This is a genomic window from Streptomyces roseicoloratus (assembly GCF_004117935.1).
In the GTDB taxonomy this organism is placed as follows: Bacteria; Actinomycetota; Actinomycetes; order Streptomycetales; family Streptomycetaceae; genus Streptomyces; species Streptomyces roseicoloratus.
The window spans coordinates 56,153-112,304 of record NZ_SDOY01000091.1 but is presented as its reverse complement, the minus strand read 5'-3'; the positions used below and the strand labels follow the sequence as shown (position 1 = coordinate 112,304).

Genomic DNA, 56,152 nt, shown 5'->3' with positions numbered 1-56,152 from the left:
TGTCGAGCTCGACGAGGACACCGATCTGCGGCGGCAGGTCGGGCATCGTGCGGTGCATGTACGCGGAGACGTAGCCGTCGGCGTACTGCGCGAAGCGGTCGAGGACGATCTTCTCGCCGAGGTTGGCGTTGGCCTCGTCGACGTACGCCTGGACGGTCTTGCCGGCCTCGATCTCGGAGGCGAGCAGGGCCTGGATGTCCGCCGGGGTGGTGGCGGCGACGTGCGCGGCGAGAGCGTTGGCGACGGCGAGGAACTTGTCACCCTTGGCGACGAAGTCCGTCTCGCACTTCAGCTCGACCAGCACGCCGGAGGTGTTGTCGTCGGCGATGATGGAGACCACGGCGCCGTTCTCGGCGGAGCGGCCCTCGCGCTTGGCGACGCCCTTCTGGCCCTTGATGCGCAGGGCCTCGACGGCCTTGTCGACGTCGCCGTCGGCCTCGTCCAGGGCCTTCTTGCAGTCCATCATGCCGGCGCCGGTGAGCTCGCGGAGCTTCTTGACGTCAGCGGCGGTGTAGTTCGCCATGAGTCTGTTTCTCTCTCGAAGTCTGAAAGATCGGGCGGGTCCACGGGTGGACGGCGGAGGCTTCGTGGGCCCCCGCCGTCGTCACCCGAAGGTCCTGAGGGACCGGAAGGGTCAGGCCTGCTCGGCGTCGGCGGCCGGAGCCTCGGCAGCCGGGGCCTCGGCGGCCGGCGCCTCGGCAGCGGGCGCCTCGGCGGCGGCCGGAGCCTCGTCGGCCTTCTTCTCGCCCTCGAGCAGGTCGCGCTCCCACTCGGCGAGCGGCTCGCCCGCGGCCTTCTCGCCCGGCTTCTGGTCACCGGCAGCGGCGCCGGAGCGGGCGATGAGGCCCTCGGCGACGGCGTCGGCGATCACGCGGGTGAGCAGGGTGACGGAACGGATCGCGTCGTCGTTGCCCGGGATCTTGTAGTCGACCTCGTCGGGGTCGCAGTTGGTGTCGAGGATAGCGACGACCGGGATGTGGAGCTTGCGCGCCTCACCGACGGCGATGTGCTCCTTCTTGGTGTCGACGATCCAGACGGCGCTCGGCACCTTCTGCATCTCGCGGATACCACCGAGGGTCTTCTCCAGCTTGGCCTTCTCGCGGGAGAGGACCAGGAGCTCCTTCTTGGTGAGGCCGGAGGCGGCCACGTCCTCGAAGTCGATCTGCTCGAGCTCCTTGAGGCGCTGCAGACGCTTGTAGACGGTCGAGAAGTTGGTGAGCATGCCACCCAGCCAGCGCTGGTTGACGTACGGCATGCCGACACGCGTCGCCTGCTCGGCGATGGCCTCCTGGGCCTGCTTCTTCGTACCGACGAACATGATGGAGCCGCCGTGCGCGACGGTCTCCTTGACGAACTCGTAGGCGCGGTCGATGTACGACAGCGACTGGAGCAGGTCGATGATGTAGATGCCGTTGCGCTCGGTGAAGATGAAGCGCTTCATCTTCGGGTTCCAGCGACGGGTCTGGTGACCGAAGTGGACGCCGCTCTCCAGCAGCTCCCGCATCGTGACGACGGCCATGGCCGTATCTCCTTGGGTTGATCGGTTGTGTCCTGACGCCCCGACGCGCCGTGCCACAAGGGACCGATCGGCGCTGCCACCCGCGGATGAGACCGATGGCGGGGCGTGCGAAGTCGACCCGGTGACCCGGGTCGCCATGGAAAGTGTACGGGACCCCGAAGGCACCGGGTGACGGCGTTGTCCACAACCCGGCAGTTGTCCACAGATGCCGCCGACCCCGCCCACACCCCCACCTCCCCGGGCAACCTACCCCCATGACCCTTCACCTCACCCCCCTCGCCACTCCCCTCACCACCCTCCTCCTCACCCTGGCCACCGCCGTCTGGCCCATCGGCCCACCCCGCCCCGACGTCCTCCGCGACTGGCAGCCACCCCCCGGCCCCTACGCCGCGGGCCACCGCGGCATCGACCTCGCCGCCCCACCCGGCACCCCCGTCCGCGCCCCCGCCACCGGCACGATCACCTTCGCCGGCCCCGTCGCCGGCCACGGCGTCCTCACCCTCACCCTCCCCGACACCGGCACCCCACCCCTGCGCACCACCTACACCCCGGTCGACCCCCTCGTCCGCCCGGGCACCACCGTCCGCGCGGGCGACGTCATCGCCCACGTGGCAGCCGAGAACCACCATTGCCCGCAGAGCTGCCTCCACTGGGGCCTGCTCCGCGGCGACACCTACCTGAACCCGCTGACCCTCCTCAGCGGAGGAACCCCCAGGCTGCTCCCGATCTGGCACGAACAGCCACCGGGGTAGAGCAGCCCGCCAGAGGCACGCGGAGGGCGGAGGGGGAGGGAGGGGAGGGANGGGAGGGGAGGGGGAGGGGGGAGGGAGGGGGTGGGCGCGGGGGAAGCGGGGCTCGGATCAGGCGCCGCGGACGCCGCCCAGGGCCATCGACACGGCTGCTTCGGCGATGGTGGCGGGGTCCTCGGCCGCGCCGAGTTCGATGCGGCGGACGGCGGCGTCGACGATGCCCTGGAGGAGCATGGCTTCCATGCGGGGCTGGGGGCGACCCAGGTCGGTGAGGGCTTCGACGATCATGGTGACGAGGCCGCCGTGTGCGGCGCGGATCTTCTCGCGGGCACGGTCGTCGAGCTCGCCGGCCGAGATCGCGACGACGGCGCGGTGGCGCCGGTCCCCCACCAGTTCCAGCTGGGTGCGGACGTACGCCTCGACCTTGCCCTCGGCGGTGTCGGCGGCGGCCATGGCGGTCTCGACCTCGGCGGCCCAGACGGGGAAGTCGACGGCGCAGAGTTCCTCGACCACGGCGGCCCGGGAGCGGAAGTACTCGTAGACCGAGGAGCGGGCCAGGCCCGTGCGTTCGGCGAGGGCGGGGAAGGTCAGCGCTTCCGTTCCGCCTTCGGACAGCAGGGAGCGCGCGGCGTCGAGCAGGGCGCCGCGCTGCATGGTCCGGTGCTCGGCCACGGAGGCCGCTCGAATCCTGGGCACGGCTCCACTGTACGGCGGGAGGGCCCCGCTCGGTCAGCGGCCCACGTCGGCCAGTTTGGCGCGCAGCTGGAGGACGGACTTGGTGTGGATCTGGCTGACCCGGCTCTCGGTGACGCCGAGGACGTGGCCGATCTCGGCGAGGGTGAGGCCTTCGTAGTAGTAGAGGGTGACGACGGTCTTCTCGCGCTCGGGGAGGGTGTTGATGGCGCGGGCGAGGAGTCGGCGCAGTTCGCGGTCCTCGGCGACTTCGACGGGGTTGTCGGCGGCGGTGTCCTCGAGGGTGTCCATGAGGGAGAGCCGGTCGCCGCCTTCGCCGCCGACGTGCAGGAGTTCTTCGAGGGCGACGACGTTGGCGAGGGACAACTGACTGAAGACGGAGTGGAGTTCTTCGAGGGTGACGCCCATTTCGTCGGCGACCTCGGCCTCGGTGGGGGTGCGTCGCAGCTGTGCTTCGAGGGTGGCGTAGGCGCGTTCGACGTTGCGGGCCTTCTGGCGGACGGAGCGGGGGATCCAGTCGAGGGCGCGGAGTTCGTCGATCATGGCGCCGCGGATGCGGGTGATGGCGTAGGTCTCGAACTTGATGGCTCGTTCGACGTCGAACTTCTCGATGGCGTCGATGAGTCCGAAGACTCCCGAGGAGACGAAGTCGGCTTGTTCGACGTTGGAGGGCAGGCCGACGCTGACGCGTCCGGCGACGTATTTGACGAGGGGCGAGTAGTGGAGGATCAGCTGTTCTCGCAGCCGTTCGTCGCCGGTGTCCTTGTAGGAGCGCCACAGTTCGTCGAGCGAGGTCGGTGCGGGCGGTCGCACGGTGCCCCGGGCTGCTGGGGGCACCGCAGCGCGGTCAGACCCGGAGGTGTGCTGGGGCATGCGTCGCCTTGAGCCGTTCTGCTGTCGGGGTCGAAGGGGTCGTTCCGGTCGTCGGGTGCGGGATCCTCGTGAGCGTAGCGTGAGTGGGCTGTCGCGGTGCGCGAACATTCGTGGATCGCGCCGGTCCGGGTGGCTGCCGTCGTCCACATCTTCGAACGGGGGCCGTGGCGCGGGTCGGCCCCTCGGGTGCGGCCGAGAGAACTCGATAGCTCATTGGCTTCACCTTTTCACCCGAATGCTCCGGGTCAAGGACCGCCATGCCGGGTGTTCGACGGCCGTGTCCGGCTGTTCGTCAACCGCCAGTCGTCCTGGTGCCGCTCCACGAACCCGAGGGAGTGGAGTTCGTACAGCTTGGCGAGGGTGTGGTCGGGGTGCGCGCCGGCGCGGGCGGCGATGTCGTCGAGGGGTGCGGCGTGGTGGCCGGGGAGGGCTTCGAGGATGCGGGCGGTGTCGGGGTCGAGGAGGTCGCGGGGAAGCACGGGGCCGTGGCGGGGTGGGGCGAACTGTCCGATGTCGCCGATGAGTTCGATGATCTCGGCGGCGTCGGTGACGAGGGTGGCCTCGCCGCGGAGGAGTTCGTGGACGCCGGCGGAGAGTCCGCTGGTGACGGGTCCGGGGACGCCCATGGTGTGGCGGCCGAGGCGGGCGGCGGCGCGGGCGGTGACGAGGGAGCCGCTGCGGTATTCGGCTTCGACGACGACGGTGCCGCGGGTGAGGGCGGCGATGACGCGGTTGCGGAGGATGAAGCGGCTGCGGGTGGGGTGGCCTCCTGGTGGGAGTTCACCGATGACGAGTCCTTGTTCGGCGATGCGGCGGATGAGGGCGGTGTGGCCGCGGGGGTAGGCCGCGTCGACGCCGCAGGCGAGGACGGCGATGGTGGCGCCGCCGGAGCCGAGGGCGCCGCGGTGGGCGGCGCCGTCGATGCCGAAGGCGGCTCCGGAGACGACGACCCAGCCGTGTTCGGCGAGGCCGGTGGCGAGGGTGGCGGCGGTGTGGGCGCCGTAGGGGGTGCAGGCGCGGGCGCCGACGAGGGCGACGGAGCGGAGGGCCCAGGTGCGGAGGTCGGCGGGGCCGCGGGCCCAGAGGCCGATGGGGCGGGCGTCGCCAAGGTCGTCGAGTTGGCTGGGCCATTCGGTGTCGCCGGGGATGAGGAAGCGTCCGCCGAGGCGGGTGATGCGGTCGAGGTCGCGTTGGGGTGCGGCGGTCCGGGCGCGGCGCCGCCAGCCGGCGATGCGTCTCTCGCCAGTGCCGGGGAAGTGGGTGCCGTCGTGTGGTGCGGGCCCTGGGTCGCGGGCGGGAGCGGTGGCAGGGTCCGCCGGCCTGCTGTCGGGGGTGGTGGGGAGCCGGTCGTTGTCGCCGTACGTCAGGAGTTCGAGGAGGCGGAGCGCACCGTGGTTGCGTAGGGCGCGGCCGGCGTGTTCGTCGCCGGGTTCGATGATGTGGGTGAGGGCGGCGCGGGCGAGGCGTTCGGTGTCGGACGGGCTGGTCATGTCCACTCCCCTGCGGTTCCGGCGGCGACGGGGACGCCTCGGGCGATGCCGGTGCGGAGTTCGAGGGCGAGGGCGAGGTCTTCGGCGTCGGGCCGGTCGTGGCCGGCGAGGTCGGCGACGGTCCAGGCGACGCGGAGGACGCGGTCGAGGCCGCGGGCGGTGAGCAGGCCGCGGTCGATGTCGCGTTCGGCGGCGGCGAGGGCGCCGGGCGCGGTGGTGAAGCGGGTGCGGAGTTCGTGGCCGGGGACTTCGCTGTTCACCGTCCAGGGGGTGTCGGTGAGGCGGGCGGCGGTGCGGGCGCGGGCTTCGCGGACGCGGTCGGCGACGGTGGTGCTGCGTTCGCCGCGGCCGCCTTGGCCGAGGAGGTCGCTGCGGGTGACGGGTTCGACTTCGATCCGGAGGTCGACACGGTCGAGGAGGGGTCCGGAGAGTCTGGCCTGGTAGCGGCGGATGACGGAGGCGGGGCATTCGCAGCCGGTGCCGTGGAGGGTGTGGCGGCCGCAGGGGCAGGGGTTGGCGGCGAGGTTATGGGGGTCCTTCGTTTCTGTCCGTTGTCCGCTCTGCAGCAATCTGGCTCACCCCCTCCGCCAGGCACGCGCGGACCCGCACCGATCTACAGTGCGGGTCCGCATCGATTCTTCTCTCTTCGATTGTCACGGGCCGTAACTACTACCTGAGGATGAGATCACCCGGCTTCCGAGCGACCCACGCACCCGACGCTCACTTGCCCCTCGTCCTCCGCGGCACCCTCCTCCTCACTGATCTCGTCAGGACCGCAGACGTGACAGGTGCCTTCGTCCTCTTGGCAGCGGCCGAGAGCCATGAGGATCTCGTGTGCGAAGTCGTGGGCGGAGATGACCCCTTCCTGCTTGTACGTTGCAGGGTCGAACGTGGCGATGGTGAAGCTCTCGCGATGGACGACGCGGGTATCGCGGAAGAGCGCGTACAGCAGGGAGTAGTCCTTGGTGCTCATGGACCTCTGATAGTGCACGGACGCCAGTACGCCGCTGATGGCGCGCAGCGCGTTCACCCGTGCGTGTGCGTGCGGGGGCTGGCCTTGAACTACTCCGTCTTGGCGACCGGCCGGTCATCCAGGACGATCGTCAGTTCGGCGCCTTGCGCCTCGCTGGCCGGTACGACGTGGGTGAGGGCCTCGGAGATGGCTGCCTCCACGCGACTGGCGATGGCCTTGTCGACGCTGCCGTAGTTCCCTGACGATGACGATGACCACGACCTGGCACGGATGACACAGCATCGGTCGAGCAAGGCCGCCAAGCTGCTGCCGGAGATCGGTACGGTGATCATGCCGTTCGTTTCCCGGACGATGTCCTCATTCGCAGGTGGGCGGAAGGCGGACGTGGGAACCTGGCCGGAAGTCCTCTCGAACTCCTGCAGAAAGTACGCCCAGGTGTCGGCGTGGCAGCGGATCTTCGCGATGCCGATGCCGGCCGCAGCTCGCAGCTTCAGCTCATAAGGCGATTCGTCGTCCTCCTCCGGATTCCTGAACAAGAGATCCAGCAGGCCCATATTCCGCTCCGTCCAGGTGGGCTGGAACCGTGTCCGCCCGCCGTCGCTGGTGTGATGGCCCGCAGATGTTATCGGCGACAGGTGGTTTAGCCGCTCCGTGGGAACCGCAGATGGCCGTAGGCAGGTCCTGAGGGGCAATCCAGCGACGGGAGAGGTAGTTGGCCAGAGCATGGACAGTATCGGGCTACCGGGCGTGGTTATCGGCCAAGCACCGTGAGGCGGCGGCGGCCCGGATCGCCAAGGCGCGGGAGGCGGTTCAGGAGCTTGGCGTCTCGGAGCCGGTGGATTGGGCGGATATCGAGGCGGTGCACGAGCGTGATGCTCCCCGGTTCGGCCCTGTTCTCGTATAGCTACGGCGAGGGGACAAGTAGCTCAGCGTGATTTCAGGGCCTCTGCTTGAGTGCGAGGCTCGGGGACCGCTCCGTTGTTCATGGCAGCGAAGTCGGCGTGCGCGGCCGCGATTGCTTCGGGGTACGCCTGGCGCTTGGCGTGCTCGGCGAGCGCCCGGTAGATGCTGGCGACGGAGGGGTTCTGTCCCTTGCGCTTGCCGGTGGGGATGATCAGGTCGGGCTGGATCTGCTCGATGGACTCGCCGCCCGCGCGGCGCCGCAGCACGGTGTGGAGCATGTCGTCGGAGATGACCGGTGGCCGGCCGCCGTGCTTGCCCTTGCGGGCCGCGGTGTCGAGCCCTTCGAGCGTGGACTCGCGGATGTTCTCCCGCTCGGTCTCCGCCATCGCCGCGAAGAACGCGAACAGCAGCTTGCCCGGGCCGGTGGGGTCGTAGATGCCGGGCAGAGGTCCGGCGAGCATCTCCAGGACCAGGCCGTGGGCGGTGAGGTGGTCGGCGAGCGCGGTGAGTTCGGCGGCGTCGCGGCCGAGCCGCTTCATCTCGTACACGGTGAAGATGACCCGGCAGTGCGGGGCGTGCGCCTTGACCTCCCGCGCCGTCCTCAGCGCCTCCTCGAACCGGGGGCGGACCCGGACGCGGGTGCTGATCTTCTCGCTGAAGATCTTGTCCCTCGGGATGCCGTGCTTGCTGAGCGCGTCGAGCTGGGAGTCGAGTTCCTGCCCAAGGGTCGAGCACCTCGCGTATCCGATGCGGATGTCCGCGCTCGGCAGGTCCGGGTCGATCGGCGCCGGCGGCGGGGTGCCCGGCCGCCACGGCCGGCCCGGACGCCGGTCGGCCGGGGTCGGCACCCGCAGCGCCTTCTTCAGCCGGGGCACCTTCGTGAAGCGGCGGGTGTGGTAGGCGGAGGCGACCGCGCCGCCACGTGAGCGGCACGGGGAACCGGGCTGTGCGTCGCACTTCGGACAGGCGTGCTGTTCGACGTGGTCGGCGTCCGACCGGTCGGCTGGGGAAGGGGGCTGAGGGTCCGTCATGGGCCCGGATTGTCGCACAATGCAAGTCTCAGAAGGGGGTCTGTCCCGCTTTTGAGTGAGAACGGGTTCTGCGAACGAATCCGGGCCCGGCGGGGCTCCGGCGGTCTCGGATTGATCTTGCTCGCGCAAAGGAACGTTTGTGAGAGTCCAGGCGTCGCGCCGACGGCCGTGGGGCTCTTGGGGTGTGGCGCCTGCCTGCCTACGATGAGCGGCATGTCGCCTGATGCCTCCCCGTCCTCCGTCTGGCCGGTCCTGCACTACGACGACACGAAGGCGGCGCTGCGCTTCCTGGTCGACGTGCTGGGGTTCGAGCAGGTGGTCGCTGTGCCGGATGAGCACGGCGGGATCGGGCACGCGGAGCTGCGCTGGCCTGGCTGTGGTGCGCTGGTGTTCGGCTCGACGAGGCACACGGACAGCGTGCACGGGCGGATGCGGGCGGGCACCAGCGCGGTCTACGTGGTGAGCGACGAGGTGGACGCGGTGCACCGGCGGGTGGTCGACGCCGGAGGCGAGGTCCTCGAAGCGCCGCACGAGACCCGGTTCGGGTCGGGCGCGGCGGCGTACGTGTGCACGGTGCAGGACCCGGAGGGCAACTTGTGGACCTTCGGCACCTACCGCGGGCCTTCGCCGGAGTAGGGCGCCGGGAAGAGACGAGAGGACCCCCGGCCGGTGGGGCCGGGGGTCCTGTGCTGTGGGCGTGCGGCGCCGGGGATCAGTGGCTGCCGGCGAGTTCGCCGGTGAGCTTGCCGTGAAGGTCGGCGCTCAGGTCGTTCAGACCGGTGATTTCCACGGTCTTGCCGCGCTGGGCGTACTTCGTCTCGATCGCGTCCAGGGCAGCCACGGAGGAGGCGTCCCAGACGTGGGCCTCGGACAGGTCGATGACGATCTTGTCCGGGTCGCCCGCGTAGTCGAACTGGCCGACGAGGTCGTTGGAGGAGGCGAAGAACAGCTCGCCGGTGACCCGGTAGACGACCGTGGTGCCGTCGGGGTCGAGGACGCTGTGCACGCGGGCGAGGTGAGCGACGCGCTTGGCGAAGATGACCATGGCGGTGATGGAGCCGACGACGACGCCGATGGCGAGGTTGTCGGTGGCGACCACCACGATCACGGTGATGGCCATGACGGCGATCTCCCCGGCGGGCATCCGCTTCAGCGTCTTCGGGGCGATGGAGTGCCAGTCGAAGGTCGCGAAGGCCACCATCACCATGACGGCGACGAGGGCGGCCATGGGGATGTCGGAGACGATCGGGCCGAAGACGATGCACAGCACCATCAGGAACACGCCCGCCAGGAAGGTCGAGACGCGGGTGCGGGCGCCGGAGACCTTCACGTTGATCATCGTCTGGCCGATCATGGCGCAGCCGCCCATGCCGCCGAAAAAGCCGGTGACGATGTTGGCGATGCCCTGCCCGATCGACTCCCGCGTCTTGGAGGAGTGGGTGTCGGTGATGTCGTCGACGAGCTTCGCGGTCATCAGCGACTCCATCAGGCCGACCAGCGCCATCGCGAACGCGTACGGTGCGATCGTCGTCAGGGTGTCCAGGGTGAACGGCACGTCCGGCAGGCCCGGCACCGGCAGGGAGGACGGCAGCTCGCCCTTGTCGCCCACGGTCGGCACCGCGATGCCGGCCGCGACCGTGATGACGGTCAGGATGACGATCGAGACGAGCGGGGCCGGGATCACCTTGGTGACCTTCGGGAAGAACACCATCAGCGCAAGTCCGCCGATGATCAGCGGGTAGACGGCCCAGGGCACGTCGTGCATCTCGGGCACCTGGGCCATGAAGATCAGGATCGCGAGGGCGTTGACGAAGCCGACCATCACGCTGCGCGGTACGAACCGCATCAGCTTCGCCACCCCGAGCGCGCCGAGCGCGACCTGGATGATGCCGGCGAGGATGACGGCGGCGATCAGGTAGCCCAGTCCGTACTCGTGGTTCAGGGGGGCGATGACGAGGGCGATGGCGCCGGTGGCGGCGGAGATCATCGCCCGCCGGCCGCCGACGATCGAGATGACCACGGCCATGGTGAACGAGGCGAACAGACCGACCGCCGGGTCGACCCCGGCGATGATCGAGAACGAGATCGCCTCGGGGATCAGCGCCAGGGCGACGACCAGGCCGGCCAGGATCTCGGTGCGCCAGACCTTGGGGTTGTTCAGCCAGTCGGGCTTGAGGCCACGCAGCCGCGCGGCGGGAGTCACAGCAGCAGAAGACAAGGAAATGCGTACCTGTCGTGCTCGGGCACACCGCGGGCAGGCCGGGGGTGTGCGGGAGGAGACGCGGGAGGCCGGCCGGCATCCCGCGGGCGGCCCGAGGCGGGCCGGGAAGTCGTGAAGGACGCGAGCCGGGGGCCTGGGCGGTGCCCGGCCGGGCGGTCAGGTCCGAAGGCGAAGGGTCACGGCGGGCAGGGGGCGGCGGTCGGCGTCATGGGCTCGCGCACGCTCTCTCCTGCAAGAATCGGATCTTCGCCGGGGGCGCCATCGGCCCCGGAACGGCAGTAGCGGGGCAGCCGGGCCGCCCTCGCCATCATCAACTCTACCCTAACGTTAGAGTAGAGGTCGGTGGGGTCGCACGGGACGCGACCCGCCACAACGGGAAGGGCCAGGGACACGGGCGTGAACGACAAGCACATGCAGATCGGCGAGGTCGCCGCGCGGACGGAGCTGTCGCTGCGCACCATCCGGCACTACGAGGAGACAGGCCTGGTCATCCCCTCCGCCCGGTCCCAGGGCGGGTTCCGCCTCTACACAGAGACCGACGTCGCCCGCCTCATGGTCATCCGCCGGATGAAGCCGCTCGGCTTCACCCTGGACCAGATGCGCGACCTCCTGGACGCCACCGACCGCCTGGACGCCACCGACCGCTCGGACGGCGACGGCGCCCTCGACGCCGCCGAGCGCGAGGCGCTGCTGGAGCGCGTACGGACCTACCGGCAGGCCGCCGCCGAGCAGGTGGAGAAGCTGCGCATCCAGCTGGCCCGCGCCGAGGACTTCGCCGACACTCTGGGCGCCCGCCTGGAGCAGAACGCTCCGGCCGCCCGCGTCTAGCTGCGGCGTCACCTCCCGGCCGGTGCCGCCTCGGCCTGCGGGCTGCGCGGGCCGGGCACAGCCGTGGCGGTCAGGTCCAGCTGAAGGCGGCTGTTCATGTCCAGCTCGAACCGGCCGTAGGGGTTCACGTGCGTCCAGAACAGTGGTGACAGGGCCCGCCGGTCGGCGTCGGTGAGCATGTCGGCCCACTTCTCGTCGGCGAGGACCTGCTGCATCAGCAGCGTGTTGACGTGCACCAGGGCGGACTGGAGCAGGTGCAGGGCGAGCATGGACACCTCCTGGGACTCCTTGTCCGCCCCGGCCAGGTCGCCGTCCTTGCCGTAGAAGAGGTCCTTGTTCGCGCTGTTCCAGTTCTCCACGACCTGCAAGCCCTCGTGGATCTCCTGGCGCAGCTCGACGTCGGCCAGGTAATCGCAGACGAACGCCGTGCGCACAGCCCGCCCGAGTTCCTCGATCGCCTGGTAGGTGGGGTGCTTGGGCCCGCCGCGGGTGAAGCGGCGCAGAACCTGCTCGGCCTCGGCGGTGCCCAGGCGCAGGGCGGTGGTGTACTTCACGATCTGGTCGTACTGCTGGCGGATCAGGTCCCAGTTGATCGTCTTGGTCGACAGCACCGGCGCGAGGTTCGGCCAGTTGTCGTCCTCGCCTGCGGCCGGACGGTACAGCCGGGCGGAGCCGATGTTCTTCAGCCTGGGCATGAGCTTGAAGTCGAGCATGTGGGCGAAGGCGAAGCCGACGATGGACGCGCCGTGGGTGTCGGTGTACTGCCGGTCGACCTCCATGTCGGTGCAGTGCCGCAGTACGCCCTCGATCATCGAGGCGACCTCGGAGGCCGAACAGCTCTTGAGCTGGGAGTAGATGCACACCGACTTCCGCTCGACGTGCCAGTAGATCATCACGCCGGGGCCGCGGTAGCGCTGGTGCCACTCGGTCATCAGGTTCGAGGACCAGGCGCCGAACTTGCGGCTGTCGGAGGCGCACGCGGTGCCGGTGCCCCACCACATCTCGTCGCGGGCGGCGAAGGTGGCGTTCACCAGCTTGCGCAAGGCGGCGCGCATGTTGGCCCGGTTGACGAACAGGTGCCGCACCCGGCGCAGCGTCGCCTCGGACTCGCCGTGCTTGCCGGTGACCGCGACACGCTTGATGCCCATGTTGGTGCCCAGGCCGAACAGGACCAGCAGCAGTCGGCGGCGCAGTACGTCCTTGGACAGGTTCTCTCTGGTGGCGACCGAGGTGAACTCGGCGATGAAGTCGGTGTCGAACTCGGCGTACTTCAGGATGTCCAGCAGGTCGATGGTGCCCCAGCGCCGCTCGATCTCCGCCTTGATGGCGACCAGGGACTCCGGTTCCTCCTGCTTGCCTCGCGGCGAGACACGGATCCACGGCTCGCCGTGCTTCCTGACGATCGCGACCCCGCCCGTGGTGCCCTCGGCCAGAGCCTGCTCGAAGCGGTCCAATGAGGTGCGGAGCTTGCTCTTCAGAGCGGTGATGAACTCGCCGGCGTCCTGCGGCTGGCCCAGGGCCGCGTAGTGCACGTCCCGGTTGTCCTCGAAGTCGGCGGGCAGGTCGTCCTCCGGGTTGCGCCACCGGTTCGCGCCCACCACCCAGATCTCCCGCCGGCGCAGCGCGTCCCGCAAGCTGACCAGCACGCACAGCTCGTACGGGATGCGCTCCACCCGGCCCTTGTCGTCCACTACTGCCGCCCGCCACTGCTCGGGCACCACACCCTCCAGCGGCACCGTCTCCGCCGGGTCGAAGAACGCGCCCTCCTTCAACGGCTGTTCCAGATACCGCTTCAGCAGGTCGATCGCGTCCATCACCGGCCGGTAGGCGGTGTTGTTGCACTTCAGCTCCAGCGCCCGCAGCAGCGGCGACAGCATCCGCCGCCAGTGCGCCGAGTACGAGGAGCGCAGCACGGTGCGAACCCGGGCCTTGTAGCGGGCCTCGTTCGCCGCGGCCTCCGCCGCCAGGGCCTTCAGCGTCTTCTCCCCGCCCACCACCGGGAAGATCACCCGCCGCACGGTGCCGGACGGCTCCGACAGGGCCGCCTCCGCGACCCGCAGCAGCATCGCCTCCTTGCCCCGGACCTTCTTCAGCTCCGCCCCCAGCTCCTTCTCGACCCGCCGCTCCGCACGCGTGTTGATCTTCAGTACGAGCTGGATAAACAGGTCCACCAGCGAGTCGGTGATCTCCGTCTGCCGCACGTGGCACAACGTGGCCAGCAGTGTCAGGCGCCGCGGTGGCTTCATCCGCTCCAGATTCGCCGGGTACTCCTTCGACGCCCGCGCCCGCCAGGCGTCCACCAGCTTCTCCGACACGTCCGCGAACAGGTCCGCGGGCAGCTCCTGGCACCGCACCCGCTCCAGCTTGTTCACTTCAGCCAGCAGGCTTTCCAGGCCCGGGGCACCCGGGTCAGTCTTCAGCTCGGTGAAGTGCGACCGCCCACCCCCGGCCGCCGCGCCGTCGCCGTCGGCGCCCTGCTCGGTTCCATCGCCCGCGATCAGGTCCTCCAGCCGCGAGCGGGTCGCGTGGCTGAGCCGGTCCAGCGTGCTGCGGCAGAACCGCTTCTCGAAGTCCTTGACCGCCTTGCCGACCAGCCGCCGCACCTGCCCGGGCGCCGGCGGTTCGACGTGGTCGTTGCGGCACCGGGCCACCACCGCGGCCGCCAGCCGGTCCCGCGACAACTCCACCGGACACAGCTCGGTCGCCAGCCACGCGGCCAGCCGGTCCTGGTCCTCCTCGGTGTTCGCACGGAACCCGTACGCCGCCCGGATCTCGCCCCGATGCCGCTGGATCGCCTTGCTCTGCCAGTCGTACTCCGCCCACGCCCCGGCCGGGACCTTCACCTGCTGGGCCACGTACTCCACCGCGGCGGCCGGCACCTCCCTGGCCGACTCCGGGAACCGGGCCTCCACCTCGAAGAACTTCAGCAAGAGCGCGAACCCGAGCCGGGTCGCCCCGGACTTGTTCCGCACCCGCTTCATGTCGTCTTCCAGCAGCGTCCAGACCTCGATCAGGTCCTCCGGCTCCCAGTCCTGCCGCACTCCGTCCCCCTCCACCCCGACCGAGATCACTCGTTCAGCTCAACGAGGCGCCCAGCCAGGAGAAACGAACACCAGGGCAATCACACAGCGCTACATGTCCGTTCGCCGTAGCTATACGAGAACAGGGCCGGTTCTTGAGGGCGGCGTTGTCGTACACCGGCCAGGCTCTGGGGCTGGCCTTCGGCGCCTTCGTCTTGTACAGGGCGGGGACGCTCTACTCCTTGAAAGACAAGCACGGACCGGTGATCCCCCCTGCGGAGGAGCTCGCCGTTTCCGCTGCGGCTGCAGCCATAGCGGGGATCGTCTTCCTGGGCTTATGGCTGGCGTCCTGGCTGATCAAGCACGAGAAGGTGACTCGCGGCCGGCCCCCGCGTCAGGCCGACGAGGTCGTCTCCGCTGCCCTTGACCTCTTGCCGAGGCTGGCCGCTCTGTCCGCGTCCGGGCCGGGCAGGTCCCGGCACGCGGCGATGGAGAAGGTTCTGGATGCGGTCACCGCCTTGCAGGCGCGGATCAGGTTCAGCGCGAGCAAGAGCGGGGGCCTGCGGCACTACTACGGCAGTCGGATCAAGCTGATGATGCACGGGCGCCGGGTCAACGCGGTGCTGACGGTGCAGACCACGCGGCTGATCGAGAGCCGGGACGAGGCGGTCAGGGAGCTGGCGCGGCTGGCTGTGCGGATAGCGTCCGCGCAGGCGCGCTGTGACTACGGCGCCCTGTTGCCTGAAAGAGATCTTGCCCGCGGGGTCGGTCCCGACGCGCTTGAGGGCCGGGTGGCGATCCGTGTGTTCGGGCCGGCCGCTGGCGTTGCGGCGGTCGTTCTGTTGCTGACGCTGGTGCTGGGCGGGACGGGGTCGACCCTGTTCTTCGTGCCCATCCTGGTCTTCGTCGTGTCCGCCGTTATCACTGCCACGATGACCGGCAACCTGGACCGGATCAGGCCATTCATGGCGTTCATCCGGGACAACGGCGTCGGCCCGGAGACGCTGACCGATGAGTTCGGCGCCCCTGGCCCCGCGGACCGCGACAACGGCAACTCACCTTCCGGGACGCGACCGCACGTTCCCGCCCCGCGTACGGCGGCCGCCCAGAACGCCAGCGGCCCGCCGGCCTGACGGCCATGGGAATCGGCGGCAGGGACCGTTGATCCGAGGTTCCAGCCGCCCACTTCGGCGCTACAGATGAATCGTGGGCCTCCGCCAGCGCGGAGGCCCACGTGTATTCATCCCCCCTACACCCTGCACGAGGGCTGCGGAGAGTTCAGGGATGGCGGGCGTCCGTCACTGGGTCAGGAGAGCGGTGGCGTCCTCGGTTGCGGTGGTGAGGGCCTGGTCGAGGTGTTCGGGGCGGCGTCCGCCCGCGCTGGCCAGGGCTCCGGTGCCGCCGCCTCCGCCGCCGACCGTCTTCGCGGCGCGGGCGATGACCTGGGCGGCCTGGATGCCGCGGTCGAGGAGGTGAGGTGTGATGGCAGCGACGAGCAGGGCCTTGCCGGAGTGTTCCAGGGCCAGGACCGTGACCGCGGGCCCGGAGGGCAGCTGGGCCAGGGTTTCGGAGGCCAGCTGTCGCAGCTCGTCGGGCGTGACGCCGGTGACCCTCTGGGCGACGAGCTGTCCGCCATCGGCGGGGCGGGCTGTACCGGCGAGCTGTACGGCCTGGGAACGCAGTTCGGCGGCCCGCAGTTGTCCCAGCTCGGCCTGGGCGGCGGCGAGGGCTTCCAGCCGCTTGTTCAAGGCCGCGGGGGCGTCGGCGGGGCGGGTGCCGAGGAGGCTAGCGAGTTCGTTCAGCAGGCGCCGTTCGGTGTCCTGGTGGCGGAGGGTGCCGTGGCCGGTGAGGGCTTCGACGCGGCGGAGGTTGGAGCCGATCGAGGATTCGGACAGGAGGCGGAAGGCGCCGACCTGGGAGCCGTGGGCGACGTGGGTGCCGCCGCAGAGCTCGCGTGAGAAGTCGCCGATGTCGACGATGCGGACGGTGTCGCCGTACTTCTCGCCGAACAGGGCGATGGCGCCGGCGGCCTCGGCTTCGGCGCGGTCGGCGTACCAGGCCCGCACGTTCGGGTCGTCGAGGACGTGGCCGTTGACGGCCTGCTCGATCTGGTGGAGCTGGTCGGGGGTGAGGGCGGTGAAGTGGGCGAAGTCGAAGCGGAGCCGGTCGGGCTCGACGAGGGAGCCCTGCTGGCGGGCGTGCTCGCCGAGGGTGGCCATGACGACAGCGTGCAGGATGTGGGTGGCCGAGTGCGACCGCATCAGACCGGCCCGGCGTTCGGCGTCCACAACGGCTTCGCCGACGGCGCCGGTGCGGAGTTCGCCTTCGAGGACGCGGGCGGTGTGGACGCGGAAGCCTTCCAGGCCGTAGCGGGTGTCGGTGATCTGCAGGCGGGTGCCGTCGCCCATGGTCAGGGTGCCGGTATCGCCGATCTGGCCGCCAGCCTCGGCGTAGAAGGGCGAGCGGTCCAGCACGAGCTCGACCTCGGTTCCTTGCCCGGCGGTGGTGACGACGCTGCCTCCGGACATGAGGCCGGTGACGGTGGCCTCGGCGTCCAAGTGCTCGTAGCCGAGGAACTCGGTGCGGGGCAGGCGGGAGGCCAGCTCGCGGTAGGTGTCCATCTTGCGCAGGGCCTCGGCGGTCTTGGCCTTGCCTCCGGCCTTAGCGCGCTTCTTCTGCTCGTCCAGGAGTGCGGCGAAGCGGTCCTCGTCGACGGTCAGTCCGGCGTCGCGGGCGGCCTCGACGGTCAGCTCGAGGGGGAAGCCGTAGGTGTCGGCGAGCTCGAACGCGGTCTCGCCGGGCAGGGCGGCCGAGCCGCTGTGCTGGGTGCGGCTGATCGCGGCGTCCAGCAGCCTCGTGCCCTGGGCGAGGGTGCGAGTGAAGGACTCTTCCTCGGCGGTGACGACCTGCTCGATCAGCGCGGCCTGGCCGGTCAGCTCGGGCCAGACGCTGCCGAGGTTGCCGATCACCGAGGCGGTAGCGGCGGGCAGGACGGGGCCGTCGATGCCGAGCAGACGCGCGTGGCGGATCGCGCGTCGCATCAGGCGCCGCAGGACGTAGCCGCGGCCGTCCTTGGCGGGCAGGACGCCGTCGGCGATGAGGAAGGCGATGGAGCGGGCGTGCTCGGTGACGACCTGGAAGGACACCTTCTCCTCGCCCTCGGCGGGGGCCTTGCGGCCGGCGAGGTCCTGGACGGTGTGGAAGGTGGGCAGGAGCAGGTCGGTGGTGCAGACGTTCTGGGCGTCCTGGAGGATCGCGGCGAGCCGGTCCAGGCCGAGGCCGGTGTCGACGCCCTTGCGGGCGAGCTCGCCGAGGATGGGGAAGTTGCCCTTCTTGTCGCCCTCGCCGCGCTGGAACTGCATGAAGACCAGGTTCCAGATCTCCACGTAGCGTTCGCCGTCGATGGCGGGGCCGCCCTCCTTGCCGAAGGCGGGGCCGCGGTCGTAGTTGACCTCCGAGCAGGGGCCGCAGGGGCCGGGGACGCCCATGGACCAGTAGTTGTCCTCCATGCCCAGGCGCTGGATGCGGGAGGCGGGGACGCCGATGCGGCGCCAGATGTGCTCGGCCTCGTCGTCGTCCTCGAAGACGGTGATCCAGAGCTTGTCCTTCTCCAGGTTGTAGCCCTTGGTGAGGAGTTCCCAGGCGAAGGCGATGGCGTCTTCCTTGAAGTAGTCGCCGAAGGAGAAGTTGCCCATCATCTCGAAGAACGTCGCGTGCCGGTTGGTACGGCCGACGTTGTCGATGTCGGAGGTGCGGGCGCACTTCTGGATGCTGGTCGCGCGGGAGAACGGCGGAGTCGTCTCACCCAGGAAGTAGGGCTTGAACTGGTTCATCCCGGCGTTGGCCAGCAGCAGGGTCGGGTCGTCCGGAACCAGCGGGCTGGAGGGCACCAGCTGGTGGCCACGGGAGGTGAAGAAGTCGGTGAAGGTCTGACGGATCTGCGTCGAGCGCATGGCTGGATGGCCTCACGGAAGAGTCACGGAAGGTGGGAGGGGAGATCACACGCCGAGCCGGGCCGAGAACAGGGACTGAGAGGGTTCTCAGTTCTCCAGCTCGACGCAGATAGCTCGCGCCCCCATGGGCCGCACCTTGACTCCAGATCCGTTGATCACATCGGTGGTGCAGCAGACCCCAGAGCTGCTGTCCTGGTCTGCTGCACCACCGACTGTAGCGGGTCCGGCGTCAAGATCGCTTAGCGTGTGCGTGTCGTCGCCGTGAGCCCGGCGGTCTGGCAGGACGTGAAGTCCAGCAGGCCCGGCCCGATGAGGGCCGGATCGTCCAGGACCGTGGCGGGCCCGGCCGCCTTGAGGGCGGCGGGTCCGGCGTAGCCCCATGCGGCCCCGAGCGGGGTGATGCCGGCCGCGCGGGCGGCCGCGATGTCCCCGACCGTGTCGCCGAGGAACACCGTCTCGTACGGGGAGGCGCCGAGCTTGCCCAGGGCGAGCAAGAGCCCGTCCGGGGCGGGTTTGGGTTCGGCGTCCTCCCGGCAGACGGTCACGTCCAGCAGCGCGAGGACGGCCGGCGGCAGCAGCCAGGGCAGCCGGGTGCGGGTCTGCAGGGTGACCAGGCCCGTCGCGATCCCGGCGGCCTTGATCGCCGTCAGCCCTTCCAGCACTCCCGGGAACAGGGCGGTGCCGGCGGCGGTGGCCAGGGCCGCATCCCACCAGAGGGCGCAGACCTCGTCCGGGTCGACGACCCCGAGTCCGGTCAGGACCTCCACCCGCGGGGTGGTGAGCGCGTCCGGCGGCAGGTCGGCGGCGGTGATGCGGCGTCCAAGGGCGGCGGTCGCGACCCCGGCGAGGGTAGCCAGCATCGCGGTCCGGCTGTCCAGCAGGACCCCGTCCATGTCGAACAGCGCAGCCCCCGTCACGACGCCACCCCCTTGGTGGTGGGCAGGTCGGCCTCGGTCAGCAGCGGGTGGAGGGCGACGCCATGCTCGTCCAGCAGGATCCTCCCGCCGAGCGGGCGCTCCAGTACGCACAGCGCGTGGGTGACCGGGGCTCCGGCGACCCGCAGTATCCGGGTCATGGCCAGCAGCTGGCCGCCGGAACGGACCACGTCGTCGACTAGGACGACCCGCCGCCCGGTGACGTCGGCGCCCTCGATCTGCCGCTTGGAGCCGTAGCGCTTGGGCAGCCGCCTGAGGAACGCGGCCGGCAGTCCAGTCGCGGCCGACAGGGCGATGACCAGGGGGACGCCGCCGAGCTCGATCCCGGCCAGCACCTCGGCGTCCTCAGGGACGAGGGCGGCCATCGCGTCGGCGACGTCGTGCAGCAACTGCGGGTAGGCGGCCAGGCGGTACTCGTCGAAGTACGCGTCCAGTACCTGTCCGTCGGCCAGGGTGAACGCGTCGGCGACGCAGGCCGTCTCGGCGACCCGGGCCGCCAGGGTGGCGGTGGTGGTGACGGTCATGCTCCGGCCTCCTTCTCGGCTGTCAGGGTGTGGAGCTGGGTGGCGAACGCGGCCGCCGACGCGATCGGGCTGATGAAGCCCAGCGGGCGGGTGGGCGTCTCGAACAGCCACTTCTCGCGCCGCAGGAAGGCCAGCAGCCCGAGCGCGGTGGGGCCGGTGATCCAGACGGGGACGGGGCGGATGTTGCCCGCGTAGTAGAGGGCGGCGGTCAGCTCGTGCAGGGTGCCGACTCCGCCGCCCATCGCGACCACCAGGTCCGCCGAGTCAAGGTAGTGGTTGAGGCGGGCGCCGAGGTCCGGCAGGTGAACCTCGTCGGTGACGTACGGGTTGAATTCGCCCCACTGGGTGTGCTTGTCGGCGAGGGTGACGGCGGTGACCGTGCCGCCCTTGGCCGTAGCCCCGCGGGCGGCTGCTTCCATCAGCCCGTTGTAGCCGCCGTGCAGCAGCGCGAACCCGGCTCCGGCCAGGGCCATGCCGACCTCTTCGGCGAGGCGTTCCTCGTCCGGTCCGACGGGGACCACGCCGCCGAAGAACACCGCCGTCTTCTGCCGGCCCTGGGCCCCGTCCCGGCCGGAGGCCGGGACGGGGAGGCGGCTGGCCTGGGGCTTCACGCCAGCTCCAGGTAGGTGCGGTAGGCGGTCAGCGCGTCCGCCAGGCCGTCCAGGGCGTTCGGGCAGGCCCGCTCGGTCAGCACGATCACCCGGTCCAGGGCGGCGTTGACGTCGGCGGCCGCGGGGACGGCCGGGGAGGTGATCGCGGCGTCCAGGTCGGCCAGGCAGGCCCGGCCGATCGGGGTGAGCACGAGCTCCTCCCGCAGCTGGTACCAGCCCCAGAACCGCGAGGTCGGCGCGAGCGCGGTCTTGATCAGGTCCTTCGTCGCAGTGTGCAGCAGGTGCCACTCGGCGTAGGCGACGAACCGCTGACCGCGCTGGATGCGCTTGTGCAGCAGCACCGCCAGGACCAGGTGCTCGATCAGCAGCTCAGTGCACGAGCGCGGCCGGGCCGTCAGCTCGGCCACGTGGGTCTGGGCCTGCTCGATCTGGGAGGTGGTGATCTCGGCCGGCGGGCGCTGAAGCAGCATCTTGCCGCCGACCTTGCGTCGCAGGGCGGTGATCTGGGAGGCGGGCGCGATGTAGAGGTCGACCTGCTGGAGCTTGCCCTCGTGCTGGACGAGGAAGACGAAGCCGATGCCGCCGAGGTCCGCGACGATGGTGTCGCGCCAGCCGGGCAGCAGGGCCCCGGCCGCGACCGTCATCAGGTCGTTCAGGGCCGAGGTGAAGGCGGGCAGGTCGCGGTCGTGGACGCCGACGACGAAGTCGACGTCGGAGAGGCGGTCGGCGGTGCCGGAGGCGAGCGAGCCGCGGACCAGCAGGTGGGTGACGGCCGGGGAGGCAGACAGCAGGCCGGCGATGCGGGTCAACAGCGGCAGCTGGGCGGGCCGGTTGGCCTCGGTGAGTTCGGCCAGGTGCAGTTCGGCCGGGGCCAGGGACAGTGCGGTGGGCATGAGCGGGAGTCCTTCCGGGCTGGTGGTGGCGCGGACAGGTGCGGGCCGGGTCACGGGACGAGGGCGAGGAGCTTGGACTTCGCGGCCGTCCAGCGGCGGTTGGCCTCGCTGTCGCCGAGCGCGGTGTGCAGGCCCGCGATCAGGTCGTAGGCGGTGCCCTCCGGCAGGGCGTAGGAGTAGAACAGCCGCAGCAGCAGTTGTTCGGCGGCCTCCACGTAGCCGAGGTCGGCGAGCCGCCGGGCGGCGGCGAGCCGTTCGGCCAGCTCCGCCTCCGACGCGGCCGGCAGGTGCTCGGCCTCGGCCGGCTCCTGAGCGCGTTCGGCGAGGCGGGCGTAGGCGTCATCCGCGTAGACGTCCGCGATCAGGTGGATCCGGTCCGGGCCGAGGAGGTTGCAGACCCCGTGCGCGTAGGTCGGGGTCAGCCGCCAGATCCGCCCGCCGCCCATGTGGACCTTGGTGCCGCCGGTGACCAGGAACGCGGAGGAGTTGGTGTGCAGCGGGATGTGCAGGCGGTGGCGTTCGACCTGGTCGAGCTCGTCGTAGTCGCGGTGTTCCCACAGGAACGCGTTCGGCTCCAGCCGGGCGAGCCGCACCCACATGTAGTTCAGGCCCAGCTCCGCGAGCAGGCCGGCGGTGGCGGGCATGTGCTCCAGCAGGGCGGTGGGGCGGGCGGCGCCGTCAGCGATCCTGACATCGGCGGCGTCGCCGGAGGCGTTCATCAGCGACGTGGTCCACCAGCCGCCGGACTGGAAGTCGCCGTACTCGGCCTTCCAGGGTGCCGGGGCAGTCAGGGCCTCGTGCCGCATCCGCTCGATCAGCGAACCGTCCAGACGGTCCAGCTGGACGATCTGCCCGGACAGGGCCGCGGTCGGTTGTGCGTCTTCCATGGAGTCCCTCTCGGTCTCTCGGCCTCAGGCCGGGGCCTGGGGCATGTGGACGGGGGTGGAGGGCGCGACGCGTCCGGCCGGATGCCCCTTGACGTGACCGCCGAAGGGGGGAGCCGGCCGATGTCGAAGGGTCCGTCGGCCGGACGCGGCGCCGGGATTCAGAGTGATCCGCCCGCGTCGTCGCAGGTAGTGAGAGGTGACCGCCCCTCGTGGGCGGTACGGCCGCACCCTGCGGGCGGCGAATCCACCTTCGCCAGGTGGTTTGATCTCCTGCCGGGGCAGGCAAGCAACCGTTGGCCAGCACCGGCGGCGCAACCGGCGCCCGCATCGTGCTCGCAGGGGAGGCAACCAGTGAGATCCCAGGCGAAGCCGCAGACCCAAGCGGTCCACGACGTCTCCTGCGGCAAAGCCTTACGTGAACGGGCCCTGGGCGAGGCCGGCTCCCCCGAGCCGGTGCCGCAGGTCCTCATCGCGCAGATCGCGGCCCAGATCGAGGACCACTGCGGCCACCGCCGCCTCAAGTGCCGCCGCCTCGCGGTGGGGTGGACCGTCGCCCAGGCCGTCGCCGCCGCCCACCAGTTCGTCGAGGACGAGAACCTGGCCAAGGTGGGACTGTCCGAACGGTCCTGGAAGGACTGGGAGGCCGGCGGCCTGCCCAGCCCCGACTACCAGGACCTGCTGTGCCGCCTGCTGGCAACCAACCCCGTCGAGCTGGGATTCGCCCGCGACTACTCACCCGCCCCCGCGCAGGATGACTCCGATCCGCTTTGGAACGGGGACGGCCTGGATGGAACACTTCTCCAAGGAAAAACGGAAGGCGCAGGTGCCGGTCTGCGGACCTTCACGGAGGTGGGGGCAACGAAGCGTCGCGACGCGGTCAAGCTCGCCGGACTGGCCATGGCCTCCCCGGCCGCCGCAGCCCAGATCCTCCAGCAGGCAGCAGCAGAGGCCATGGAGTTCACCCGGCAGGCCGAGGCGACCTCGCTCGGCTCGGGAACCCTGGACCACCTCGACCTCGCGGTCACCGAGTTCAACCGGGCGTACTCGCTCAAGCCGCCCAGGGCCGTCTTCGACGCGGTGATGGACTACCGGCGCAAGGTCGACGCCCTTCTCAAAGGCCGTCACACCCACCGCCAGGAACGCGAACTGCTGGCGTTCGCCGGCTGGCTGTCCGAGCTCTTGGCGTGGCTCGCCCACGACCTCGGCGAGGCCCGTACCGGCCTGGCGTTCGCCACCGACGCCTTCGTCCACGGCCAGCAGGCCGGACACGGCCAGCTGTGCGCGTGGGCCATGGACGCCTCCGCCTCCATCAACCTGTACGAGCAGCGGCCCGGCAAGGCCCGCGACGCCGCTCTCAAGGGCCTCATCGAGGCCCCGGCCACCCATCCGCTGACCGTGCGGCTGCACGCTCAGGCTGCCCGCGCGGCCGCGGCCGACGGCGACGCGGACGGCTTCACTACCGCCTACCGGGCAGCCGAGGACGCCTACCGGCTCCTGCCGCCGCGCTCGCCCCGCCGCTTCGGCATGGACGTGCTGCCGCTGGCCGACTACGCCCTCACCTCCTACCCGGCGACCTCGTACATCTGGCTCGGCCAGGCCGAAGAAGCCCGTCAGCACGCCGAACAGGCCCTGGCGACCTACGAGGCCGCTCCCGCGGCATCGAGGTCCCCCAGCCGGGAGGCCATCGCCCGCATCGACATGGCCCTCGCCCATGCCCTCCTCGGCGACCCCGACGACGCCGTGGCGCTGGGCCACCAGGCCCTCGACTCCGGCCGTGTCGTCGACTCCGTGCGCCACCGGGCCGGCGACCTCACCTCGTACCTCACCCGCCGCTACCCCCGCCAGGCCGCAGTCGAGGGCCTGTGCGAACGGCTGGCCGCCGCCGACGCGGCCGCCCGCCCGGCCCTGCCCGCAACCACCGGAGCCTGAACCCGAAGGAGATTCAACGTGACCGGCGACCAGCAGAGGGCGGAGCACTCCCTCAGCATCCGCAAGCCGTACTTCGACCTGATCGCCTCCGGCGCGAAGACCATCGAGGTCCGCGTCGGCTACCCCAAGATCCGCAAGATGGCCGCCGGGGACACCCTGACCATCGCCTGCGCGGACGAGAAGCTGACCACCCTCATCACCGCGGTGAAGGAGTACGGCTCGTTCGCCGCGATGCTGGACGCCGAGGACCCCGCCGCGATCGGCGGACCGGACATGACCCACGACCAGCTCGTCGCCGCGATCCGCGACATCTACCCGCCCGAGAAGGAAGCCCTGGGCGCATTCGCCCTCCACCTCACCCTCCTGTAGGCCGACGCCCAAGACGTACGTCCCCCTTCCTCGAGAAGGGGGACGCGCGGGCGTACGGCGTCGCCGTGCACCACCGCGTACGGAGCCGAGTGCTCAGGCCACCTCACCGCGGGGGCAGGTAGCCGCGCCAGCCTTCCAGAACGTTGATGGTCCGCTTGAGCTCGCTGATCACCTGGTCCAGCTCGGCGCCATTGTGGACGTCGAAGGACTTGGGGACAGCGTTCTTCTCGACGGCGCTGACCTCCAGCACTGTCGAGGTGCGATGCTGCGGGGTGTCGAAGCTGACCAGGTCGAACTGCATCCGTGGAAAGTCGCGGTTCAGCGGCATGTCCCACACCACCGCCTCGGAGGTGTGCATGATGCCGTCCTCGACGTTGTCGTCCGGCCCCGGGTGCACGCGGCTGCACCATGGCGGACACACGATCGGGCCGGGAATCATCTCCGGCCGCAGCGGATCGCTCATGCCCTCAGTGTCGGTCCGGCCGCTGTCTCTCGCAGCCCGGCGGCCTCTATGCGACGGGGGCCTGCTCGGCCTCGGTGGCGGCTGCGGAGCGGTTGGTGCGGCACGGGTCGCACAGGGTTCGGATCCAGGTGCCGTGCCGGTCACCGTGGAAGCGCGGACGGCCCGGTCCCCCGCAGGACTCGCATGTCTTCTCGGCCGCGAGTTCGGCGGCATCGGTCAGAGCGCCGGCGGCATCCGCCCAGTCGCCGTCGAACTCTCCGTCGGCATCGAACCGGTCGGCGACGTACAGGCGCAGGCCGCCGAGCTTCACCGTGAGCTCCTCCAGCCGATAGTCCGGCGCCAGGGCCGCGAGCTGATCGTGCAGACTCCGCAACAGCGGATGCCAGCCCGGCCCCACATCGCTCAGCCGGCCCGGGATCTGATCGCGGGAATCCGGGCTGCCGCTCGCACGCGTACTCATGCCGCCCAGCCTGCCGCACGCCACTGACAATGCACACCAAACGGAGATGTCAGTGCAGGTCAGTAGCCTGCGAGCATGATCAACAATGTCTTCGGTGGACCGTCGCAAACCAGTCTCGGTGACCTGCTCAACATCTTCGGGGACGACCCCGGCACCGAGTTCTTCGGCGGGCTGTTCGACCATCGCCCCCACGGGTTCGCAGCCGTACACCGCCAGAACCTGCAGAACATCCACACCAACGCGAACTGGATGGCCAGCCAGCTCGACACCGCCGCACGACGCGTGCTGCTGACCGCCCGCCACGAAGTATCCGTCCGCCACTTCGAGGTCTTGGCCGCCGAGATGGACACCGTGCGGCGCCTCAAGGAACGGACCGAGGCCCTCGCCCCGGACGCCACCGCGGCAGAGTCCAACGCGATCGCCACCAAGGTCAACGCCTGGACCCGGCGCGTCCAGGCCATGGTGGCGGCCTCAGACGACGAGCACACCCGCGGGGTGTGGGCGGAAGCCTTCACCCGCCTGTACGCGATGCATCACCGGACGTTCGAGCACCACATAGCCCACATGCTCACCTTCGACGGGTTCGTCGTGGAGCGCTGGAACGGCGGGGCCGGAGACCTGGCGGCCGATGTCATCGCCCGGCTCCCTGCCCCCGACGGCCGCCGTGTGGTGGTGCAGTGCAAGCACGTCCAGGACGCCGACACCACGATCGGTTCGGGTGTCATCCAGCAGGTCGCCGGGACTCGGCAGCTCCACGAGGCGGAGCTGGCGTTCGTGGTGACGACCGGGAAGTTCACCAAGCCGGCCACCGCGCTGGCCGGGAAGCTGGGTGTGCAGCTGGCCGACTGCAACACGATGGTGCAGTGGAGCCTGTGTGGCGAACGCCTGCTCGATCTGTTCGCCGAGACCGGCCAGCTTCCCAAGCGTCCTCCCGCTTCGCCGACGGCCGACCGCGAAGTACCGGTTCCCGGGGGTGACACCGGCGTTGATGCGGTCACCGGTGCGGCGGTGACGGCATGACCGCGGCCGGACGGGTCAGTCGGCCTGGGCGGTGAGCTTCTTCTCCAGGGCCTGGGCGAGCTCTCGTTGCCGGCCGCGGTTGGCCGGATGGTCGATGTGGCAGTCCGGGCAGCGCTGGTCCACCCCGTCGATGATCCGGTATCGGCGGGCGCTGGACTCGCACTTGCCGCACCACTCCATGAACGCCGCCAAGACGTCGCCGCGGTCCTGCTCGGTCCCGTCCGGGTGCACGAGGCTCACGTCGCCGTCACGCTCCACCTCGTTGACGCACCAGACGCCGTCCTCCTCACCGTGGGTGGGGGCCATGAGCGGCACGGTGGTGCCGTCGCTCAAGGTGTGCCAGGCGACGACGGGCTCGGTGTGGGTGTAGACGCCGTCGTTGTACTGCTGGTGGTAGCGCACCCGCCAGCCGCCGCCGGGCAGCACTCCGGTCACGACGGGGACCTGCTGCACCCGGGCGAGGGTGTAACCCTCGCTGATCAGCCCGATGGGGGTGACCAGTGCCCGGCCGAAGAGCACGAGCGGCTGGCCGTCCTCGTCCCAGGCCACAACCTCCTTGTCGACCGTGATGGTGCGGCCGTCCCTGGTGCGTGTGAACACGGCCCGGTATCCGCTCGGGTGGTGGCGCATCCAGCGCTGTCCCTTCTGTCGGCTCAAGTCAGTGGGCGGGGCCTTGCAATGGGCCCCGAGGGTGCGGCGGGGCGGCCCGCCGGGCGGGTCAGCGGGAGCGGACCTCGCGTGCGGCCTCGTGTGCGCGGCCGAGTTGGTTCTCGAGGCTGGTGGCGCTCGTGGCGGCTTCGCCGATGATGCGGGCGACCGTGGTGGCGTCGTCGCGGTCGCGGGCCATGCGGTCGATCGCCGAGGACGCCTGCAGGAGTGCCTGCGGCAGGGCTTGGGCGAGTTCGTGGAGCCGGCCCAGGGCCCGGGCGACGTCGCGGGGTTCCTCCCAGGCGGCTTTGCCGCTGGCAATGTCCTCGACGAGTTTGGTGATCGACCGGGCGGCGTCCCGGGGATGGTCACTCGGGTCGTACGGCACAGGCTGGCCCCTCCAGTTCGCGGACACGACGAGGGCTTCAGTGTCGCGTCCGGCAGGCGCCCGCACGGGTGACTTCGGTGATTTCGCGATCACCGCCATCAATCCGCGGCCCCTGGTCGCCGGGGCGGAACAGGGCCGGGAACGAGTGCGGAACGGGCCCGGAACGGCGGCGGTGTTCCGCAGCGGTTCCGGGCCCGTTCCGGCCTGTGTTCCGGCCCTGAAAGGGCCTGTGAGCTGGGCGTTACGGTGTTCCGGCGCGATCGGCGACGTCCTGGCGATAGACGCCTTTACGGCCGGTTCCCGCGACGCGGACGGTGGTGGTGCGGACCCCGGCGGAACGCAGGGCCTCGCCGACGTCGTCGCGGGTCCAGCCGCGGTAGCGGACCGGTTCGTAGGCGGCGAGGTCGGCGGCGAGCTGGTCGAGGTGGATGCGGTCCTCCGGGCTCTTGTCGATCACGTCGATCACGTCTTCGAGGAGCTGGCGCACGTCGCGGGTCAGCTCGGCCGGCTCCTCGGAGCCGACGCCGTCCAGGACGAGCGTGGTCATCCCGGCGTTGACGCGTTCGGCGGTGCGGCGGACGGCGTCGGCGGCGGTGATGTGGCGGGTCTTGCGCATGATGGGGGCCCGGTGCCGGGGCGCGAGGAGGTAGAACGTTCCGGCGTCGGCCGGGTCGTGTTCGCCGGGCGAGGGGATGAGGACGTGGGGCAGCCAGCCCTTGCCGATGGCGGTGCGGTCGCCGAGGACCACGGGGACGTCGGCTTCGCGGCAGGGCATCAGGACGCGGATGCCGAAGGAGTCGGCGACGGCGTCGCCCATGATGTCGGCGGTGGCGTCCTGGGTGCACAGGATGACGGTGACGCGGGCTTTGCGGCCGATCCTCAGCAGCTTGAGGACCAGCTGCTTGGCGCGGCGGGTGAGCTGGGGGTACTCGTCGACGGCGACGTGGAGGGACGGGGCGTCGGGGGTGGGGATCCAGTTGTCGATGTGCGGGGGCAGGTCGGCGATGCGGCGTTCGGCTTCGGCGACGAGTGCTTCGAGGGCCTGCTCGATGCTGTCGTCGTCGTAGGCCCGCAGCACGGCGGCGTCCCGCATGGGTCCGAGCCCGCGTCCGGTGGGGTCGATGTCGACGATGACCGCGTCGTCGCAGGCGGTGATGTGGTCGGCGAGTACGCGGACCATGGCGGACTTGCCGCCGCCGGTGACCGCCACGATGATCACGTGCTGGCCGGCGAGGATGACCTCGGTCGTCTCGCCGTCGATGGAGAGTCCGAGGTCGGCCGGGTTCAGGATCGACAGTGAGCGCGGCGCGTGGTGGACGGCTTCGGGCATGGCGGCGAACGGGTCGCTCATGAGGACCCGGATGCGGACGTTGGCCGAGGCGTTGGGGTCGCCCTGGGCGAGGGTGCGGCCCTCCCCGACCTTCAGCAGCGTGTCCAGGTCCCGCAGTGCCTTGACCACGGTGGCCGAGGTGCCGGACCGCAGGGTGGCGGTGGCCTGCCAGCCCCAAGGGGTGCGTTCGGGGCTGTGGACCTCTTCGACCTTGACGCCTTCGGCGACCAGAGCCCGCCGCAGGCATTCGGTCACCTCCTCGCCGGTAGTGGCGCGGGCGATGGGGAACGGGTCCGTACCCGGCGCCGCCTCGTTCGTCTCCGGCTCCGGCGCGGGCTCCTCTGCTGCCGGTTCCTGAGCGGCGGGGGTCTGTTCCAGGGCCGGGGCGTCGAGTTCGGGCAGCAGCAGGGCCTCGGGCACGGGCCGTTCGGTCAGCACGGGCTCGCTGCGGCCCAGCCACCACAGGGCGGCCGCGGACACCGGCAGGGCGAGCAGGAGGGCGCCGGGGGCCTGGACGGCGCCGTATAGGGCGCCGCAGGTGCAGGCCAGCAGGCCCGCGGCCCGCTTCCAGGTGGTGCGGGTGCGGGCGGAGGTGATCTGGTCGGCGGTGGGCTGGATGGGCGTGAACGGCCTCGTGGCGAGGCCGGTCTGGGCGCGTTCGCGTCCGGCGAGCTCCGCCCGCAGGTCCTTGGCCTGTTCCTGGTCGCTCTTGGTCCAGCCGTCGGCGGCGGCCCTGCGGTCCAGGCGCTGCAGCTGCTTGCGGACCTCCGCGGTCCGCTCGTCGGCCTCTTCGCGCAGCGACGTGTGGCGGGTGAGCTGCTTCTTGACCAGGAGCCTGCGCAGTTCCTCGTCCGAGACGCTGGCCGCGGTGGCGAAGTGGCGGGTGAGCTGGTGGGCGTGGCGGCAGCCGGTGCCGACCTGGCGGACCACCGAGCCGAGCACGCCGCGGGCGGCGGCCGCGATGCGGGCGGAGCGGCCCGGCCGGGGAGCCTCCGCGGCGTCTTCGTCGGTGCGGGGGCCGGGATGGTCGGGCGGCAGCAGCTCGGCATCGACGATCTCGTCTTCGTACGGGGTGGGCAGGTGTTCCATGACGGTGTGTTCCTCCGAGGGGGGGGGCGGGCGGGTGCTCGGTCGGCGGCGGTCGTCCGCGAACCCGGCGGGGTTCGCGGACGACCGTCACCGGCCGGGCCTCAGGCGCCGAGGAAGCCTGTGAGGACGCCGCCGATGGAGTTGGCCAGCGGGACGAGGGTGGCCCCGGCGATGCCGGCGACTCCGGCGGACAGCCCGATCGAGCAGCCGCAGACCACGCCGGTGGCCAGCGAGCCGCGGATCTTCTTCTTCGCCGAGCGCCACACGGCGATCAGGCCGACGGTGAACAGCAGCAGGATCACGCTGCCGCCAGGGTCGAGAGCGGTGATGCCGGCGCGGGTGACCAGCGGGGACTGTGCACCGGTCCCGGCCGACAGGGCATAGTCGCCGGCCTTGTTGGTCGCGCCGAGGATCCATCCGGCGATCTTGCCGAGGACGCCGCCGGCGGCCAGGACGGACAGCGTGCCCAGCGCCAGCCCGGAGCCGAAAGGCACGAGCTCCTTCCAGTCCCGGCTCTTGCGGTACCAGGGGATCAGGACCCAGGTGAGGATGCCGAGGCCGACGGCGACGCCTCCAAGGGTGGCGACGTTGGCGGTGGTGATCACGGGTTTCACGCTCCAGTCAGGATCGTCAGCAGGACGCGGGCGGCGGGCGAGAGGAAGGTGGCGACGACGGTGGCGAACAGCACCGCGCGGGTGAGCCACCAGCGGCGCCTGAGGTCGATGAGCAAGGCCGCGGCCATCAGCACCACGGCGATGGCGTACTCGTCGCCCGCGATGGCGAGGGCCTTGCGGAAGAACGGGGAGATCAGCACCCCGGCCGCCAGGGCGGAGCCGTTGTAGGCGGGCCGCACCCAGGCCCAGGACAGGCCGGGCTCGGCCTCGGGCATCGGGGTCTTGGCGTGCAGTGCCTCGGCCATCCGGTCGGCGAACTGGTCGGCGACGCGGTGCCAGTCCACCTCCCCCGCCGCCGGAGCGGGGGCCGGGGCGGGGGTGCCGGACGGTGGGTAGGCGGGCGGGGGCGGTATCAGCTTCGGGGGCGGGTCGGCGGTGTCGTCCGGAGTGCTCATGAGGGCGTCGTCCTTGACGGTTCAGGAGAGGGTGAAGGCGAGCGCGAGGCCCAGGGTGAAGGCGGCGGCCACCAGAAGGGGGCGGGCCAGGGGCAGGCGGTCGGCGGGGCGGGCCGCCAGAGCGACGGCGGCCGATGCGGCGGCGACAGGAAACGCGACTGCGAACGTCAGTTCTATCGCGTACACAGGGAGATTCCCTTCGGATTTTCGAGGCGGGCGGTGGTCAGCGGCCGGCGGCGTGCGCGGGTTCGTCGTCCGCGACGGGTTCGGACGTCTCGACCTCGGCCGTCTCGGCGCTGTCGACGACGTGCAGACGGCGAGTCCGGCGAGCGGCGCGCTGGTCCATGGCGTACTTGAACAGCGGGCCGCACCAGTTGCGGGAGATGCTCAGCGCCTCGCGCAGACCGTTGGCCGACGGTGTCTCGCCCTTGCCTTCGGCGGCGTCGATGTAGGCGTGGGCCTCGTCGAGACGGGCGAGGTAGCGCTCGGGCAGCGGCCCGTCCTCGGACGTCTCGGCCCGCTCGTCGCGGTCGGCGGGACCAGGTGTCTCGGCGGTGTCGGCGCCGGGGGGTTCAGCCGTCTCCGGCTCCGGTGTCTCGGGGGCATCGGCGCCAGCCGCTTCGACCGTCTCCGCCCTGGGTGTCTCGGGGGGCGTCCGGCCAGCGGGAGAGAAGGCGGAGACGGGTTCGGCGGGGGTCTCTTCGCCGGTGTCTCCGTCGCCCACGGGGCCGGGGCCCGCAGGGGTCTCCAGCCCGGGGTCGTCGGCGTGCGGACGGGCACTCTCGCCGGTCTCCGTCTTCGCCGTCTCCGGCCTCTGGGCGGCGGGGGCTTCGGGGGTGTCTCGGGACGCTTCGATGATCGGGGTGACGTCGGCGAACAGCAGCTTCGGGTGCGGCTGGTCGGGGCTCGCGTACGCCTTGGGGAGTTCGGCGCGGATGCGTGTCTCGGCGATCCGCATGGACTGGCGGGCGTGCTCGGTCAGGGCGGTCTCGGCCGGGGTCGCGGCCGCGGCGAGGGTCCAGGGGGAGGCGGGGGTGAGGTCGGCGAGCGCGTCGGCGTTGCGGGAGGCGGCGATGTCTTCGAGGAGGTAGCGGCGGTCGGCCGGGTTGTGGGCGGCCCCCGAGATCCGTACGGCCTTGCGCAGGCGGCGGCTGATGCGGCGGCCGCGCCATCCGTCGCGCTTGTCGCCCAGCGCCCGCAGCTTGTCGGAGAGGCGGGAGGCGCGGGCGGCGGCCCGGCGGCGGGCGATCTCGTCGGCGGATTCCTGACCGGCCCAGGACAGCAGGTGGGTGCGGACACGGGTGAAATAGGTGGCCAGGATGCCGGGGCCGGCCTGGCCTCGGGCGGCCCGGCGGGCGGGGGCGAGCGAGCGTTCCCACAGCCAGGCGGCGACCATGGCGGCGGCGATGCGGATGCAGGCGTCCAGCGGGCTGCCCGCGTCCATGGCCGACAGGGCGGCGGAGGTGCAGGTCAGGACCCAGACGGCGATGCCGTCGACGCCGCCGGAGACGTGGCCGCTCTCGCCGGACTCCTCCATCTCCTTGGCGGCGGCCTTGATGGTGTTCCCGGCGCGGAGGGCGGAGGCGAAGACGGCGACTTCGAAGATGGGGAAGACGATGACGAGCACGAGCGTGGGCAGCTTCATGCCGTGTTCCAAGGTCCGCCACATGCCGACGGCGGACAGGGAGTTGGCGAGCACGGCGCCGAGCCCGGTGAGCACGTTGGCGCCGCCGTAGCGGGTCACGGTTCGTTTCAGGCCCCACCCGGCCGCCGCGAGGGCGGCCAGGGTGAAGGCGGCGGCGGTGGCCGTGGCCCAGGGGTGGGCCTCGATCCAGGTCACCGCGGTGGTGAGGGTGTGGCTGTTCACGAGGGGGGTTCTCCGGTGGTCCAGGTGGCGGCGAGGCGGGTGGCGGCCTGCTCGGCTTCGTGTCGTGCGAGGGCGGCGCGGAGGCGGGCCTGGGTGGTCTCGGCCCGCAGCCGGGCCGGGCTGACGGCCTGTTCACGCTGGTCGGCGGGCTCGGTGGCGCTCACGCGACGTGGCCCAGGACGGGGGCGGTCAGGTGGATGGTGGAGCTGCCGCAGTTGCCGACCGCTTCAACCACCGGGCCGCTGGTACGCAGACCGGGGGCGTCGATGGCGCGGGCGAGGGTGCCGATGAGGTCGGCGGGCAGGGCCACGTCGAGGTGGATGGTGATGTCGGCGGCCAGCGCCGGGGTTCCGGCGATCAGGTCGAGCAGGCCGGCGCACAGGTCCTCGGCCTCGGCCCGCTCGCCGCCGGCCCGGGGGTCGGGCGGGGTCAGGGACCGGTCGGTGGCCGCCAGCAGCCGGGCCAGGACGGCCCGCAGCTGGATCAGCGCCAGCGCGGTCTCGTCGCCGGACATCTTGTCCAGCGGCAGGGCGATGGCCTCGGCGAGGAAGGTGCGGGCCGCGGCGACGGCCTCGGCCCGCCGGCCGGGGACGGTCGGCGAGGTCAGGCCGTTCCAGGCCAGGCGGGTGTACTCGGCGAGGCTGACCGGTAACGGCGCGGCACCGGGCCGGGCGGAGCCGGAGGTGTCGTCGGTGTGGCTACTACGCTGGGACACGAGCTCGTCCTCCTGGTTGCTGCATCGCGGACAGGGGTTGCGGGCCAGGCCCCGGTGCTCGTGTGTTCGCCCACACGTCCCGGGGCCGCTCGTTTTCAGGCATGGCGGTGCCGCAACACCCGAACAGGAATCCCCTCAGGTGATCCGGCACCCCCAGTAAAGACCCGACCACCTGACGAGGTCAACACATCACCTGAGGGGATTGCATGAGTGGCAGGGGAGAAATAACCTCTCCCTCATGAAGAAGTCCGATCCCCCCGTGAGCCCGGAGTACCTGCGGGTCGCAGAACTGATCCGAGGCCGGATCCGCGACGGCACCTGGGTGCCCGGCCAGCGCATTCCCGCAGCTCCCGCGCTTGCGGAGGAGCTGGGGAGCGACCGCAGTGCGTGCGAGCGGGCCGTGCGGGTGGTGGCCATGCAGGGCCTGCTGACCACCAAGCAGGGCTCGGGCGCGTACGTGTCGCGCATCCTGCACAAGATTCGCCGGGACGGCACCTCCCGCTACCAGAAGGCCAAGCGCGAGGAGGCCACCGCCGACGGCGGGCAGGCCCGCGGCGCGTTCGAGGCCGAGCTGCGGCGCATGGGCCTGATCCCGCGCAACATGCCCTCGGTCCGCAGAGCCGTCCCGCCGGCGGAGATCGCCGAGATCCTCGGCGTCGACCCGCAGGCGGAGTCGGTGCTCGTGCGGGACCGGCGGATGTACGCGGCGCCGGCCGACGCGGCACCGGAGGACCTGGGCACCCCGGTGCAGATAGCCACCACCTACATCCCGCTGGACATCGCGGGCGGCACGGTGCTGGAGAACTACGACACCGGCCCCGGCGGCATGATCAGCCGCCTCGCCGAGATGGGGCACGTGCAGGTCCGCATCGAGGAGACGATCGAGGACCGCGAGCCGACCCCGGACGAGGCCAAGTTCCTGATGCTCGACCAGCGCAACCGGGTCTTCGAGATCACCCACCTCGCCCGCACCGAGCAGGGCCGGATCGTCGAGGCCACCGTCCACGTGCTGCCCACCAGCATGTGGCAGCTCAGCTACGGCTGGGACATCGACGACAACTGACGCGGTATCCGGCCCTTCGGGGCCCACAGAATCCCAGGCCCCGGGGCATGCCACCGGGGATCTGGGCCATCAGGGGGAAAGGCAAGTAACCCCTGAGACACCACGAACCCGGCGCCCCGCTCACGCGGGGAGCTTGAGATGCAGACGAAGGGTTGGCACATGCCCAGCACCACGACCAGTGGCGGCGCGATCCTGCGCGACGCCACGTCCCGCTACCGCAAGGCCCGCCGCGAGGAGGACGGCGCCCACGGCGCGTACGACGCCGAGACCAAGCGGGCCGGCGCCGCACCGCGTGCCGAGGTGAACGTCTCGCGCGACTCCGCCCCGGCCGACATCGCTGCCGTTCTCGGCGTCGAGCCGGGCACCGAGGTGGCCGTCCGCGCCCGCAAGATGTTCCAGGACGACCAGCTCGTGCAGCTGGCCGACACCTACATCCCCGTGGATGTGGCCGAGGCCGCCGGCATCGAGCAGGTGGACACCGGCGTCGGCGGGATCATCTCGCGGATGGCCGAGGCCGGGTTCGCCCAGGCCGAGGTCACCGAGGACGTCTCCCAGATTGAGGCCGACGCCGACCAGGCCGCCGCCCTCGGCGTCCAGGCCGGTGACAAGCTGCTGCAGATCATCCACACCGGCCGCACCGACGCCGGCCGGGCGGTCGAGGTCACCCGTCACATCCTCGGCCCGAACTGGACCCTGCGTTTTTCGGTTCCCGTCGCCTAACTAGCGGCCCAGGCCGCAACGCTCGCGAAAGCAGCTGCTACTGCACTCGCCGAGCGGCGGGACACCAACTGAACACGAAGAAGCGGGCCCCATCCTTGGACAGATCCGGGCCCGCTTCTCCATAACGACGGCGCTTCAACGACAACGCGCACAGATACGGGAAGACGAGCTGCTACTCCGCTTCCCGCGGGCCGCACTGTCCTTGCCGCGCCGGGGAGACGCCATGCCCGACAAGCGCCAGCCTGCCCGTACACAACACTCCCGGCACCACGGTAGCAACCGCCCGGCCGCCCCCTGCACCTCTTGCCCGCTCCCGGCCTGCGGGGAGGGGGCGTGAGCTACGGCTACATCACGCGCGGCCCGATGGCCGCGGACGCCTTCGAGGCGCACTTCACCCGCATCGCCAACCAGCTCTTCCGCGACGCCCGCCTGTCGTTCAAGGCCAAGGGCATCTTCGGCCTGATCTCCACCCACAGGGACGGCTACGGCCTGTCGATGGAGTCCATCGCCGCCGCCTCCACCGACGGCGTCTCCGCCGTCCGCACCGGGCTGAAGGAGCTGGAGCGCTTCGGCTACCTCGTGCGCGAGCGCGACCGCAACGAGGCCGGCCGGCTCGGCCAGACGCGGTACTGGATCACCGACATGCCCGACGGATTGGTCATCACCCTCACCCCGGACACCGCCGCCGACCGGCAGAGGACACAACCGCCCAGGTCACAGCCTGGATGCGAAGACCGCACCCAGGGCAGCGGCGGGGAAAACCCCAGCTCACGGCCTGGATGCGATTTGCCACACGTGGCCGGTCCACCCGAGGAAGATCACCGGGGTAAGAAGACCATCTCCCAGAAGATCAACTCTCTCCCGGCCGCCGAGCGCGCTGACGCCGAGGAGAGAGAGGCGGCTTCGCCCGGGGATGAGCCCGCGGCCGCTGTGGCCGCCGCCTGGGCGGCCCGCCGCACGGAGCTGGGCCGACCGGTGCCGGTGATGGCCCCGGCGAAGATCGCCGCGGCTGCCGCCCGCCTACTCGCCCAGGGCCTGGACACCGGCCTGCTGACCGCCGCTGCCGCCGACATGGCCGCCCATGACGGGTGGCTGGACCTGGCCCGGCACCTGGAGCACTACACGCCCCCGGCCCTGCCCGCCCAGCGGGCCAAGGCCCCCGCCTGGTGCGGGACGTGCAACGACGGCCACGAGCCGCTCTCCCTCGCCGAGCGGACGCGCGAGATGCCCGACGGCCGCGTCGTGCGCTGTCCCGCCTGCCACCCCGCGGCCCTCGCCGCCTCCTGACCTTCCCGGCTGCACCCCGCGGCCACGAGTGCCGCACGCCCGGCAGCCGCCCCTCTTCGCCCTTCCCGGAGCCTTCCTCGTGACCTCTGCAGTCCCCGACGCCTTCCCCGGCGGCCTCGACCGCGTACCGCCCCAGGACCTGGACGCCGAGCGGTGTGTCCTGGGCGGCATGCTGCTGTCCGCCGACGCCATCGGCGACGTCGTCGGCCTGATCACCGCCCGCGATTTCTACCGGCCCGCCCACGCCACCGTCTTCACCGCCATCCTCGCGCTGTACGGACGCGGCGAGCCGGCAGACCCGATCACCGTGGGCGCCGAGCTCACCCGGTGCGGCGAGATCACCCGGATCGGCGGCGCGTCCTACCTCCACGTCCTCGTCCAGGCCGTGCCCACCGCGGCGAACGCCGCCTACTACGCCGAGATCGTCGCCGACCGGGCCCAGCTGCGGCGGATCTGCGAAGCCGGCACCCGCATCACGCAGCTGGCCTACGGCGCCGAGGGCGAGGCGGCCGAGATCGCCGACGCCGCCCAGGCCGCGCTGTTCGAGGCCGTCGACGTCCGCCGTGAGGACGAGCCCAAGGCGCCCGCCGACACCCTGGAAGCCACGTTCGACGAGCTGGACCGCATCACCCGCAACAAGGGCGCCATCACCGGCCTGTCCACCGGGTTCGCGGACCTGGACGCCCTGCTGCAGGGCCTGCACCCCGGGCAGCTCGTCGTGGTGGCCGGCCGCCCGGGGCTCGGGAAGTCCACCCTGGCCATGGACTTCGCCCGGGCCTGCACCGTCAGGGCCGGCAAGCCCGCACTGTTCTTCTCTCTCGAGATGGGCCGCGACGAGATCAACATGCGGCTGCTGTCCGCCGAGGCCCGCGTCGGTCTGCACCGGATGCGGGCGGGCACGCTCACCGAGGACGACTGGGACCGCCTGGCCAAGCACCGCGGCGCCCTCAGCGCGGCCCCGCTGTTCGTCGACGACGCCGCGAACCTGACGCTCATGGAGATCCGCGCCAAGGCCCGGCGCCTGAAGCAGACCCGCGGCCTGGCGCTCGTCGTCGTGGACTACCTGCAACTGCTGACCCACGGCGGCCGCCGGACCGAATCCCGACAGCAGGAGGTCGCCGACATCTCCCGGTCCCTCAAGCTGCTGGCCAAGGAACTCGCCGTGCCCGTCATCGCGCTCTCCCAGCTCAACCGCGGACCCGAACAGCGCGTCGACAAGAAGCCCGTGCTCTCCGACCTGCGCGAGTCCGGCGCGGTCGAGCAGGACGCCGACGTCGTCATCCTGCTGCACCGCGAGGACGCCTACGACAAGGAGTCGCCCCGCGCCGGAGAAGCCGACCTGATCATCGCCAAGCACCGCAGCGGCCCGACCGCCACCGTGACCGTGGCCGCACAACTGCACCTGTCCCGCTTCGCCTCCATGGGCTGACACACCACAGCCGACGAGCGCACATGAGTAAATCAGTCATTACCTGAGGGGACTTGTCGTTCACGTGAGGAGCCAGGTAACGTGAGCGCTCCAATCACCTGAGGGACTTTTCGGCAGGCGTGTTTGTTCACGCCTTGCCGCAGGTCAGGGAGTTGGACATCCCGGCGCTGAAGTCTCGGAACGGGTCCGTCAGATCGAACCGTTCCGGTGCGGTGTCGGGCCATGGACCGAGCGACAGGAGCTTGGATGAGCAGGAACAAGGACGCGGTCCGCCTGGCGGAGATCCGCGGCATCCGCTACGTGCACGCGCTGCGGGAGATCCGCGAGGAGTCCGGCCGCAGCGGTGAGAGCCTCGGCGCCGCCGGTCTCCGCCTGATCGGCGAGGCCGAGCGGGCCGCCCAGGTGCCGCAGCGGACGACCTGATCAGTCCTTCGACATGAACGAACCCCGGGACGGCCGTCTCGTCGCCAAACTCGCCGGCCGTCACCGGGGCCACCACCCCGCCTACACGGAAGTGGAGGGCACCATCATGCCCCGAACCCGCAAGACCCCCGCGCAGCTGGCCGTCGAGGCAGCTGTGACCGTCCGTGAACTCAACCACGTCACCACCCGGGTGAACGCCTACCCGTACCCCGGTGACGTCGACGACACCGTCCAGGGCCTGCGGATCCTGGCCGGCCGTCTGCCGCAGGCCATCAGCCAGGGCGGCACCGCGCTCGCCCGTCTCGCCGAGGGCGGGAACGTGCGCCTGGACGCCATGTCGCCGGGCGGCTCGCTGGACGAGCACATGAAGGACACCCTGGCCGCGGCCGCCGACGCCACGCAGGCCGCCGCCGAGCTGGAGAACGCGCTCAAGCGGCTCGGCGGCTACACCTGCCACCTGGCCTTCGCCGAGCCGCAGGAGACCGGCGCGTGAACGATCACGGCTGGCTTCCCGAAGCGCCGGACGGACACGAGTGGGTGCGGCCCCGGCCGGCCGACTGCCCCACCTGCCCGTGCCACACCGCGCGGGTGTGCGAGCAGAAGGATTGGCACCGGTCGGTGCCCCGGCACCAGGGCTGCCCGTGCGAGGCGGCGGCCGTCGCCGCCGACACCCCGCCCGCCACGCGGACGGTGACCCTCACGGTCGCCGGAGTCTCCCGCACGGTCATCGCCGAGGCGCCCGCGGTCGGCATCGGCGCCGGCCTGCTGATGACGCCCCGCGTCTTCCGCGCCGCCGGCCCCCACCTGGCCGCCGAGGCCGTGGTGCCGATGGTGCTGTCCCCGGCCGGCGAGCACACCCCCGCGGACCTGGTGGCCGTCGACGAGCTGGGCCAGCGGTGGACGATCCGGCTGACCGCCTTCCACGGCGGCGCCGAGGTCGCCATCACCGGATGGCACGACGCCTGACGGGCGAGCTCGCCACTTCCCGCTCTTCCTTCGCCGCCCGCTGCGGGCCCGGCCGCCGTTCCTCACGCGTGCCGGGCCCCGGGGCGGCCCTTCCCACCTTCCTTGCGCGGCCTGGTGGCCGCCCCCTTGCGAAAGGGCACCTTCATGTCTTCCAGCTCCGACCGGCCCCAGGACGGCCAGGCGGTGACCGTACGGTTCCGCCCGGCCCACGGCCCCGAGCGCGTCTACGACTTCACCGGCCTGCCCCGCCCCGAGTTGCACCCGGGCCTGGCCGCCGCCCTCACCGCCCGCGTCCAGCCCGTCGGCGGCACCGCGCGGACGGTCTCCACCGCCGACATGTACTTCGCTTCCATCCGCCGGTTCCTGGCCTTCCTCGGCGTGCTGGACGAGCCCCTGGCGTCGCTCGGCGACCTGCGGGGCAGGCACGTTCGCCAGTACACCGCCAGCGACCCCGGCTACTCGGCCTCTGCCATGAACCGCGAGATCGCCCAGCTGTGCCGACTGCTGCAGGACGCCCCGTACGGCTCGCTGGACGAGGACCTGTGGCAGATGGTGAAGAGCCCCGGCCACCTCATCCGGCCCGCTCCGGCATCCCACCGCACGCCGGTGTACTCCGGCGACGAGTTCACCGCCGTGCTCACGGCGGCACGCAGGGACGTCGTCCAGATCACGGAACGGATCGCGGCGGGCGAAAGGCTCCTGGCTGCCTTCCGCACGGCACCCGAGACCCTGAGGGGCAGCGACCAGGCCATCGCGCAAGCGCTGGACACGCTCGACCGCACCGGCGCCCTGCCCTTCGGCCAGCACCCGAAGGACGCCGCCCTGGCGGCTGGACGCCTGTGCCTGACCGGGGCGGATCTCGCGCCGCTGTTGGTCCTGGCCGCCAGCCTGACCGGCCTGCGGGCCCGGGTCGTTCACACGCTGCCCGCCGATCACACCGTCGACGGCGCCCGCGTCGTCGTCGCGGTCAACGATGGGCACGCCCGCGGCCCCGTGCCGGTTCACTGGTCGCTGACCAGCGGTGATCAGGCTCCGCTGCACAGCCCCGGCGCCTTCTACCTGCTGCTGCACCAGCTCACCGCCCGCAGCCGACGCTTCGCCCGCACGCCGTCGGTGTGGAGCGTGTGGACCCCCGCCGGTCACACCACCCCGTCCTTCCACGCCCCCTCGGCCCTGCTGACGGTGTGGGCCCGCCGCCACCAGCTCGCCGGGGACGACGAACGCCCGCTCACGGTCTCCATGCCCCGCATCACGAGGACGGCCCGCGGCCGCGTCCTGGGCTGACCGGCCCGAAGCCCGCCGGGCGGCCGCCCGCCGCCCGGCCCAGTGCTCCCTCTTGCCTTGGCACGACCCATGACAGGAACCATGACCGAACTGCACTGGCGGGTGTTCATCACCCGTCACGACCTGCCCCGGCCCCAGACCCCGGACCCACTGATGGACCTGCTGTGGGACCTGGACGAGTGGCTGGACGAGAACGGCATCGACGACGGCACGCCGTACCTGATCAGCCCCGAGGGCCGGTACGACGTCGAGCTGAACTCCTACTTCACCAGCGAGCTCGCCGCCTCGCCCGAGGACACCCAGCGGGCCCACGCCTACGACCTGAAGATGTGGCTGACCTTCCTGTGGATCAGCCGTGGCCGCAAGGACTGGCGGCACGCCGACACCGACGACCGCGCCGCGTACAAGCGGTGGCGTACGTCCGATCCGCGCGGCCCGCACGTGGACCCGGTGACCTGGGACCGCGAGGTCGCCACCGTCAACACCTTCTACAAGTGGGCCACCCACCCGAAGCGGACCTACGCCGCCGAGAACCCGATTGTGCAGCGCGAGGCCCGTGTCCACCCCTCGCGCGGCGGCCGCCACAGCACGGCCATGACCCCGGCGGAAACCTCGCACACCGGTCCGCGCAACGAGGTCGTGTGGCTGACGCCGCAGATGTACCGGGCCTGGCGGGACGTGGGCCTGCGCGGCTACACCCCGAAGGGGTTGGCGGACCGTTCCTTCCGGGGACGCTTCGGCTCCCGCAACGCGACCTACTCCGACATGATGATCCGCACCGGGCTGCGGCTGTGCGAGCAGACCTCGCTGTCCCTCTTCGAGCTGCCGCACCCGGTGGCGGGCAAGGCCAACGTCCGCACCTGGCTTCCGTGGCCGATCGCGAAGTACGGCTCCGCCCGCTGGGTCTACCTCCCCTCCTCGTCGCTGAAGGCGACGTGGGACTACGTCGAGGAAGATCGGGCCGAAGCCGTCGAGGACGCCCGCGACTCCGGCGTGTACGACCGCATCCGCAACCCGCTGATCATCTCCGACCCGGCGAACCCGTTCGTCGAGATCGACGGCCAGCGGATCACCGTCGACAAGCTCGGCCACGCCGAACGCCGGCGCCTACTGATCGACACCCCCGACGGCCTAGAGCCCGCCGCCCTGTGGCTCAACGAACAGGGCCTGCCCAGTGCCCGCTCGTGCTGGCAGGAGGTCTTCAAGGCCGCGAACCGGCGGTGCATCCGGCACCGGCTGAACCTGCGGGCCCACCCCCACGCCCTGCGGCACAGCTTCGCTGTCATCACCCTCGAACAGCTCTGGCGCGGCCACATCCAGGACATGGCCGCCATGAACCCCGGCCAGCGCCAGACCCACCAGATGATCTTCGGTGACCCGCTCAACTGGGTCCGCCTCCGCCTCGGCCACCGAAGCGTCGTCACCACCCTCCGGTACCTGCACGCCCTGCAGGAACTGGAGATGGAGACCCGCCTGGCGCTCATCCCCGCCGACTGGGAGCCCACCGCCGCCCCGGCCGAGCCCGAACCCGCCCTGGAGACGACACCCGCATGACCGAGACCGCCATGGACACCGTGACCGCCGTCCCGGCCGGACTGGCCCCCCTGGATGTGCGCTTCGTCGCCGCCGACGGCAGCGAGGCGATCTACCCCTTCGCCCACCTGCCCGCACCCACCTTCCACGCGGACATCGCGGCCGCGTTCAAGGACCACTGCGACAGCGGCGTGATGCGTACGGTCAAGACCGCCGGCAACCTGTACTCCGGCGCCCGCCGGTTCCTGGGCTTCCTCAGCCAGCTGGAGGCGGCCCCCGCCTCCGTCGGCGACCTGACGCCCGAACACATGCGGCAGTACCTGGACTACCGCAGCGCCACCACGACCCCCAGGAGCCGCCACGGCTGGTGGTCCTCCGCGTGCCGGCTGCTGCGGCACGTCAGCCCGGTCGAACGGCTCCGCCACGACCTGCGGGTGTACCTGTCCTACTCGCGGGCCGCCGCGACATGGGAGGGCGTCCCGGACGTCGTCCCCGCCGAGCGGCCCCCGCTCGAAGACGACCCCCGGGATCTGCGGCGGCTGGCGTTCACCACCGCCGACGGCCGCAAGCGGCTGTTCGACTTCACCGCCCTGCCGCTGCCCGTGCTGCACCCGCCGCTCGCCGCCGCCTTCCGCTCCGTCCTGTACGTCGACGGTCAGGCGGTGTCCCTTTCCACGGCGGAGAACAACTGGTTCGCGGTGCGGCGCTTTCTCCTCCACCTCGCCTCGACCGAGAACCCGCCCTCGTCGGTGTCCGAGCTGAGCCCGGAGCACTTCGGCTCCTTCCGCGTGCACCTCACCCAGACCGCGACTCCGTCCAGCGCCGACATCACCATCAACCAGGTCCGCGGCGTCCTGGGCAACGTTCGGCCGTACGAGCAGCTGACCGCGAAGCTACGTCACGACCTGGAGCACGCCGTCGGCGCCCCCGTCCCCGCCTCGCCCAAGCCGCCCAAGACGGTGCCCCGGCCCAGGAAGGGCCGCGCCACCCTCATGCCCGAGGGCCCCTACGAGCCCATCACCACCCGCGCCGAGGCAGCCGCGACGCTGAAGGTGCACTTCACCGGCGAGGACGGCCGCCAGAGCGCGTACGACTTCGCCGAACTGCCCTTCCCCGCTTTCCACGCCGAGCTCGCATCGGCCTGGGCCCAACGCACCGGCCCCACCGGCGCCCTGCGCACTCTGGCCAGCGCGAACACCGCCTTCGGCTGCCTGCGCCGCTTCCTCACCTTCATGGAGTCGCTCGCCCACCCGCCCAAGACCCTCGGCGAACTCACCGTCCGCCACCTGGAGCGGTTCCGGATGCACCGGCTGGAAGGCAACCAGGAGCGGACCGCGCTGCACGACCTGATGGAAGTCCGCGCCACCTTGCGCCTGGTCGTGCCCTTCGATGTCTTCTCCGAGGACCTGCGCGAGTTCCTGCAGCAGCCCGGGCTGCGACGCGGACACGCCCACCAGGGTGTGCCCGGCTACTCCGACCGCGAGTTCCGCGACCTGATGGCCGCCGCCCGCAGCGACGTCGTCGCCATCCGCGACCGCATCCGCAAGGGCGAACGCCTCCTTCAGACCTTCCGCACCGATCCCGGCTCCCTCACCCAGGACGAGCGGACGATGGGTGCCCACCTCGACCGGATGGACCGCACCGGCTTCGTCCCTGTGGCCCGCACCCACCTGCGCCGCCCCGTCCTGGAAGGCCGGGCCCACTTGGCCCGGCAGCTGTTCCTGGGCGATACCGACCTCGCCCCGCTGATGGTCCTGGCGGCCGGCGTGACCGGCCGCAACGCCGAGACCCTCAAGGACCTGCCCGCCGAGCACCGCGTCCTGGACGACCGCGCGGTCGCCGTCAACCTCACCAAGCGGCGCCGTGGCAAGAGCCACAGCCGCGAGACCGTGCACTGGGAGACCGGCGGCAGCGACAGCCGCCAGCTGCACACCCCGGGCGGGTTCTACCTGCTGCTGCACCAGCTCACCGAACGCAGCCGCCGCTTCTCCGGAACTTGGCGAGCGTGGAGCATCTGGGCAGGCACCAGCGGCCGCAAGGGCGCCGACTGGGAGGCCAAGTCCGCCTCCGCCGGCCACGTCGATCCCTTCGCCGCCCGGCTCGCCCGGGTGCTGTACCTTTCCCGGTTCGCCGAGCGTCATGACCTGACCGACGACAACGGCAACCGGCTGGAGGTCTCGCTCAACCGCATCAAGACCACGGTCGAGGTGCGGACCACCAAGGCGATGGGCGGCCACCTGCCCTCGGCCTCGCGGACGAACACCCTCGACGTCTCCTTCGCCCACTACCTGCAGGGCGACCCCGTCGTGCGCGAGTGGGCCGACGAGATCCTGACCACCGCCATCAACGACGCTGAAAGCCATGCCCGCGGCCTTCGGCCCAAGGTCGTGCCCACCGCCGAGGCCCACCGGCTGACCGAAGCCCCGCACCGGTCCGCGGCCGAGCTGGGCACCAGCCCCGAGACCTTGCACCAGGCCCTGGACGGGCAGCTCGACACCGTCGCCAGCTCCTGCCTGGACATCGACCACAGCCCGTTCAGCGCCGGGCGGTGCGACGTGTCGTTCCTGACCTGCCTGCGCTGCCCCAACGCGCTGATCACGCACCAGCACCTGCCCGCCCTGCTCGCGCTCGTCGACGAACTCGACCGCGCCCGGCAGGCCATGGCCCTGGACGCCTGGGTGCGGGAGCACGGTCGCACGTGGCTCGCCCTGACCCGACTGATCCTCCCCCAATTCACCGACGCCGAACGGGCCGAGGCCGCCCAGGCCAAGCCCGCCGCCCTCGGCCTGGACCTCATCGACGGCCCCAAGGAACTCGGATGACCACCTCCACCGCCCACGCCCTCGCTGGCCACCCCCTGGACGACGAGCTCGTCCTGGCCAACCGCCCCCTGGTCGACTCGGCCGACCTGGCCTCCACCTCCCGCTTCCGGGACGACATCTGGGACCTGGTCCCGGCCCTCCACATGCGCCACTACCGCACGCTGCGGCTGAACTTCACCGCCGTGCCCGCCCAGTTCCGGCAACCGGCCAAGGAGCTGTTCTTCGCCCTGCTGCGCCACGACCACCCCTACGGCCAGCCCCAGCAGAAGATCATCACCGTGCACGGCCGGTTCGGAAACGTGAAGGCTTTCCTGGTCTGGGCTGGCGAGCACGGCGCGAGGTCCCTGCGCGAGCTCGGCCTGGACGACTTCGAAGCCTACGACCGCCACGTCACCGCCCAGCGCTACGAGGGCACCACCGCATCGGCCAAGCGCGGCGCGGTCCGGATGCTGTGGATCTACCGCACGAAGCTGACCGGCGACGCGCTGTCGATGGACCCGCAGATCGCCTTCGACGCCTCACCGGCCGCGGGATCACGCACTACCAGCGCCCCGGCGACGGAAAACGCCACACTGCGCATCCCCGAGGAGGTCCTGGCCCCCCTGCTGACCTGGGCACTGCGCTTCGTCGAAGACTTCGCCGACGACATCCTCCGAGCCCAGCAGGAATGGCAGGACCTGCGGACACAGACCCGCACGCGTGACGGCCTGATCGACGGCACCATGCCCTTCGAACGGTTCACCCGCGTCCTGGACCGCTACCGGACCGAAGGCCGCCCTCTGCCCCGCCTGCCCGACGGCGTTCTCCGCTCCTTCGCCAACCGCCCGGGATACTCCGTCCCCGAGCAGCCAGTGAACCTGTCCCACCTCGCCCGCGAAGCCCGAATGCACCCCAGCAGCATGAGGGACCGGGCCAGCTACCAAAAACTCATCGCCACCGCGATCGAAGAGCTCGGCCTGGACGACACCACCTACCTGCACACGCAAGTCCGCGGCACGCTCGACGGCCGGCCCTGGCTGGACCGCCTGCGCTGGGACCACATCGAAACCTACGTCCGGGCCCTGCACAGCGCCTGCTACATCGTGATCGCCTACCTGTCCGGCATGCGCGAGAGCGAAGTCAAGCACATCCAGCGTGGATGCCTCAGCGTCTGGCAGGACGAGGAGGGCCGCCCCGTACGCCACAAGATCACCAGCCAGGCGTTCAAGGGCGAGGACACCCCCGAAGGGGTGGAAGCCACCTGGATCGTCAACGCGGCCGCCGCCAACGCCATCCGCGTCCTGGAAGCCCTGCAGCCCGACGATCAGCCGTACCTCTTCGCCCATCCGCCCACCTCGCGGCATTTCGTTCGCGCGAGGATCAACACCGTCCCGGTCAGCTCCTCCACCGTGGAAAATCTGGCCTTCTTCGCCGAATGGGTGAACGACTACTGCTCCGCCACCGGGCGCAACGACACAATTCCCAAGGTCAACGGCCGGGTATGGAAGCTCGACACCCGCCAGTTCCGCCGCACCCTCGCCTGGTCCATCGCCCGGCAACCCGGCGGCTCGATCGCCGGAGCCATCCAGTACCGCCACCACTCCATCCAGATGTTCGAGGGCTACGCCGGCACATCCACCTCCGGCTTCCGCCCCGAGGTCGAAGCGGAACAGGCCATCGCCCGCGGCGAAAAGCTCGGCGACATCATCCTCAACCCCGCACCCCAGCGGCTCACCGGCCCGGCCGCCGAAGAAGCCGAGGCCCGGCTCGCCGCAATGGAGAGCGAGGTCGAATTCCTCGGCAAGGTCATCACCGACCGCAAGCGCCTGCAGCGCTTCATGAAGCGCAACGACCCGCACATCTACCCCGGCGAGTTCGTCACCTGCGTCTACAACCCCGACCGCGCCCTGTGCCGCCGCGAGGCCGAAGCAGGGCCCTCCTTGCCCGACTGCCAGCCCACCAAGTGCCGCAACGTCGCCCTCACGGACGAGAACAAGGACGCCTTCCTCCTCTGGCTGCACCGCCTGGAACGGGCCCTGGCCGGCACCACCCTCGCCCCATACGTGCGGCACCGGATGGAGGAGCGGCGGGCCGACATCGCCCGCTTCCTCCAAGCCAACGACATCCACACCACTCAGAACCAGGAGCCCCACTGTGACGCGCCCGACGCTCACTGACGACGAAGTACAGCTCGCCATGAACCTCATCCTGCGCGAGGCCCGGGAATCCGGCCGCCGCCCCACCATCACCGCGGTCGAGAAGCGCCTCGACGTCCGGCACGCCACCTTCTACCGAAACTTCCCCCACCTCATCGACTGGTTCAGACGGGAGGCAGACGCCCAGCGCGAGGCGGCCGCCGCCGAGGCCCCCACCAAGCCCCAAACCGACCCGGCCGACATCATCACCGACCTCCGCCGCGAGAACACTCAGCTCCGCCGCACCGTCGCCGTGTACGCAGAGGCCCTGCGCCAGCTCACCCTGACGTACGAGGAAGCCACCAGCCACGTCCGCCAGAACGCCGGAGTCACCGACCTCGCTGCCCGACGCAACCAGAAACACTGAACCAACACGGGACGCCCCAGGCCGTCGCCAGTCGACAGTCCTGTGGGCCGGACAGACCAAAGCGGGGGTGCTCACATCACCCCCGCTTTTGGTTTCGGCAGCGCGCCCGTCACTCAGAAGGCACTGCCATCCACGCCTACCACGTTGACGCGCCAGCCCAATCGTCACTCAGAGCCATCACTGTGGGCGAGCGCTCCAGCCGCGGATCCACCACTCGCCATGCTCCGCGCAGCACTTCGGACAACCTCGTCACGCGCCTGTGGACATGTCCGCACCCGCATAAGCGAGGGCGAGGAGGAAGCGGGCGGGGAGGCGGACGACTCCGGCGGCGCGGGCGACGACGACGTGGCCGGATTCGAGGGGTTGGCGCAGTGCGTCGAGGGATTTCGCGGAGAATTCGGGCGCTTCGTCCAGAAAGAGGACGCCTTTGTGGGCGAGGGAGACGGCGCCGGGGCGGGGCAGTCCGTTGCCGCCGCCGATGAGGGACTGCATGGTCGCGGAGTGGTGGGGGGCGCAGTAGGGCGGGCGGCGGACGAGGGGTTCGCCGGGCGGGAGGATGCCGGCGACGGAGTGGACGGCGGTGACTTCGAGGGATTCCTGGCGGGTGAGGGGCGGGAGGATGCCGGGGAGTCGTTCGGCGAGCATGGTCTTCCCGGCGCCGGGTGGTCCGGTGAGGAGGATGTGGTGGCCTCCTGCGGCGGCGACTTCCAGGGCGCGGCGGGCGGTGGGCTGGCCCGCGACGTCGGCGAGGTCGGGTCCGTCGGTGGGGTCGGCGGAGAGTCCGGTGCCGACTCCCGCGCCGGGGACGAGGAGTCCCGCGAGCATGGGGTCGGGCCTGCCGTCCTGGTGGGGTTCTTCCTCGGGGACGGGTTCGTCGGCGAGGACGGCGATGAGCTGGCGCAGGGTGCGGACGCCGAGGACGGAGATCCCGGGGACGAGGGCGGCTTCGCCTGCGGTCTGTTCGGGGACGACGACCTGGGTGTATCCGGCTTCGGCGGCGGCGAGGACGGCGGGCAGGACGCCGCGGACGGGCCGGACGCGGCCGTCGAGCCCGAGTTCGCCGATGAGGACGAGGTCGGCGATGGTGCGGGGGTCGATGCGTTCGGCGGCGCCGAGGACGGCCGCCGCAACGGCCAGGTCGAAACCGGAGCCCCCTTTGGGGACGGAGGCGGGGCTGAGGCCGACGGTGAGTTTCTTCTGGGGCCATTCGGCGCCGGCGTTGACGATGGCGGCGCGGACGCGGTCGCGGCTTTCCGAGAGGCTTTTGTCGGGGAGGCCGACGAGGGTGAAGGCGGCGACTCCGGCTTCGAGGTCGGCCTGGACTTCGACGACGACGCCTTCGACGCCGACGAGGGCGACGGAGCAGGTGCGGGCGAATCCCATCAGGCCACCCCCTGCGCGTGGGTGATGACGGGGGCGCCGCGGCGGGGCAGGACGACGCCGATGAGGTCGATGCGGACGCCGCCGCCGGCGGGCGGTCCGCCGTGGGTGTCGAGCCAGCGGGCGGCGAGGTGTCGCAGCCGCTTGGCCTTGCGTGGGGTGACGGCTTCCATGGGGTGCTGGAAGTTGCCGTCGCGACGGGTCTTGACCTCGCAGAAGACGAGGGTGTCGCCGTCGCGGGCGACGATGTCGATCTCGCCGGACCGCCCGCAGCGCCAGTTCCTGGCGAGGATGTGCAGGCCGGTCGCGGCGAGTGTGCGGGCGGCGACGTCTTCGCCGTACCGCCCGAGTGCTCCGGTTGCGTTCATTCGGTACCACCTCCGGCACCGACTGTGACGCACCGCTACTCCGCGTGTGCGGGACTGTGGACGGCCGGGCGGTTGTGGATAACCGGGTCACTCGTGCGGGTGGATCCCCTGATACGTGGTTTTCCTCGGCAGGTGTTCTTCCCCGGCAGGCGGCCTGCCTGAACGAACGGCCTGCCCTGAACAGGCGGCTGGGCTGAACAGGCGGGCTTGACAGGCGGCTGGCCTGAACAGGCGGGCTTGAACAGGCGGCCGGCCTGAACAGGCGGCTGGCTTGACAGGTGGTGTTCCCGTGAGAGGTCCTCCGGACCTGCGCGCGGGCGGCGTCGTCGGGTCAGCTGCCGGGGAGTTCGAGGTCGCTCTTGTTGAGCTCCTCGATGTTCACGTCCTTGAACGTGAGAACCCGGACCTGCTTGACGAAGCGGGCCGGACGGTACATGTCCCAGACCCAGGCGTCTGCCATGGAGACCTCGAAGAACACCTCGCCCTGGACCGAGTGCACCTGCATCTCGTAGTCGTTGGTGAGGTAGAAGCGCCGCTCGGTCTCGATCACGTATTTGAACAGCCCGACGACGTCGCGGTACTCCCGGTAGAGCTTCAGCTCCATCTCGGTCTCGTACTTCTCGAGGTCCTCGGCGCTCATGGCATGTTCCCCTTCAGCCGTGCGTCCCCCTATTGTGCGCCAGCCGACCGGGCCCCTAAACGATTTCCGGGGCGAGATCGAGCGGCGTGCTCGGGGGTCCTTCGCCGAGCAGCGCGTCCAGCAGCTCGGCGAGTCTGTTGGGGTACACCGTCTCACGGGCCGCCGACAGTTCGGCGGAGGTCCACCATCTCAGGCCGGCGACGCTCCGGGACTCGAGCTCGGTGAGTCCGGCGGGGGCGGTGGCGGTCTGTGTGGTGCGGGCCAGGTAGTACCACTCGTCCTGGTCCCAGCGGCGTCCGGCGAAGGGGAACGAGCAGTGGCGGCGCCACAGCACCGGGCCGAGCCGCACGTCGGTGATGCCGGTCTCCTCGGCGAGTTCGCGCAGCGCGGCCTGTTCGCGGGTCTCGTCGCCCTCCAGACCGCCGCCGGGCGTGAACCACCAGGTCTGGGTGGGGTCGTCGGGCTCGTGGCCGTGGAGGAGGAGGATGCGGTCGTCCGGGTCGAGCAGGACCACGCGGGCCACCCGCCGCCGCTCGACGGCCTCGACGCCTTCAGCTGCCTCGACCGCTTCGGCTCCCTCGGCTCCCTCGACCGTCTCAACCACCTCAACGGCCACGACCGTCTCGACCGTCTCGACCGCCTCGACGGAATCAGCCGCATCAGCCGCATCAGCCGCACGCCGCCCGCGCCCTTCGGCCGCCGTGCGGTCGGTTTCCTCCACTGCCGTGTCCTCGTTCCGTGCCGTCGCCATCGTGCGCTCGTCCCCCGCCGTCACGCGCTCACCTTGTCCTCGGGCTTCCCCGCGGCTGCCGCCGTGGGCTTCCTCCTGCCGGGGCCGAGGCGACGGGCCAGTGGACCGTACGCGGCTCCGACAAGAATCAGTACACACCCGGCGGCCATCGCGGAGAAGAGCGGCACGATCGGGCCGGGGCGGGAGATGCCGCCGGGCAGCTCGGCGAAGCCGGCGGGCCGCTCCAGGACGCCCTTGGCGGGCCAGGCGACGGCGTCGACGCGGCCGACGACGGCCGAGCGCGGCACCGCGCCGTGACCGGCTTCCTGGAGGTGGGCGCGGGAGTCCATGGAGGTGTGCCGCTCGTCGCCGAGCAGGAAGAGGCTTCCCTCGGGCACGCTCGCGGTGAAGTTCTCCCGGGACACCATCTTCCCGGCCTGCAGATACGGTTCGTCGACCGGCGTGCCGTTGATGGTGAGACGCCCGCCGGCGCCGCAGCAGGCGACGGTGTCGCCGCCGACGCCGACCACCCGCTTGACCATGGGTACGTCGCCCCACAGCGGGTCCTGGAAGACGACGACGTCGCCGCGCTTGACGTCGGCGCCGTCGACGCGTTCCGCGAGGACCTTGGAGCCGACGTCGAGCGTCGGGGTCATCGAGTCGGTGGGCACCGAGAAGGGCTGGTAGAGGACGGCTCCGACGACGAAGCCACCGAGGAAGAGCACACAGCCGACGGCCACGGCGAGCCCCGACAGGACGCTGCCGAGGCGGCCGTGGCCGTCCTTCTTACGCGGTTCGACGCTCATGGGCACCTCGGGCTTCGGGAGATCGCCGGCCGTCCGTACGACGGTCCGGTTCGGCACCCTACCCGCGGCTTGCTACCGAGCGGTATGGGCGGAGGCCGCTCCCCCGTGATCGCCGGCCGCCGTCGCGGCGCGCTTCCGGCGCCGCCACAGCACCAGCGGAAGCGCACCGGCGAAGCCGAGCGTGCCGGGCGCAACGGCGAGCGCCTGGCTGAGGCCGGGCTGGTCGAAGGTCTCCGGGACGGGCAGGGTGGCCCAGCGGCTCACCGGCCAGGCGACGACGACGGCGCGGCCGACGACCTCGTCGGTGGAGACGGTGCCGCCGCCCGCGAGCTCCATGTGGAAGCGGGAGTCGAGCGAGTTCTGGCGGTTGTCGCCCATGACCCAGATGCGGCCCTCGGGAACCTTGACCGGGCCGAAGGCCGGGTCGCAGGGCACCGAGCCGGGGTGGAGGTAGGAGCTCTCGTCCAGTTCCTTGCCGTTGACGACGACCTTGCCGCCCTCCTTGCAGGAGACGGTGTCGCCGCCGACCGCGATGACCCGCTTGATCAGGTCCTTCTCCTCGGCGGACGGCATGAGGCCGATCCAGCTCAGGACGGTCTGCACCACGTTGGGCTCGGGGGTCTCGGTGTCCTCGAGCCAGCCGCCCGGGTCGTGGAAGACGACGACCTCGCCGCGTTCCGGCTCCGAGCCGAACCACGGGGTGAGCTTGTCGACGAGCACCCGGTCGCCCCGCTGGAGCGTGTTCATCATCGAGTCCGAGGGGATCGAGAACGCCTGCACCAGGAAGGTCTTGATCAGCAGCGCGAGCACGAGCGCGATGCCGACGAGCAGGGGCAGTTCCTTCCAGAAGGAACGCGGCTTCTTCGGGGCGCTGCCGTCGCGGTCCGAGGGATCGTCGCCCCCGTCGCCGCCGCTGTCGCCGCCCTCGCCGTCCCCGGGGCCGCCGTCATCGACCGGGCCTCCGGCGGGGCCGTGCGTCGGGACTCCGGCCGGGCCGTGCCCGGGAGCGTAGGACGGGCCGGAGCCCGGCCCGGCGTCGTGGACCGGGCGGTCGGCCGGACCGTCGCCCCGGTGGTCCGCCGGGTAGGGGCCGGAGCGTGGATCGGGGTCCGGGTGGCCCGTGGCGTCATCCGTCATGGCCGCCGCCGACGGGTCGGTCCGCTCCGGCCGCTTCTCGGGCTCGCCGTGTCCGGGTCGTGCGCCGACGGCCACATCCCCCACATCCACTCCTCAGTCCGTGCAATCGCCCGCCCCGGAACAGGGACAGGCCCACCACTCCCATAACGAGCAGAAGTTCCGCAGGGGTCGGGAGCCGGGGCAATCCGTTCAGATCATGCTGGGCAAGACTATGCGACACGCCCTGCGTCCCGGCCGTGTCCGGCCCGCCGCGCGGCGCCGCCGTGTCGGCCACATCGCGGCTCGCCGCCGCGCCCGCCCCACCGTCACGAGCCACCGCGTCCGCCTCGCCCGGACTCGCCGCCGCGCCCGCCTCGGCACCACGAGCCACCGCGTCCGCCCCGCCACCGCTCGCCGCCGCGCCCGCCCCACCGTCACGAGCCACCGCATCCGCCTCGCCCGGACTGGCCGCCGCGCCCGCCCCGCCATCACGAGCCACCGCGTCCGCCCCGCCACCGCTCGCCGCCGTTTCCGTCCCCCCGCCGCTCGCGCGCGGTTCCGGTACGGAGGCGAACGTCGCGCGTTCTTCGAGGCCTCGCCAGTGGCCGATCGGCCAGGCGATGACGACGGCCCGGCCGAGGATCCGGTCCTCCGAGACGGTTCCGTGCTCCGGCTCGTCGAGGTGGAAGCGGGAGTCGGCGGAGTCGGAGCGGTGGTCGCCCATGACGAAGACCCTCCCCTGCGGGACCTTCACCTCGAACGGGATCGTCGAGGGCGCGTTCCCCGGGTGCAGATACGGTTCGTCCAACGCTACGCCGTTGACGGTGATCCGCCCGTCGGCGCCGCAGCACTTCACCGTGTCGCCGCCGACCGCGACGACCCGCTTGATCAGGTCCCGTTCGTCGGCCGAGGGCAGCAGGCCGATGAAGGTCAGCGCCTGCTTGAGCTGCTTGAGGACGACCGGGTCGTCGGACGGCGGCTCGGCCTCCTGCTGGAGCCAGTTGCCGGGGTCCTCGAACACCACGACGTCGCCGCGCCGCGGCTTCGCGCCGAACCACGGGGTCAGCTTGTCGACGAGCACCCGGTCGTCGATCCGGATGGTCTGCTCCATCGAGCCGGACGGGATGACGAAGGCCTGCACCAGGAAGGTCTTCAGGACCAGGGCGATCAGCACGGCGACGGTGGCGAGGAGCGGGATCTCGGTGAGGGCGGAGCGCCGGCGCCGCCGCTTGACCCTACGGGCGAGTCTGCGCCGCTCGGCCCGCCCCGGAGGCGTACGGGACGCGCCGTCCGGCACGGTGCCGTCGGGGCCGCGTCGGCCGGCGGGGGCCTTGCCCCGCCTACCCATGTCCGGGTCCGTGCCCCGTCGCGTGGCCGCCGCCGGTCCATTGCGGTACGGCGGCGAAGGCGTCGGTCTCCGGCACGGTGGACCAGCGGCCGGAGGGCCAGCCGATCCAGTCGGCGCGGCCGATGACCTTGTCGACGGGGACCACGCCGCCGCCGGGCCGGCCCAGGTGGTCGCGGGAGTCGCTGGACTGGCTGCGGTGGTCGCCCATGACCCACAGGGTGCCGTCGGGTACGACGATGTCGAAGGGCACGCTGGACGGCTGGTCGCCCAGCATCACGTACTGCTCGCGCACGGGAACGCCGTTGACGGTGATCCGGCCGTCCTTGTCGCAGCAGACCACGCGGTCGCCGCCGGTGCCGATCACCCGCTTCACGAAGTCGGTCTCGTCGGGCTCGGCGAGGCCGAGGGCCGCGGCGGCGTCGTGGAGCAGGCCGGTGACCGGGTTGCCCGCGGGCTCTTCCTCCACGAAGGAGCCCGTGCCGTCGAAGACGACGACGTCACCGCGGCGCGGCTCGCTGCCGAAACGGTACGCCAGCTTGTTGACGAGGATCCGGTCGCCGACCTGGAGGGTGGGCTCCATCGAACTGCTCGGGACCAGGAAGGGCTGGAGCACGAAGTGGCTGAACAGCAGCAGGAAGGCGACGCAGGCGAGGCCGATCACGCCGGTGCGGCGCCAGGTGAGGAATCCGGACGGCTCGTCCGCCTCCACCCCGGGCCCTTGCGGGGTTTCCGCCTCGGGCCCCTGCGGGGTTTCCGCCCCGGAAACGCGCGCGGAGCGCGACCGCTCCTCCTCGCCGGAGGAGCGGTCGCGCTCCGTGTGCTGTGCTTCGGTGTCCATCGGGGGCGAGCCTATCCCGCCACCCTGTGGGCCGATGCTCAGTTGTCGCGCTTCTCCTTGATCTTCGCGGCCTTGCCGCGCAGCTCACGCAGGTAGTACAGCTTGGCGCGACGGACGTCACCGCGGGAGACGAGCTCGATCTTCTCGAAGATCGGGCTGTTCACCGGGAAGGTGCGCTCGACGCCGACGGAGAAGGAGACCTTGCGGACCGTGAAGGTCTCGGAGACGCCCGAGCCCTGACGGCGGATGACGACACCCTTGAACTGCTGGATACGGGAGCGGTTGCCCTCGATGACGCGAACGTGGACGTTCACGGTGTCACCCGGACGGAAGGCCGGGACGTCGGACCGCAGGGAAGCGGAGTTGACCTGGTCGAGCAGGGAGGCCATGGAGGTCTCTTTCCTCGCTGATGCCACAGGTCATCAGCGGTATGTACGAAGGATTGGTGATCGCCGTCCGTGCCTGGCGGGCGTCGTTCCCCCTGTGGCAGGGGCGCGCGCCGGACGCACGGCAGCGGCCTATTCTTCCACGCTCTCCGGCCTGCGCCAAAATCGGCCGCCGGGCTCGGGGGCCCAGCCCAGCATGGAGAGGATCTCCCGGTCCTTCTTGTCGAAGGCGGCGGGGTCGCAGCGTTCGATGAGGTCCGGGCGGTTGGCGGCGGTGCGGCGGAAGGCCTCGTCGCGGCGCCAGCGGGCGATCTTGCCGTGGTGTCCGCTGAGCAGGACGTCGGGGATGCCGCGGCCGCGCCACTCCGGCGGCTTGGTGTAGACGGGGCCTTCCAGGAGGTTGGCCATGGCGCCCGGGGCGAAGGAGTCGTCGCGGTGCGACTCGGCGTTGCCGAGGACGCCGGGGAGGAGCCGGGCCACGGCCTCGGTGATCACGAGGACGGCGGCCTCGCCGCCGGCCAGGACGTAGTCGCCGATGGAGACCTCGTAGACGGGCATGCGGGTGGCGTACTCGTCCATCACGCGGCGGTCGATGCCCTCGTAGCGCGCGGGCGTGAAGATCAGCCAGGGCCGCTCGCTCAGCTCGACGGCGAGTTCCTGGGTGAAGGCGCGGCCGCTGGGCGTGGGGACGACGAGGACGGGCTGGTGGGCGCCGGCCTCGAAGCCGTCCGCGAGGGTCTGGTCGAGGGCGTCGCCCCAGGGCTCGGTCTTCATGACCATGCCGGGGCCGCCGCCGTACGGGGTGTCGTCGACCGTGTTGTGCCGGTCGTAGGTCCAGTCGCGCAGGTGGTGGACGTGGACGTCGAGCACGCCGCGGGCGCGGGCCTTGCCGACGAGCGAGACGTTCAGCGGTTCGAGGTACTCGGGGAAGATCGTGACGACGTCGAGGCGCATCAGGAGGCGTCCTCGCCGGCGTCGGTCTTCTTCTCCGCTTCCTGTGCTGCGCCCTCGGCCTTCGTGCC

The 56,152-nt window shown here is 71.3% G+C and carries 56 protein-coding genes and 2 pseudogenes (2 of these 58 cut by a window edge); 19 read left to right on the top strand and 39 right to left on the bottom strand.

Annotation, left to right across the window (positions count from 1 at the left end):
* Positions 1-523: the 5' portion of a translation elongation factor Ts gene (gene tsf, locus ESG85_RS09140; protein WP_128977546.1), read on the bottom strand. The gene continues 314 nt to the left of window position 1, outside the view; 523 of the gene's 837 nt are visible here — the first part of the coding sequence; it begins with the start codon at positions 521-523; its stop codon lies off the left edge, out of view.
* 111 nt (positions 524-634) lie between these two features.
* Positions 635-1,519: a 30S ribosomal protein S2 gene (gene rpsB, locus ESG85_RS09135; protein ID WP_128977545.1), complete on the bottom strand. Its 885-nt coding sequence runs from the start codon at positions 1,517-1,519 to the stop codon at positions 635-637.
* 254 nt (positions 1,520-1,773) lie between these two features.
* Here rpsB and ESG85_RS09130 point away from each other — a divergent pair, with 254 nt between their 5' ends.
* Positions 1,774-2,271, top strand: a complete 498-nt coding sequence (locus ESG85_RS09130; protein ID WP_128977544.1) for a M23 family metallopeptidase — start codon at positions 1,774-1,776, stop codon at positions 2,269-2,271.
* A 108-nt stretch (positions 2,272-2,379) separates the two neighbouring features.
* On the opposite strand, the gene ESG85_RS09125 is transcribed toward ESG85_RS09130, so the two are convergent.
* From ESG85_RS09125 to ESG85_RS09095, 7 genes and pseudogenes are all read right to left on the bottom strand, one after another.
* Positions 2,380-2,940, bottom strand: coding sequence for a TetR/AcrR family transcriptional regulator (locus tag ESG85_RS09125; RefSeq protein WP_128977584.1), 561 nt, complete (start codon positions 2,938-2,940; stop codon positions 2,380-2,382).
* A 57-nt stretch (positions 2,941-2,997) separates the two neighbouring features.
* Complete coding sequence (gene whiG, locus ESG85_RS09120) at positions 2,998-3,834, bottom strand: RNA polymerase sigma factor WhiG (RefSeq protein WP_128977543.1); 837 nt, start codon at positions 3,832-3,834, stop codon at positions 2,998-3,000.
* A gap of 245 nt (positions 3,835-4,079) precedes the next feature.
* Positions 4,080-5,324: a DNA-processing protein DprA gene (dprA, locus tag ESG85_RS09115; protein WP_128977542.1), complete on the bottom strand. Its 1,245-nt coding sequence runs from the start codon at positions 5,322-5,324 to the stop codon at positions 4,080-4,082.
* Positions 5,321-5,848 (bottom strand): annotated as a pseudogene (locus ESG85_RS09110) (magnesium chelatase subunit ChlI family protein); the annotation flags it as partial. The gene dprA and the pseudogene ESG85_RS09110, both read right to left, overlap by 4 nt.
* Positions 5,849-6,009: 161 nt before the next feature.
* A complete protein-coding gene (locus tag ESG85_RS09105; RefSeq protein ID WP_128977541.1) occupies positions 6,010-6,297 on the bottom strand; it encodes a hypothetical protein in 288 nt (95 codons plus the stop codon).
* Between the two features lie 89 nt (positions 6,298-6,386).
* On the bottom strand, positions 6,387-6,851 hold the full coding sequence (locus ESG85_RS09100) for a hypothetical protein (RefSeq protein WP_128977540.1): 465 nt from the start codon (positions 6,849-6,851) through the stop codon (positions 6,387-6,389).
* Between the two features lie 372 nt (positions 6,852-7,223).
* Positions 7,224-8,231 (bottom strand): recombinase family protein, encoded by a 1,008-nt coding sequence (locus ESG85_RS09095; RefSeq protein ID WP_128977539.1) that lies wholly within the window; start codon positions 8,229-8,231, stop codon positions 7,224-7,226.
* Between the two features lie 213 nt (positions 8,232-8,444).
* Between ESG85_RS09095 and ESG85_RS09090 the strand changes: the two genes are divergently transcribed.
* A complete protein-coding gene (locus ESG85_RS09090; RefSeq protein ID WP_128977538.1) occupies positions 8,445-8,867 on the top strand; it encodes a VOC family protein in 423 nt (140 codons plus the stop codon).
* Between the two features lie 76 nt (positions 8,868-8,943).
* Here the strand turns inward: ESG85_RS09090 and ESG85_RS09085 are convergent, their stop codons facing one another.
* Positions 8,944-10,449: a SulP family inorganic anion transporter gene (locus tag ESG85_RS09085; protein WP_164986200.1), complete on the bottom strand. Its 1,506-nt coding sequence runs from the start codon at positions 10,447-10,449 to the stop codon at positions 8,944-8,946.
* Between the two features lie 399 nt (positions 10,450-10,848).
* Here ESG85_RS09085 and ESG85_RS09080 point away from each other — a divergent pair, with 399 nt between their 5' ends.
* The gene (locus ESG85_RS09080; protein ID WP_181018994.1) at positions 10,849-11,280 is read left to right on the top strand and encodes a MerR family transcriptional regulator; all 432 of its coding nucleotides are present in this window, start codon (positions 10,849-10,851) and stop codon (positions 11,278-11,280) included.
* 8 nt (positions 11,281-11,288) lie between these two features.
* Here ESG85_RS09080 and ESG85_RS09075 read toward each other — a convergent pair whose 3' ends face one another.
* Positions 11,289-14,321 carry a Tn3 family transposase gene (locus ESG85_RS09075; protein WP_128977536.1) on the bottom strand — a complete coding sequence of 1,011 codons (3,033 nt, stop codon included), beginning with the start codon at positions 14,319-14,321 and terminating at the stop codon, positions 11,289-11,291.
* Between the two features lie 221 nt (positions 14,322-14,542).
* On the opposite strand from ESG85_RS09075, the gene ESG85_RS09070 reads away from it, so the two are divergent.
* On the top strand, positions 14,543-15,433 hold the full coding sequence (locus ESG85_RS09070) for a hypothetical protein (protein WP_128977535.1): 891 nt from the start codon (positions 14,543-14,545) through the stop codon (positions 15,431-15,433).
* A gap of 165 nt (positions 15,434-15,598) precedes the next feature.
* Here ESG85_RS09070 and alaS read toward each other — a convergent pair whose 3' ends face one another.
* The 6 genes from alaS to ESG85_RS09040 all read right to left on the bottom strand — a co-directional run bounded on the left by alaS (position 15,599) and on the right by ESG85_RS09040 (position 22,103).
* Entirely contained in the window at positions 15,599-18,253 is a 2,655-nt protein-coding gene (alaS, locus tag ESG85_RS09065; RefSeq protein WP_128977534.1) for an alanine--tRNA ligase, read from the bottom strand.
* A 239-nt stretch (positions 18,254-18,492) separates the two neighbouring features.
* Positions 18,493-19,170, bottom strand: coding sequence for an HAD family hydrolase (locus tag ESG85_RS09060; protein ID WP_246094894.1), 678 nt, complete (start codon positions 19,168-19,170; stop codon positions 18,493-18,495).
* Positions 19,167-19,712 carry an orotate phosphoribosyltransferase gene (locus ESG85_RS09055; protein ID WP_128977533.1) on the bottom strand — a complete coding sequence of 182 codons (546 nt, stop codon included), beginning with the start codon at positions 19,710-19,712 and terminating at the stop codon, positions 19,167-19,169. Before ESG85_RS09055 ends, ESG85_RS09060 begins: the two co-directional genes overlap by 4 nt.
* Positions 19,709-20,323 carry an SLOG cluster 4 domain-containing protein gene (locus tag ESG85_RS09050; RefSeq protein ID WP_128977532.1) on the bottom strand — a complete coding sequence of 205 codons (615 nt, stop codon included), beginning with the start codon at positions 20,321-20,323 and terminating at the stop codon, positions 19,709-19,711. Before ESG85_RS09050 ends, ESG85_RS09055 begins: the two co-directional genes overlap by 4 nt.
* Positions 20,320-21,216 carry a hypothetical protein gene (locus ESG85_RS09045; RefSeq protein ID WP_128977531.1) on the bottom strand — a complete coding sequence of 299 codons (897 nt, stop codon included), beginning with the start codon at positions 21,214-21,216 and terminating at the stop codon, positions 20,320-20,322. Before ESG85_RS09045 ends, ESG85_RS09050 begins: the two co-directional genes overlap by 4 nt.
* 50 nt (positions 21,217-21,266) lie before the next feature.
* Positions 21,267-22,103: an aspartyl/asparaginyl beta-hydroxylase domain-containing protein gene (locus tag ESG85_RS09040; protein ID WP_128977530.1), complete on the bottom strand. Its 837-nt coding sequence runs from the start codon at positions 22,101-22,103 to the stop codon at positions 21,267-21,269.
* A gap of 351 nt (positions 22,104-22,454) precedes the next feature.
* On the opposite strand from ESG85_RS09040, the gene ESG85_RS09035 reads away from it, so the two are divergent.
* Both ESG85_RS09035 and ESG85_RS09030 read left to right on the top strand, forming a co-directional pair.
* A complete protein-coding gene (locus ESG85_RS09035; protein ID WP_246094893.1) occupies positions 22,455-24,032 on the top strand; it encodes a tetratricopeptide repeat protein in 1,578 nt (525 codons plus the stop codon).
* A gap of 18 nt (positions 24,033-24,050) precedes the next feature.
* Complete coding sequence (locus ESG85_RS09030) at positions 24,051-24,401, top strand: ASCH domain-containing protein (protein ID WP_128977529.1); 351 nt, start codon at positions 24,051-24,053, stop codon at positions 24,399-24,401.
* Positions 24,402-24,504: 103 nt separating this feature from the next.
* On the opposite strand, the gene ESG85_RS09025 is transcribed toward ESG85_RS09030, so the two are convergent.
* Together ESG85_RS09025 and ESG85_RS09020 are read right to left on the bottom strand one after the other, a co-directional pair.
* The gene (locus ESG85_RS09025; protein ID WP_128977528.1) at positions 24,505-24,864 is read right to left on the bottom strand and encodes a hypothetical protein; all 360 of its coding nucleotides are present in this window, start codon (positions 24,862-24,864) and stop codon (positions 24,505-24,507) included.
* A gap of 46 nt (positions 24,865-24,910) precedes the next feature.
* Positions 24,911-25,324 (bottom strand): TraR/DksA family transcriptional regulator, encoded by a 414-nt coding sequence (locus ESG85_RS09020; protein WP_128977527.1) that lies wholly within the window; start codon positions 25,322-25,324, stop codon positions 24,911-24,913.
* A gap of 75 nt (positions 25,325-25,399) precedes the next feature.
* On the opposite strand from ESG85_RS09020, the gene ESG85_RS09015 reads away from it, so the two are divergent.
* Positions 25,400-26,344, top strand: coding sequence for a restriction endonuclease (locus ESG85_RS09015; RefSeq protein WP_128977526.1), 945 nt, complete (start codon positions 25,400-25,402; stop codon positions 26,342-26,344).
* 15 nt (positions 26,345-26,359) lie between these two features.
* Here the strand turns inward: ESG85_RS09015 and ESG85_RS09010 are convergent, their stop codons facing one another.
* The 9 genes from ESG85_RS09010 to ESG85_RS08980 form a co-directional block, all read right to left on the bottom strand.
* Complete coding sequence (locus tag ESG85_RS09010; RefSeq protein ID WP_128977525.1) at positions 26,360-26,944, bottom strand: hypothetical protein; 585 nt, start codon at positions 26,942-26,944, stop codon at positions 26,360-26,362.
* A gap of 118 nt (positions 26,945-27,062) precedes the next feature.
* On the bottom strand, positions 27,063-27,380 hold the full coding sequence (locus tag ESG85_RS09005; RefSeq protein ID WP_128977524.1) for a hypothetical protein: 318 nt from the start codon (positions 27,378-27,380) through the stop codon (positions 27,063-27,065).
* A gap of 241 nt (positions 27,381-27,621) precedes the next feature.
* Positions 27,622-29,799: a type IV secretory system conjugative DNA transfer family protein gene (locus tag ESG85_RS36565; protein WP_128977523.1), complete on the bottom strand. Its 2,178-nt coding sequence runs from the start codon at positions 29,797-29,799 to the stop codon at positions 27,622-27,624.
* Between the two features lie 101 nt (positions 29,800-29,900).
* The gene (locus tag ESG85_RS08995; protein ID WP_128977522.1) at positions 29,901-30,404 is read right to left on the bottom strand and encodes a hypothetical protein; all 504 of its coding nucleotides are present in this window, start codon (positions 30,402-30,404) and stop codon (positions 29,901-29,903) included.
* 5 nt (positions 30,405-30,409) lie between these two features.
* The gene (locus tag ESG85_RS08990; protein ID WP_128977521.1) at positions 30,410-30,868 is read right to left on the bottom strand and encodes a hypothetical protein; all 459 of its coding nucleotides are present in this window, start codon (positions 30,866-30,868) and stop codon (positions 30,410-30,412) included.
* Between the two features lie 21 nt (positions 30,869-30,889).
* The gene (locus ESG85_RS34915) at positions 30,890-31,054 is read right to left on the bottom strand and encodes a hypothetical protein (protein ID WP_164986199.1); all 165 of its coding nucleotides are present in this window, start codon (positions 31,052-31,054) and stop codon (positions 30,890-30,892) included.
* A 37-nt stretch (positions 31,055-31,091) separates the two neighbouring features.
* Positions 31,092-32,735 carry a hypothetical protein gene (locus ESG85_RS08985; RefSeq protein ID WP_128977520.1) on the bottom strand — a complete coding sequence of 548 codons (1,644 nt, stop codon included), beginning with the start codon at positions 32,733-32,735 and terminating at the stop codon, positions 31,092-31,094.
* Positions 32,732-32,899: a hypothetical protein gene (locus ESG85_RS34910; protein ID WP_164986198.1), complete on the bottom strand. Its 168-nt coding sequence runs from the start codon at positions 32,897-32,899 to the stop codon at positions 32,732-32,734. The genes ESG85_RS08985 and ESG85_RS34910 overlap by 4 nt, the downstream gene beginning before the upstream one ends.
* A complete protein-coding gene (locus ESG85_RS08980) occupies positions 32,896-33,450 on the bottom strand; it encodes a hypothetical protein (protein ID WP_128977519.1) in 555 nt (184 codons plus the stop codon). The genes ESG85_RS34910 and ESG85_RS08980 overlap by 4 nt, the downstream gene beginning before the upstream one ends.
* A gap of 259 nt (positions 33,451-33,709) precedes the next feature.
* Here ESG85_RS08980 and ESG85_RS08975 point away from each other — a divergent pair, with 259 nt between their 5' ends.
* From ESG85_RS08975 to ESG85_RS08930, 12 genes are all read left to right on the top strand, one after another.
* Positions 33,710-34,513, top strand: coding sequence for a GntR family transcriptional regulator (locus ESG85_RS08975; RefSeq protein ID WP_219825168.1), 804 nt, complete (start codon positions 33,710-33,712; stop codon positions 34,511-34,513).
* A gap of 159 nt (positions 34,514-34,672) precedes the next feature.
* Positions 34,673-35,233: a UTRA domain-containing protein gene (locus ESG85_RS08970; protein WP_181018993.1), complete on the top strand. Its 561-nt coding sequence runs from the start codon at positions 34,673-34,675 to the stop codon at positions 35,231-35,233.
* Positions 35,234-35,566: 333 nt separating this feature from the next.
* On the top strand, positions 35,567-36,520 hold the full coding sequence (locus ESG85_RS35795; protein ID WP_246094892.1) for a helix-turn-helix domain-containing protein: 954 nt from the start codon (positions 35,567-35,569) through the stop codon (positions 36,518-36,520).
* Between the two features lie 79 nt (positions 36,521-36,599).
* Entirely contained in the window at positions 36,600-37,949 is a 1,350-nt protein-coding gene (gene dnaB, locus ESG85_RS08965) for a replicative DNA helicase (protein WP_246094891.1), read from the top strand.
* A gap of 246 nt (positions 37,950-38,195) precedes the next feature.
* Positions 38,196-38,372, top strand: coding sequence for a hypothetical protein (locus ESG85_RS34905; protein ID WP_164986197.1), 177 nt, complete (start codon positions 38,196-38,198; stop codon positions 38,370-38,372).
* A 13-nt stretch (positions 38,373-38,385) separates the two neighbouring features.
* Entirely contained in the window at positions 38,386-38,865 is a 480-nt protein-coding gene (locus ESG85_RS08960; protein WP_128977515.1) for a hypothetical protein, read from the top strand.
* Positions 38,862-39,338, top strand: a complete 477-nt coding sequence (locus ESG85_RS08955; RefSeq protein WP_128977514.1) for a hypothetical protein — start codon at positions 38,862-38,864, stop codon at positions 39,336-39,338. The genes ESG85_RS08960 and ESG85_RS08955 overlap by 4 nt, the downstream gene beginning before the upstream one ends.
* A gap of 144 nt (positions 39,339-39,482) precedes the next feature.
* Positions 39,483-40,622: a hypothetical protein gene (locus ESG85_RS08950; RefSeq protein WP_128977513.1), complete on the top strand. Its 1,140-nt coding sequence runs from the start codon at positions 39,483-39,485 to the stop codon at positions 40,620-40,622.
* Positions 40,623-40,703: 81 nt separating this feature from the next.
* On the top strand, positions 40,704-42,176 hold the full coding sequence (locus tag ESG85_RS08945; protein ID WP_128977512.1) for a site-specific integrase: 1,473 nt from the start codon (positions 40,704-40,706) through the stop codon (positions 42,174-42,176).
* Positions 42,173-44,977, top strand: a complete 2,805-nt coding sequence (locus tag ESG85_RS08940; protein WP_128977511.1) for a hypothetical protein — start codon at positions 42,173-42,175, stop codon at positions 44,975-44,977. Before ESG85_RS08945 ends, ESG85_RS08940 begins: the two co-directional genes overlap by 4 nt.
* Entirely contained in the window at positions 44,974-47,133 is a 2,160-nt protein-coding gene (locus tag ESG85_RS08935) for a hypothetical protein (RefSeq protein WP_128977510.1), read from the top strand. The genes ESG85_RS08940 and ESG85_RS08935 overlap by 4 nt, the downstream gene beginning before the upstream one ends.
* Positions 47,111-47,518, top strand: coding sequence for a hypothetical protein (locus ESG85_RS08930; RefSeq protein WP_128977509.1), 408 nt, complete (start codon positions 47,111-47,113; stop codon positions 47,516-47,518). Before ESG85_RS08935 ends, ESG85_RS08930 begins: the two co-directional genes overlap by 23 nt.
* A gap of 282 nt (positions 47,519-47,800) precedes the next feature.
* Here the strand turns inward: ESG85_RS08930 and ESG85_RS08925 are convergent.
* The 11 genes and pseudogenes from ESG85_RS08925 to rimM form a co-directional block, all read right to left on the bottom strand.
* Positions 47,801-48,901 (bottom strand): annotated as a pseudogene (locus ESG85_RS08925) (YifB family Mg chelatase-like AAA ATPase); the annotation flags it as partial.
* A complete protein-coding gene (locus ESG85_RS08920) occupies positions 48,901-49,266 on the bottom strand; it encodes a YraN family protein (protein WP_128977508.1) in 366 nt (121 codons plus the stop codon). The pseudogene ESG85_RS08925 and the gene ESG85_RS08920, both read right to left, overlap by 1 nt.
* 331 nt (positions 49,267-49,597) lie before the next feature.
* On the bottom strand, positions 49,598-49,906 hold the full coding sequence (locus ESG85_RS08915) for a DUF2469 domain-containing protein (RefSeq protein ID WP_005311352.1): 309 nt from the start codon (positions 49,904-49,906) through the stop codon (positions 49,598-49,600).
* Positions 49,907-49,961: 55 nt separating this feature from the next.
* Positions 49,962-50,429: an NUDIX hydrolase gene (locus tag ESG85_RS08910; RefSeq protein ID WP_246094896.1), complete on the bottom strand. Its 468-nt coding sequence runs from the start codon at positions 50,427-50,429 to the stop codon at positions 49,962-49,964.
* 248 nt (positions 50,430-50,677) lie between these two features.
* A complete protein-coding gene (lepB, locus tag ESG85_RS08905; RefSeq protein WP_128977507.1) occupies positions 50,678-51,442 on the bottom strand; it encodes a signal peptidase I in 765 nt (254 codons plus the stop codon).
* A gap of 72 nt (positions 51,443-51,514) precedes the next feature.
* Positions 51,515-52,654 carry a signal peptidase I gene (gene lepB / locus ESG85_RS08900; protein ID WP_164986202.1) on the bottom strand — a complete coding sequence of 380 codons (1,140 nt, stop codon included), beginning with the start codon at positions 52,652-52,654 and terminating at the stop codon, positions 51,515-51,517.
* Positions 52,569-53,906, bottom strand: a complete 1,338-nt coding sequence (lepB, locus tag ESG85_RS08895; protein ID WP_128977506.1) for a signal peptidase I — start codon at positions 53,904-53,906, stop codon at positions 52,569-52,571. The genes lepB (ESG85_RS08900) and lepB (ESG85_RS08895) overlap by 86 nt, the downstream gene beginning before the upstream one ends.
* A complete protein-coding gene (gene lepB, locus ESG85_RS08890; RefSeq protein WP_128977505.1) occupies positions 53,899-54,744 on the bottom strand; it encodes a signal peptidase I in 846 nt (281 codons plus the stop codon). The genes lepB (ESG85_RS08895) and lepB (ESG85_RS08890) overlap by 8 nt, the downstream gene beginning before the upstream one ends.
* A gap of 38 nt (positions 54,745-54,782) precedes the next feature.
* Complete coding sequence (gene rplS / locus ESG85_RS08885; RefSeq protein WP_128977504.1) at positions 54,783-55,133, bottom strand: 50S ribosomal protein L19; 351 nt, start codon at positions 55,131-55,133, stop codon at positions 54,783-54,785.
* Positions 55,134-55,262: 129 nt separating this feature from the next.
* Complete coding sequence (gene trmD / locus ESG85_RS08880; RefSeq protein ID WP_128977503.1) at positions 55,263-56,084, bottom strand: tRNA (guanosine(37)-N1)-methyltransferase TrmD; 822 nt, start codon at positions 56,082-56,084, stop codon at positions 55,263-55,265.
* A protein-coding gene (rimM, locus tag ESG85_RS08875) for a ribosome maturation factor RimM (RefSeq protein WP_128977502.1) crosses the window boundary here: on the bottom strand, positions 56,084-56,152 show its 3' end. Its footprint extends 603 nt past the window's final position; the window shows 69 of its 672 coding nt (coding positions 604-672); its start codon lies off the right edge, out of view; it ends in the stop codon at positions 56,084-56,086. The genes trmD and rimM overlap by 1 nt, the downstream gene beginning before the upstream one ends.

What these genes read in the sequence shown, in the direction of transcription:
- ESG85_RS09130 (WP_128977544.1), top strand. Translation starts at nt 1,774, where the DNA reads ATGACCCTTCACCTCACCCCCCTCGCCACTCCCCTCACCACCCTCCTC.
- ESG85_RS09045 (WP_128977531.1), bottom strand. Translation starts at nt 21,216, where the DNA reads ATGCCCACCGCACTGTCCCTGGCCCCGGCCGAACTGCACCTGGCCGAA.
- rplS (WP_128977504.1), bottom strand. Translation starts at nt 55,133, where the DNA reads ATGGCCTCCCTGCTCGACCAGGTCAACTCCGCTTCCCTGCGGTCCGAC.
- ESG85_RS08935 (WP_128977510.1), top strand. Translation starts at nt 44,974, where the DNA reads ATGACCACCTCCACCGCCCACGCCCTCGCTGGCCACCCCCTGGACGAC.
- ESG85_RS09055 (WP_128977533.1), bottom strand. Translation starts at nt 19,712, where the DNA reads ATGACCGTCACCACCACCGCCACCCTGGCGGCCCGGGTCGCCGAGACG.
- ESG85_RS08990 (WP_128977521.1), bottom strand. Translation starts at nt 30,868, where the DNA reads ATGAGCACTCCGGACGACACCGCCGACCCGCCCCCGAAGCTGATACCG.
- ESG85_RS08940 (WP_128977511.1), top strand. Translation starts at nt 42,173, where the DNA reads ATGACCGAGACCGCCATGGACACCGTGACCGCCGTCCCGGCCGGACTG.
- lepB (WP_128977505.1), bottom strand. Translation starts at nt 54,744, where the DNA reads ATGGACACCGAAGCACAGCACACGGAGCGCGACCGCTCCTCCGGCGAG.
- ESG85_RS09040 (WP_128977530.1), bottom strand. Translation starts at nt 22,103, where the DNA reads ATGGAAGACGCACAACCGACCGCGGCCCTGTCCGGGCAGATCGTCCAG.
- ESG85_RS09095 (WP_128977539.1), bottom strand. Translation starts at nt 8,231, where the DNA reads ATGACGGACCCTCAGCCCCCTTCCCCAGCCGACCGGTCGGACGCCGAC.
- ESG85_RS36565 (WP_128977523.1), bottom strand. Translation starts at nt 29,799, where the DNA reads ATGGAACACCTGCCCACCCCGTACGAAGACGAGATCGTCGATGCCGAG.
- rpsB (WP_128977545.1), bottom strand. Translation starts at nt 1,519, where the DNA reads ATGGCCGTCGTCACGATGCGGGAGCTGCTGGAGAGCGGCGTCCACTTC.
- ESG85_RS08960 (WP_128977515.1), top strand. Translation starts at nt 38,386, where the DNA reads ATGAACGAACCCCGGGACGGCCGTCTCGTCGCCAAACTCGCCGGCCGT.
- ESG85_RS09100 (WP_128977540.1), bottom strand. Translation starts at nt 6,851, where the DNA reads ATGGGCCTGCTGGATCTCTTGTTCAGGAATCCGGAGGAGGACGACGAA.
- ESG85_RS34905 (WP_164986197.1), top strand. Translation starts at nt 38,196, where the DNA reads ATGAGCAGGAACAAGGACGCGGTCCGCCTGGCGGAGATCCGCGGCATC.
- lepB (WP_128977507.1), bottom strand. Translation starts at nt 51,442, where the DNA reads ATGAGCGTCGAACCGCGTAAGAAGGACGGCCACGGCCGCCTCGGCAGC.
- dprA (WP_128977542.1), bottom strand. Translation starts at nt 5,324, where the DNA reads ATGACCAGCCCGTCCGACACCGAACGCCTCGCCCGCGCCGCCCTCACC.
- ESG85_RS09025 (WP_128977528.1), bottom strand. Translation starts at nt 24,864, where the DNA reads ATGAGCGATCCGCTGCGGCCGGAGATGATTCCCGGCCCGATCGTGTGT.
- trmD (WP_128977503.1), bottom strand. Translation starts at nt 56,084, where the DNA reads ATGCGCCTCGACGTCGTCACGATCTTCCCCGAGTACCTCGAACCGCTG.
- whiG (WP_128977543.1), bottom strand. Translation starts at nt 3,834, where the DNA reads ATGCCCCAGCACACCTCCGGGTCTGACCGCGCTGCGGTGCCCCCAGCA.
- ESG85_RS09090 (WP_128977538.1), top strand. Translation starts at nt 8,445, where the DNA reads ATGTCGCCTGATGCCTCCCCGTCCTCCGTCTGGCCGGTCCTGCACTAC.
- ESG85_RS08970 (WP_181018993.1), top strand. Translation starts at nt 34,673, where the DNA reads ATGCCCAGCACCACGACCAGTGGCGGCGCGATCCTGCGCGACGCCACG.
- ESG85_RS09020 (WP_128977527.1), bottom strand. Translation starts at nt 25,324, where the DNA reads ATGAGTACGCGTGCGAGCGGCAGCCCGGATTCCCGCGATCAGATCCCG.
- ESG85_RS08920 (WP_128977508.1), bottom strand. Translation starts at nt 49,266, where the DNA reads ATGAACGCAACCGGAGCACTCGGGCGGTACGGCGAAGACGTCGCCGCC.
- ESG85_RS09105 (WP_128977541.1), bottom strand. Translation starts at nt 6,297, where the DNA reads ATGAGCACCAAGGACTACTCCCTGCTGTACGCGCTCTTCCGCGATACC.
- ESG85_RS08945 (WP_128977512.1), top strand. Translation starts at nt 40,704, where the DNA reads ATGACCGAACTGCACTGGCGGGTGTTCATCACCCGTCACGACCTGCCC.
- alaS (WP_128977534.1), bottom strand. Translation starts at nt 18,253, where the DNA reads ATGCGCTCGACGCAGATCCGTCAGACCTTCACCGACTTCTTCACCTCC.
- ESG85_RS08950 (WP_128977513.1), top strand. Translation starts at nt 39,483, where the DNA reads ATGTCTTCCAGCTCCGACCGGCCCCAGGACGGCCAGGCGGTGACCGTA.
- lepB (WP_128977506.1), bottom strand. Translation starts at nt 53,906, where the DNA reads ATGGGTAGGCGGGGCAAGGCCCCCGCCGGCCGACGCGGCCCCGACGGC.
- ESG85_RS08915 (WP_005311352.1), bottom strand. Translation starts at nt 49,906, where the DNA reads ATGAGCGCCGAGGACCTCGAGAAGTACGAGACCGAGATGGAGCTGAAG.
- ESG85_RS09015 (WP_128977526.1), top strand. Translation starts at nt 25,400, where the DNA reads ATGATCAACAATGTCTTCGGTGGACCGTCGCAAACCAGTCTCGGTGAC.